This window comes from Sutcliffiella sp. NC1 (genome assembly GCF_027594365.1).
GTDB classification, from domain to species: domain Bacteria; phylum Bacillota; class Bacilli; order Bacillales; family Bacillaceae_I; genus Sutcliffiella; species Sutcliffiella cohnii.
This window is the reverse complement of the sequence record NZ_CP115153.1, coordinates 4,756,279-4,813,949: the sequence shown is the minus strand read 5'-3', so window position 1 is coordinate 4,813,949 and position 57,671 is coordinate 4,756,279. Positions and strand designations below refer to the sequence as shown.

Sequence of the window (57,671 nt, the reverse complement as noted above, 5' to 3'; positions counted from 1 at the left end):
GGGGAAAGTGAGAAAGGGAAACAAGTAATCTCTTCAAATTGTGATGCTTATGTCATGCACGGCGGAACGGTTGAAGAAGTGCAAGTTAAAATAGAAGATATGAAGGCTAGAAGAGAAGCGTTAAAGAAAGAGCCTTTACAATCGTTTGGAATGGCAGCATATGTCATATGCCGAGATACAGAAGAAGAAGCACAAGCAGAATTAAATAGAATTACGAATGTGAAAGAATCGAGTGCATACGCAGGGTATAAAGATTTTACGGGCAAATCACAGCTTGAACAGCAAGTGAAGTTACAGGATTATTCTGTTTCCAATAGAGGATTAAGACCAAATTTAATAGGCACACCTGAGCAAATTGCGGAAAAAATAAAAGCATACGAGGCAGCTGGGGTAGACTTATTATTACTGCAATTTTCTCCTCAACTAGAAGAGATGGAACGATTTGCACAACAAGTTATACCGTTAGTCAACAAAGGTTAAGGAGGAATTTTACGATGGAGAAGATCTATATCATTCACGAAAATAAAGAATGGACTGTACATTTAACGAAAAGATTGGAAGAGCTCCAATTACCATATGAAGAGTGGCATTTAGATGAGGGGACTGTCCCTTTAAATGAAGTGCCACCAGAGGGTGTTTTTTATAATCGAATGAGTGCGTCGTCTCACACGAGAGATCACCGATTTGCGCCAGAATTAACGAGCGCTGTATTAACTTGGTTAGAGCATCATGGCCGGACAGTATTTAATGGAAGCAGAGCGCTACAATTAGAATTAAGTAAAGTAGTCCAATATTCGGAGTTAGAAAAGCATGGAGTTCGTACACCAACAACGATTGCGGCCGTTGGAAGAAAACAAATTGTAGAAGCGGCCAAAAAATTGGGGCATGAATCGTTTATTACGAAACATAACCGGGCGGGAAAAGGACTTGGTGTACAGCTGTTTAATTCTATTGAAAGTTTAGAGGCATACGTAAATAGCCCGGCATTTGAAGAGCCAGTTGATGGAATTACGTTAATACAACAATATATAAAATCACCAGAATCGTACATTACTCGTTGTGAGTTTGTTGGTGGAAAGTTCCTATATGCCGTGAAAGTAGACACGTCAGAAGGATTCGAGCTTTGCCCGGCAGATGCATGTCAAATTGGGGACTTATTTTGTCCGGTTGGGGAAGAAGTAGAAGAGAAGCCGAAATTTCAAATTATTGAAGACTTCCATGATCCGATTATCGAAAAGTATGAAGCGGTTTTAAAAAGTAACAATATCAATGTTGCAGGAATTGAATTTATCCGCAATAGTGACGGAGAAATTTACACATATGACATAAACACAAATACAAATTACAATAGCGATGCAGAGCAAAAAGCAGGCAAATACGGAATGCTCGAGCTTGCAAAGTTTCTTGGCAAACAACTAAAAGTTCAAGTTTAATACGAAAAGGGCTGCTCCTCATAACGGAACAGCTCTTTCTATATTTCCCGCGGAAACATACCGCAGTGAAACGGTCTAATTTTTTTATATCTCTAGGATAGAATGTAAGTCAGTTCTCTTACTTAAATAAATTCGCAATTGATTGGAATAGGTCCCGGAAAAAGTCTTTCACACCTTGCCAAAATCCACTATCGCCCATAACACTATCAATTCGGTCTTTAATATCTTTCGTAATATCTTCTAATTGATTACGCACGTTATCAAAATTAATATTCAACGACCGCATTTTTTCAAACAGGTCAATTAATAGTTGGCGGTCTTCCGGGCTTAATTCAATGTTTAAACGGCTTAACTGGTCTTCTACAATTTTTTCTACTTCTTCACGAGTTACCGGATTTTGTTCTGCAATTTGTTTTTTAATCTCTGTTAATAACTCACTTACTTTTTCTTTATCTACTTCTTCTGCTAACTTCGTTGCGATGCTTAACTCTTCATTCGCAACTTCCATTCGATCTTTATCAAGCTCCGCACCTTTTGCATCGTATGCTTTATAAATTCCGACTAAGGCAGAATGACCCGTTACTTTTACGGGAGAGGCTACTTCTACAACCGCATCTTCAACACCTGCAGTTAAAAGTGCGTTCGCATACATTTCTCTCGTTACTTCTGTAATATTATCGGGAGTAATAATATCGACTGTTAACCCTACTCCTTGTTCCTTTAACGTAATTTTCGCTGAAGAAAACATACGGGAGTTTGGATTACCATTCAAATATGTTTTTAAATCGTCGCCAGTTACTGTAATGTGATCAACAAGGTCAGGGTTTGTAACTCCTAACAATCGTTTTACTTCTTCTTTTTGTGTGTCTGTTAAGGATCCACCATATACAACTATAGGAAAACCTAATTTTTCATTAATTACTTCTGTATCATCTTCTCCTGCTGCAAAGCCAATAGATGTAAAAGTCGTGAATGCTAATACTAGGATGAGGAACATTTTTGATAACCTTTTAATCATCGTTTTGTTCTCCTTTATTGTTCATATTCAAAAATACAACGCAAAGTTGCTTGTTCCTATTCTACCACGCTTCCGGCTGTATGTCTTTCCGGAGGCGAACTAATCTAATTCGGGACAAGCTTTTATATATGTATTAATGGAGTAATACGTTTAGAACAAGTATATTGGATCAATCAGGCGTAAAGAGAAGGAGGATGAGCTAACTTTATTATCACTTAGCATCTATTTGCCATAGGTTATAAAGCGTGAGAGGTGCGTCAATAAACTTATCAAGTGCGTCAAAAAACTCGCGGAGAGCGTCAATTATGCCTTCAGCAGTGATCAAATATGTAGAAATCCACGCAAAAAGCGAGTTCAAGTAATGGAGAGGAACGGACTTAACTTTACACAACCAATCTATTAATAAGATAGACACCTATGGAAGTGAAATTTGCACCATGAGGAATGAAAATAGGGGGCTTATTTTTGAACTACTATAAGGTTTTTCCTTTCAAGGTCCAGAACCGAGAGTGGGACGTAGCGGAAGGTGTGAGACTCCAGCGGGAGTAGCGTGAGCCTTGAGACCCCGCACGAGCGTAGCGAGGAGGAGGCTCAAGTCACGCCCGCGGAAAGCGAGCACCTGCAGCGAAGTGAAACGGACTAAATAAAACGCGTAGTCTACTTTTAGTATAATAACAAACAATGTTATCTTTAATGAAATACTATTTTTTCTAACACATCTATTATCAAGGTAGTTATCAAAAAAAAGAGCACCCAATTTAGGATGCTCTTTACAATCATTAAAAAATCATATGTGCTACTAATGCAATAATAGGTAACGTAATTAACGTACGTAAAATAAAGATAACGAACAATTTACCGAATGAAACAGGGATTTTGGAGCCTAAAATAACTCCTCCTACTTCCGATAAGTAGATTAATTGAGTGACAGACACACAAGCAATGACGAAACGAGTTAATTCGCTCTCAATGCCACTACCTAAAATAGCAGGTAAAAACATATCAGCAAATCCAACAATCATTGTTTCTGCTGCCTCTGCCGCATACGGAATTTGCAATAGCTCTAAAATAGGGATAAACGGCATTCCTAAATATGTGAATACAGGTGTATTTTCTGCAATAATTAAAGCAATAGTACCGAAAGCCATAACGACTGGAGCTACTCCTAACCACATATCTAGTACGTTCTTTCCTCCATCTTGGAAAAACTTACCGATACCTTCGTTTTTCTTGGCACGATCAACAGCTTGATTAAAGCCCCATTTTAAACGAGACTCGCCCTCTGGTACTAAGTCATTGTTTTGTGGCTCAGCTTTCTCATAATGTGTGTCAGCAATACGAGAAAGTGGTGGGATACGTGGCATAATAATCGCTGCAACAATCCCCGCTAAAAGAACTGTAAAGTAAAACGGTAAAAACATATGGCCAAGTCCGATTTCCTCTATTACGACTAAACTAAATGTAATCGATACGACGGAGAAAGTAGTACCAATAACTGCAGCTTCTCTTTTCGTATAATATCCTTGCTCATACTGCTTACTTGTTAACAGTACCCCAATTGTACCGTCACCAAGCCAAGATGCTAAAGAGTCGATAGAAGAACGCCCAGGTAATTTAAAGACAGGACGCATTATCTTTGTTAATAGGGCACCGAATAACTCAAGTAAACCGAAGTTTAATAGTAGTGGTAAAAACAGCCCAGCAAATAAAAATACAGTAAATAATAATGCTAATAAATCGTATAATAATAGACCACCAGTATAGTCAGACCAAACAGCTTCAGGTCCAATTTGGAAAAAAGTCATAATAACTAAAATCATTCCGACTACACGTACAACTGTCCAAAAGATAGATACGTTTAATAAGGAATAAAAGAAAGTACCTTCTTTAATACTCGCAGGTTTTACTAGTTTAAAAACAACAGTAGCAATCCCTATAAATGTAATTAATATTGTCATAATTGCTGGTATTACCGCGTGTAACCAACCTTCTAACGTATTAGCCAGTAATGCAACTGGGATAGTAAACCCACCGTCGATTGGAATAGGGAATATAAATAATAAAATTCCGATAAGTGAAGGAATAGCAAACTTTAATATATCACTTGTAGAATGAGCCTTTTGCATAAAAATGCCTCCTAAAGATTAAATGATTAAATATACAATAAGTGTAATTTTAATGCATTTATGAAATAATGCAAGTATTTTTTTAAAAGTAACCGCTTTCATATTTGTGTTAGTATTTGCCTTTTGAAAAATATGCAAATACATTATGCAAAATCTAATATTTCTAATTGCGATTCTTTGCGCAAATCTATAAAATGATCATCTACTTTTATAACAGGTAAATGTGGTTCATCATGATGAATAAATATAATTTCTCCATGTTTCCCATTATTCAGCAATACTTCATCTCTAATGTGGTTAGATAATAAAAATTGGATGAAGGGCTTAACAATACCAGGATTTAACCTATTTAAGTTAGCTTCTTGAATTAATATTTTCGCTGTTCTAAAAACGTTTTGTTTTTCTCGGTAGCTTCGGTTAGATGATAGAGCGTCATACACGTCCGCAACCGATAAGATTTGAACAAGGTAAGGTATTTTTTCATGACGTAACTTTGTCGGATATCCACTCCCATCTAAACGTTCATGATGCAGCAATGCACCTTGTAACACGATTGGATCCATTTTAGGAATTTGCTTTAATAATTCATATCCATATAACGTATGCTTTTGAATCTCCTTCCATTCTCGTTCAGTTAGTTGTCCAGGCTTTTGTAAAATACTTTTATCAATTAATAGTTTACCAACATCATGATATAGTCCCATATTGCCTAACGTTTTGATCTCTTCTTTCGTGAGACCTTGAATTTTCCCAATAATAGAGGCGTATATTCCTACATTCATGCTGTGCATAAACGTATAATTATCGTAGCTTTTCACTTGTTTTATGTAATGAACAAATAGAGGTTCTTCTATTAACCTATTAATTAGCGGGGTAATAACTTCATTCATTTGTTCAATAGGTGGAGGATTTTTTAACTCCAGTTGCTGAAAAACTGCCCGAAACGAAGTAACGCTACTTTTATATAGACTATTTACTGCTATATAATGTTCGTTGTTTTCTTTGCTTATGGAATCAACTAGAAGAGATGGATGGAAAAAATACTCATGCCTATTTAATTTTTCAATATGCCTCATCGTGAGTTTAGTACCTTTTTTTAGGAGTAAGCTACCCGTAATGGAATATATATCATCGTTTAATACTTTCCCTAAATAGTAGTTAGTAATCTTCATTATCTATTCCTCACGTTATTTTAGTTATTTTTATTATAAGGGAAATAATTTAGTATGAATACAGAAAATTAGAAAAAAAGCATATAAAGGAGAGAGTTTGATTTTTTAATAAAACTTTCATACGATAGTAACAGAGCTAAATTTAATAAGTTTAATGTAGCTAAACCAATAAGAAACGCAGGTGGAATAAATGATTAAATGTATTGCAATCGATATGGATGGAACGTTATTAAACCAAAACCATGTTGTGAGTAAACAAAATGCTGATGCTATTAAACTTGCTCAGCAAAAAGGAATCGAGGTAGTTATTGCAACTGGTCGTTCTTACAAAGAGGCTAGTCCAGTATTAAAAGAAGCTGGAATAGAGACACCTATCATTTGTGTAAACGGTGCTGAAGTACGTTCTGTCGCTGGAGAGGTACAATATTATACTCCGTTACATAATGAGGAAGTAAAAAAAGTTGTAACGGTATTAAACAAGCATGATATTTATTTTGAAATGTATACACAAGCAGGTACATACTCAAACGATTATGATAAAGCATTAGCAACAATTATTGATATTTTTGCGTCTGCAAATAGAACACAGGCATATGAAGAAGTTGTCGAGGCAGCAAAAGAACGTTTTACAGAAGGAAATATTCAAATTATTGATTCTTACGAGGGATTACTAGAAAGTGATGATACGATTGTCTATAAATTACTAGCATTTTCATTAGATAGTAACAATTTAGAAAATGCACGTAACGAATTGAAAAGTATGGAAAAGATTGCTGTTAGTGCTTCAGGTAAAGAAAATATTGAAATTACGAGTGTGGAGGCGCAAAAGGGCATTGCTTTAACTTCATTTACTGCAGAAAGAAACATATCAATGGCAGATGCGATGGCGATAGGAGATAATTTTAACGACATTTCCATGCTAGAGCGTGCTGGTCACTCTGTTGCAATGGGAAATGCCCCTGACGAGGTAAAAAATGCTGCAAAGTCAGTAACAGATACAAACATTAATAGTGGAGTAGCAAAAGCGATACTAAATGCAATAAGTGAATAAATAAAAAAGGATGAACAGTTTGTTCATCCTTTTTTATTATTAATGTCTTTATAGTAATAAGAAAGCTAGTGAGATAATCGCACCACTAACAAATAGTACAATCACACAGAAGCCCATTATATCTTTTGCCTTTAATCCGGCAATAGCCAATGCAGGTAAAGCCCAGAACGGCTGAATCATGTTCGTCCATGCATCTCCCCATGAAACGGCTAATGCAGTTTTTGCAATAGATACATCTAATGTTTGTGCTGCTTCTAACATAACTGGAGCCTGAACTGCCCATTGGCCTCCTCCAGATGGAACGAAGAAGTTAACGATACCTGCACTTAAAAATGCGAAGAAATGGAATGTGTGCTCATTAGAGATATTAACAAATGCTTCAGACATAACTGCTGCGAGTCCAGAAGCTGTCATCATTCCCATAATTCCTGCATAAAAAGGGAATTGTATAATGATTCCGCCAGCACCTTTAACGGCATTAGCAACAGACTGTAAAAAGCTCTTTGGTGTCCAGTGGAAAAGGATTCCTAACGTTAAGAATAGAAAGTTAACGATATCTAAATTTAATCGGAAGCCATTTTGACCGAAATAATATACGAGAAAGCCAAGCCCCATTATAGAAATAACGAGAGAAACAATCCAACTATTTTCTAAACGCTCTGCTGGTGTCATTGCGCTTTTTTCAATGGTAGCAGCTTGTAATGTAGAAGAATCTTCTAATAGATTAGGGTCAACAGTAACTGTCTGATCTTTAGATGGCATCATAAAACGATTTAATAAAGGTAACGTAACAAATAAAACCGCTAATAAAATTAAGTTAGAAGGTGCAAAAATCGTTTCACTCGTCGGAATAACACCAATTAAATCTGCCGAAAAGTGTCCGTCCGTAGCAATGGTAAGTGGAATCGATCCTGAAAAACCACCGTGCCACACAAGGAAACCACTGTAAGCGCTTGCAATTAAAAGACGATAATCTACATTTGTAACTCGTTTCGCTAACTCTTTAGCAAATAGTGCTCCAATAACGAGTCCGAATCCCCAGTTTACCCAGCTTGCAATAATAGAAACAATTGTAACGATAACAATTGCAGCGCCAGGTGTTTTTGCAGTAGAGGCTAAAGCGCCTAACAGTTTTTTGAATACCGGACTACTAGCTAAAACATAACCAGTTACTAGTACAAGTACCATTTGCATTGAGAAGGATAATAACCCCCAAAATCCATTTCCCCAATGTTGTACCATTTCTGCCGGACCACTATTTGTAAAAATAAGACCTAAACCAAAAACGACAAAAGTAAGAATAATAACAAATAAAAACGGATCTGGTAAATAACGTTGCATTAATCGATTAAAAAATCCAATAATAGCTTTCATCTTTTTTCCCCCTTGTTTCAATTTCCCCTCATCCGTATGTTAACTTCTACATTATTCAGTATATTCCTTCTTTTTCGAGAAATGATTATTTTGTCCTATAAAAAAAGCCCTTACTCCTAAGATAAAGGAGTATAGGGCGACTATTTCTTTAAAGGCTTTTCCTTCGGCTTCTTCACGAAGACTTCCTTTTTTAATGCTCTGAAAAGAGAATAGCAAATTGCGATTAAGATGACAGTAAATGGCAATGCGGACACTAATGAAGCGGTTTGGAGTCCTTCTAGTCCACTTGAGAATAGTAAAACAGCAGCAATCGAAGCCATCAGCGTTCCCCAAATGATACGTAAAAATAACGGTGGGTGTAGACTACCATTAGATGTCATCGTTCCTAGGATGAAAGTGGCAGAATCTGCGGAAGTAATTAAGAAAGTTAAAATTAGCAAGATCGAAACGAGTGATAGGACAAAGGTAAACGGAAGTTGTGCGTACGTAGTAAATAATGCAGAAGTAATATCATTATTTACGGCAGTAGCAATGTCCGTTCCTTTAAATAAATCAAAATGTAATGCTGTTCCGCCAAACACGGCAACCCAAAACAGAGCAATGAGAGGAGGGACAACTAGTACCCCTAAAACAAATTCACGTATCGTTCTTCCTCTCGAAACACGAGCTATGAAAGCACCGACAAATGGAGACCACGCGATAGCCCATGCCCAATAAAATATCGTCCAATCTCGTACCCACGTTCCTCCTTGATAAGGAGTAAGACGGAGGCTCGTATTTAAAAAGTTTGATATATAATCTCCAAGCCCAAGTGTAAATGTATTTAAGATAAAAACGGTCGGGCCAAAAATAAATACAAAGAGGGTTAAAACGATGGCCAACGTCAAATTTAAATTACTTAAGTATTTTATCCCTCGATTTAATCCGGTTGTGGTGGAGCTTAAATAAAGTAGTAAAAGAACAAAAACAATAATTAACTGTACTATTCCGTTATTTGGAATTCCAAAAACAATATTCAAGCCACCATTAATCTGCAAAATTCCTAGACCTAAGGAAGTCGCAACACCCATTACAGTAGCGATTACTGCTAAAATATCAATCGGCTTTCGAATATATTGGCGATTACTTGACCCTATAATCGGATTTAACGTAGTAGAAATGAGCCCATCTTCTTTTTTCCGAAATTGAAAATAACCAATCGCGAGACCAACTATTGTAAAAACAGACCATTGACTAACTCCCCAATGAAAAAACGAATATTGCATAGCTGTTCTTGCTGCAACATCTGTTAATGGATCAACAGTCACTCGTGGTGGGATGAAAAAATGACTCATCGGTTCTGCAACACCCCAAAAAACAAGTCCTACGCCAAATCCTGCACTAAACAACATACCGATCCAAGTAAAAAAAGAATATTCTGGCCTACTATCATCAGAGCCTAGTCGTACCTTACCGTATTTTGTAAACGCTAGGGCGATACAAAAAAGTACAAAAAATAGTACCGCTAATAAATAAAACCAACCAAATGCGTATGTAGTAAAGTCGAAAATAGCTCCGGCTACGTTAGCGAAAGCATTAGGGGCTATTGCTCCTATTAGTACTAAAAGAAAAACGGTAATAGAAGAAACCCAAAACACTATTCCAAACTGTTTAAACAATATAATTTCCCCCTCAGTTAGTTGGTTGGAAATACAACCAACTATGATATTCCCGAGTCTCCTACTAATTAAACAATATAACCTATATTTCCCAATGAGCTTTAAACATATCCCTTTGGATATTATTAAATATTTGATAACATAAAAAGAAAAGCATTTGGAGTGACAGTGATGAACACAACGATAGAAACATTATTAAATCATCGGTCAATACGTAAGTTTACGGACCAATTATTAACTAAAGAACAAATACATACGATTGTAAAATGCGCACAAAGTGCCTCAACATCAAGTTTTATCCAGGCGTATTCCATCATCGGTGTTTCAGATGTTGAAAAAAAACAACAACTAGCGACTTTCGCTGGCAATCAAACATATGTAGAAGCAAATGGTCACTTTTTTGTTTTTTGTGCAGATTTGCATCGTCATGAAACTATTAGTGTAATGGAAAGAGAAAATTTAACAGATTCACTTGAAAGTATGGAAACATTTATGGTTTCTGTTATAGATGCAACGTTAGCAGCTCAAAATGCAGCAGTGGCAGCGGAATCACTAGGACTTGGCATTTGTTATATTGGAGGAATTCGGAACAAGATGAAGGAAGTGAGTGAACTATTAAATCTTCCTCATCACGTTATTCCGTTATTCGGTTTAGCTGTTGGGTATCCAGCACAAAACCCTGATGTGAAGCCGAGATTACTGTTAGAACATGTTTATCATGAAAATGAATATAACAGCAACAAAGAGGAACAACTAAAACAATTAGATCAATACAATGAAGTGATATCAGCTTATTACGAGGAACGTACTGGTGGAAAGCGGAATGATACGTGGACCTCTCAAATGGCTGGGATGTTAAAAAATCCGAAACGAAGAGATATGAAAGCTTTTGTGGAAGAGAAAGGCTTTGCGAAAAAGTAATCAAAATGCTAGAGATTAACCCCTAGCATTTTTCTTTTATATTTTTAGCCAAATAATAAGTATTGAAATAAAGAGAGCAACAGTCCCATAAGCAACAGCCAATGACAAGTGCTGCAGTTTGAATAATAAATATGCTGCAATAAAGAAAATAGAAAGCTCTAATCCTATTTTATAGATGCCAACTAATTTGAAGGTTGCCGCTGGTGAACCGAATAAAGCCCAAATAGTTGCGACAAGCAAAGGGATGAGAATAGCTCCCAACCATTTTGCCTTTTCATATCCCCAAAGACTATAAATGATGAGAGCTATAATTTCCCAACTGAATCGAATAGCCATTACGATAAATGCCAACGTAATCAACTCTCCTTTACATAAAAAAGCATACTAAAATAACTTGAATAGTATGCTTTAACCTGATTAGTTATATTTTATAAGATTGTTTCTTTCGCTTCGATAACTTTCTTTAGCTGTTTTAAGTGGTCACCATCTTCTTTTTGTAAAATCTTTTTAATGATGGGCTTAGATAGTTTCATCATAATACCAGTCGTATAAATATCCCCAGTGTATGTTACCTTTGTACCTTCAGCCGTATTTTCAAAAAAATAACGATACACTACTTTTAAACCGTTTGATTCACTCTTCACGGAGTATGTATTAGGTGGTTCATATTCTACTATTTCAATTATCGCAGAAGCTTTACGCCCTCTTATTTCACGTGTTTCTTTAAACTTCGTACCAGGTTGCACTGGTCCTTCTGTTACTTTTTCGATATGTGTTACATTGCTCATAATGTGGATAGAGTTTTGTAGATTAGCGGCATAGGAGAATACTTCTTCTAGTGGTTTTTCAATAATTACTGTATCGTGCAAATCGGCCATCATCCGTCCCCCATTCGGTCAACATTTTCTTTAACTATATCATTAATTAGACAATGAAGAAAAGGAGTAGCTAGTAGCTACTCCTTTAAAGTTTTGTAAATTATTTAGCCTCTAATCTACGAATACGCTCGTTTAAGTCTGGGTGTGTAGAGAAGAGTGAGCTTTTTTTCTTTCCGCTAATTTTTAGCGTAGCAACAGCTGTATCTTGCTCTTCTGTAATACGATTTGTATATTGTTGTAACGAACGTAATGCATGAACCATTTTATCTTTACCAGCTAAGTCTGCTCCACCGTTATCAGCATGGAACTCACGATAACGAGAGTATGCCATTACAACAATGCTTCCAAGGATAGAGAAAAGAATTTGGAATACTAAAATAGCAATAAAGTGTACAATAGGAGCTAAGTCTTCACGTACTACACGTGAAACAGCCCAAGCTGCAATACGAGCTAAGAATACAACGAATGTGTTGACGATACCTTGTAATAGCGTCATCGTTACCATGTCGCCATTCGCAATATGAGCAACCTCGTGTGCAATTACTCCTTCGATTGCATCTTCGTCCATCTCTTCTAATAAACCAGTAGATACAGCTACGAGAGAACGGTTTTTAGATGGCCCAGTAGCAAATGCATTTACTTCAGGTGAATGATAAATACCAACCTCGGGCATGCGTGTAATTCCAGCAGAACGGCTCATACGATGAACCATATCAACAATTTTTTGTTCACGTGGCGAAAGTGATCCATTTGGATCTAAAACTTGCACGTTCATCATTTTTTTCGCCATCCAGCGGGACATTAATAAAGAAATGAAGGCTCCAGTAAAACCAATGACAGCACTTAAAGCTAAAAGTGGCCCTAATACAAGCTGACCATCTTGGCCAATGTAACTACCAATTGGTAAAATAGTTAATACGATACCAATTGTTACTAAAACGAGAATGTTCGTTAAAAGAAAAAGTCCTATACGTTTACCCATTCTGTTAATTTCTCCTCCTACATGAAAAAAATATAAGTTCAAATGAACCTGTTTTTCTATTTATTTGTTATTATTATAGATGGTTGTCACACATTTTTCAATGAAAACCATTGTCTATTCATGACGAATAGAGATTTTCTCTGAAAATAACGAAAAGATTGAACGGGGTGTTGGCTATGAATAACGATTGGAGTCGTTATGAACTTGCACTACTATTACAATATTTACTACATGGTGAAAAAGAACGGGTTGAGCTACTCTTGCAACACAAAAAGGTGGAAGAACTTCCAGTAGTATTACGTAAAGTATTACAGCAAATTGCAGATAAAAATAAAGAGTTAGGGTTATCCATGTCTGAAATAGTAGAGCTTGGAAACATGCTAGAATGTTCCTTTTATAAAGAGACTTCATTGAAAAATTGGGTGAAGCGAGAAATAAAACAATTTATTGGAGTTCCTCATGTAGGGAAAAAGTATTCCATCCATCAAGCTGCCTTATTATATATTGTGAAAGATTTAAAGACTATTCTAGATTTCGATTTAATTCGTCACGTACTCGCACTAGTGTTTAACAATCCGATGGACCGTTCGGACGATCATTTAAGCCCGGCAGACTTTTTTCTACAATACGCACAAATGTATGAAAAATTAATGGTGAAAGAAAAGGTATTAACAGAAACTGTTGTTTCGAAAGAGGTTGAAGAATACGTTATGACATTACGCGTTGGTGATGAACAGAAAGAACATATAGCGGTAGCGTTTAAAACGGCCCTTCTTTCTACTAGAGCGTCCTATTTACGGGGGACAGCTTTAAAGTATATTAATGGAATGAATGCGCTTAACTAAATAGTTAAGTAGAGAAAGCTTGATAATATAAGTACTCTTATGGTATTTTCAATTCGAATAAAGGAAACATAAACGTAAAATATACTTTTATCCAATCGATAACAGTGTAAAAATTAGAAGGGAAGTTTTCATATGGCAAAACAGCAAATCGGTGTAATTGGTTTAGCAGTAATGGGGAAAAACTTAGCAATGAACATCGAAAGTAGAGGTTATTCCATTTCTGTTTTTAACCGTTCATCTGAGAAGGTTGATGAATTTCTACAAGAAACAGAAGGTAGAAACGTTGTAGGTACATATAGTATAGAAGAATTTGTTCAATCTTTAGAAACACCACGTAAAATTCTTTTAATGGTAAAAGCGGGCGCAGCGACTGATGCTACAATCGAATCATTAAAACCGCATTTAGATAAAGGTGATATTTTAGTGGATGGTGGAAATACACTATTTACTGATACTATTCGTCGTAATAAAGAACTTGCGGAACTTGGAATCCATTTCATAGGTACAGGTGTATCAGGTGGAGAAGAAGGAGCACTAAAAGGACCTTCTATTATGCCTGGTGGTCAAAAAGAAGCGTATGAACTAATGGAATCCGTTTTAAAAGACATTTCGGCAAAAGTAGATGGAGACCCTTGCTGTACGTATATCGGTCCAAACGGTGCTGGTCACTATGTGAAAATGGTACATAACGGTATTGAGTATGGAGACATGCAGTTAATTGCAGAAGCATATTTCATCTTGAAAAATGTACTAGGTTTAACAGCGCAAGAGCTTCATGAAGTGTTTGCAGAGTGGAATAAAGGTGAACTAGATAGTTACTTAATTGAAATTACAGCAGATATTTTCACTAAAGTGGATGAAGAAACAGGAAAACCGTTAGTAGACCTAATCCTAGATACTGCTGGTCAAAAAGGGACAGGAAAATGGACAAGTAAAGATGCTTTAGATTTAGGTGTACCACTACCGATTATTACAGAATCAGTATTTGCACGCTTTATCTCCGCGATGAAAGAAGAACGTGTAAAAGCTAGCGCTGTATTAAGTGGCCCTGAAGTACAAGGATATAACGGTGATAAAAAGCAGTTAATCGAAGCTGTTCGTAAAGCACTTTATATGAGTAAAATTTGCTCGTATGCACAAGGATTTGCACAATTAAGAGCAGCATCTGAAGAGTACGATTGGAACTTACAATACGGTGAGATTGCTATGATATTCCGCGGTGGTTGTATCATTCGTGCGCAGTTCTTACAAAAAATTAAAGAAGCGTATGACCGTGAAGCGAATTTACCAAACCTTTTATTAGATCCATATTTTAAAGAGATCGTAGAAGGGTATCAAGGCGCTCTTCGTGAAGTTATCGCTGTTGCTGTACAAAATGGTGTACCAATCCCAGCACTCTCTGGTGCGCTTTCTTACTTCGATAGCTACCGTACAGCGGTACTACCAGCTAACTTAATACAAGCACAACGCGATTACTTCGGTGCCCACACATACCAACGTGTAGACAAAGAAGGAGTCTTCCACACAGAATGGATGACAAAGTAAGAAGAAATGCGTAGGCGCTTTGCACAGCACCTAGCCGCCGTAGCTAAACAATAAGAAAAGCACTCTATTTAGCGATAGAGTGCTTTTTTTCATTTAATAAAGCTGTACGTTCCTTTTTACCTTTCCGAGCTAAACTAGTTAAATAAACCCCAGTGAAAATAAGGAAACCACCAACTAATTGGATGAGGGTAATTGTTTTACCTAATAGTAAACTTATAATCGCTGTAAACACAACGATTAAGTTCATAAAAACTCCAGCTCGACTTGCATCAATATGACGGAGAGCTATGTTCCAAAAAATAAAGGAACCGACCGATGGGAAAATCCCCATATAAATTAAACCGGCTAGTGTAAGGTTCTTTTCTGGAACTGTATAGCCATGCATGAACATAAAAGGTAATAAAAGAACTAAAGCAATCATGACAGATACTGTTGTTCCAGTTATAGGAGGAATTCTTTTTAACTTTTTATTCATAATGGAATATAAAGTCCAGCTGATTATTGCTAGTAGCATAATAAGATCGCCTAAATTAAAGTTTAGATGTAACAATTGACTTAAATTCCCTTCAGTCAAAATAAGAACAACACCAAACAATGAAACGATAAGACCTAATCCATTTTTTTTAGAAATTCTCTCTTTTAAAAGAACAGTCGAAAACAGCACAATGACAGCAGGGTTTATCGCATTTACAAGTGAAGCGTTCATTGGTGATGTAAACTGAAGGGCAGCATAAAGTAAAAAGTTGTAACCGATAATACCGAGAATGGCCATTAATAAAAGTACTTTCCATTCTTTCCAAACCGTCGACCAATTAGGTCGCTCTATATAATGAGCAAGTGGAAGCAATAGAATAAGTGCCAAAAACCATCTTGTAAACGTAATTTGAAGAGGATGTACTTCCGCCACTACATATTCTCCAAATACATAATTACCAGCCCAAAAAAGGTTTGCTAATAGCAAAAATAAGAAAACGAGATATTTATTCAAACGATGAACACTCCCTTCCAAGAGCAGTAATAGTATAAGTAATATATACGACTAACCTCCCTATTTTTCCTGTAAATAAAAACATTCAAATAAACGTTTGACTATATCAAATTAGATAAGTAAACTATATAATATAACAATCAAATGAATCTTTGAATGTAGGGGTGGGGAATAAATATGACAAAAGATGTATGCGAAATTACGTGTGTAGATGAAAATAAAGTAAAGAACGTTCAACAAAAATTAGTAGAACAAAGCCCAACAGAAGTAGCGAAAATTTTTAAAGCTTTATCGGATGATACACGTATTAAAATAGCTTATGCATTATCAATAGAGGACGAACTTTGTGTATGCGATGTAGCCAATATTGTCGGTGCTACAATAGCGACAACATCTCATCACTTAAGATTGCTAAAAAATTTAGGGTTAGCAAAATACGAAAAAAAGGGAAAATTAGTTTATTATTCGTTAGATGATGATCATGTGCGGCAGTTAATTGAAGTTGCTTTTGCTCATCAAAAGGAGGTTGCCGAAAATGAGCGAGCCAGCAAGGTTAAACAATGAGAAAACGGTATACCGAGTAAATGGTTTTACTTGTGCAAATTGTGCTGGTAAATTTGAGCGAAATGTAAAGGAACTTCCGGGCGTAGAAGATGCAAAGGTGAATTTTGGAGCATCTAAAATTTCCGTATACGGAGAAGCGTCTATTGAAGAACTCGAAAAAGCAGGTGCATTTGAGAATTTAAAATTAGAACCTGAAAAGTCTAAAATACAGCAACAATCAAATAAAGAAGAAAATACTGTTGAGAAAATACCTTTCTTAAAAAAGCATAGTACGTTACTACACGCAACGTTACTTTTAGTACTTGGTTACGTATCATTCTTTGTAAACGGGGAAGAAAATGTTGTAACGATACTTTTATTTTTAGCATCAATGGTAATCGGAGGGCTACCTCTCTTTAAAGTCGGATTTCAAAATTTATTACGACTAGAGTTTGATATGAGAACACTTATGACGGTAGCTGTTATAGGTGGGGCGATTATTGGTGAGTGGGGAGAAGTTGCGGTTGTAGTCATTCTTTTTGCTTTAAGTGAGGCACTTGAACGTTTCTCAATGGACCGTGCACGTCAATCGATTCGGTCATTAATGGATATCGCCCCTAAAGAAGCACTAATTCGTCGTAATGGACATGAGATAGTTGTTTCTGTTGCCGATATAAAAGTTGGTGACATTATGATCGTGAAGCCAGGGCAAAAGATTGCAATGGACGGTGTAGTTGTCCAAGGTTACTCAGCCGTGAATCAAGCAGCGATAACAGGCGAATCCGTTCCGATGGAAAAGACAGTTGATGATGAAGTTTTTGCAGGAACGTTAAACGAAGAAGGACTATTAGAGGTGAAAATAACGAAATTAGTAGAAGATACTACTATTTCGAAAATTATCCACCTTGTTGAAGAAGCGCAGGGTGAACGTGCCCCTGCACAAGCTTTTATCGATAAATTTGCTAAATATTACACACCAGCAATTATGGTTGTGGCGGCATTAGTTGCAATTGTCCCACCAATATTTTTTAACGGTAGTTGGGAAGCATGGGTTTATCAAGGCTTAGCGGTTCTAGTGGTAGGTTGTCCGTGTGCGTTAGTTATTTCTACTCCTATTTCAATAGTATCAGCTATTGGAAATGCTGCCAAAAATGGAGTGCTCATAAAAGGTGGAATTTATTTAGAACAAATCGGTGCGTTAAATGCGGTAGCATTTGATAAAACAGGGACACTAACGAAAGGGATCCCAGTTGTAACAGACTTTACCGTATTTAATAATGTAATGAACGAGCGTGACTTGCTAGCAAACATAACGGCTCTAGAGTACCGTTCCCAACATCCTCTAGCGTCAGCCATCATTAAGAAGGCTAATGAGGAGAATATTCCTTTTCATGATGTTCATGTGAGCGATTTTACATCCATAACAGGAAAAGGCCTTAAAGGAACGATAGATGGCGTCTCTTACTATATCGGAAGTCCAACGCTCTTTCGTAACCTTTCTTCGTCTCTTTTTACTTCTGAAATAGAAGAAGCGGTACTAAATCTCCAAGGTCAAGGAAAAACAGTAATGGTAGTTGGGACGGAAAAAACAATATTAGCTGTCATAGCTGTTGCAGATGAAGTGAGAGAATCAAGTCAAGAAGTGATCCAAAAGCTGCACGGACTTGGCATTAGAAAAACAATTATGCTTACCGGTGACAATAAAGGAACAGCAAATGCAATTGGGAATCATGTTGGCGTTACCGATATTAAAGCGGAGCTATTGCCGCAAGATAAGTTAGATTATATTAAACAGTTAAGAGCAGAATATGGAAACGTTGCAATGATTGGGGACGGTATTAACGACGCTCCTGCACTAGCCGCTTCTACTGTCGGAATAGCGATGGGCGGAGCAGGTACTGATACGGCATTAGAAACAGCTGACGTAGCGTTAATGGCGGACGATTTAAGAAAGCTTCCATTTACAGTTAAATTAAGCCGAAAAGCATTAAATATTATAAAGATGAACATTGCATTTGCGATTTCAATAAAATTTATTGCGTTGTTACTAGTCATTCCTGGTTGGTTAACATTATGGATTGCGATTCTTTCAGATATGGGGGCAACCATTTTAGTGGCCTTAAATAGTATGCGACTGATGAGAGTAAAGGAATAGATAAAAGAAAAAAGACCGTTGTAACGGTCTTTTTTTAATTATTGAACTGGCCACCAATGAGTACCTTCATTTTGAAGAAGCTCATCCGCTTTTTTAGGCCCCATTGAGCCAGACTCATAGTTAGGGAAGTCATATGCTTTTGTACTTTCCCACGCTTGTGAAATTTGGTCTATAAAGCTCCATGATAAAGCAACTTCGTCCCAATGAGTAAAGTTCGTCATATCTCCTCGCATGCAATCGTAAATTAAACGCTCATACGCCTCAGGAGTGTTAATTCCATCAATACTAGAACTACTATAAGCAAGCTTAATTGGTGTAGTGGAAATGTCTTTACCTGATTTTTTAACATTAAGGTGCAACGTAATTCCTTCCTCCGGCTGTATATGGATAACGAGAAGGTTAGGTTCTACTTTTTCACCACGATTATAATATAGGTTCATCGGTATATCTTTAAACTGAACGATAATTTTCGTTGATTTTGCCGCCATTCGTTTACCAGTACGAATATAAAAAGGTACTCCAGCCCAACGGAAATTATCAATAAGAAGTTTTCCAGCTACGAATGTTTCGGTATTAGAATCAGGATCTACCGATTTTTCTTCGCGATAACCTTTCACTTCTTTTTCGTCCATCAATCCAGCGCTATATTGACCGCGAACGAAATAATCATCCACTTCATCTTGTGAGAACGGACGTAATGCCCGTAACACTTTTACTTTTTCACTACGAATTTCACGCGGATTTAACTTAATGGGTGGCTCCATCGCCAGAAGCGCAACCATTTGTAGCATATGGTTTTGCACCATATCGCGAAGGGCACCGGAGCTTTCGTAATATCTTCCGCGGTCTTCTACACCTAACGTTTCACTAGATGTAATTTGAATGTTAGATATGTATCGGTTATTCCATAACGGTTCGAATATCGCATTCGAGAAACGGATAACTTCAATGTTTTGCACCATCTCTTTACCTAAGTAATGATCAATTCGGTATATTTCTGATTCGTCAAAAGCCTCTCGTAATTCACTATTTAGTTTTTGCGCAGAAGGTAAATCACGTCCAAACGGCTTTTCAATCACTAATCGTTTCCAACCTGATGTTTCCGTTAAACCTTCAGCTTTAAGGTTAGATGCAATTGTACCGAAAAACTCAGGAGCCATCGCTAAGTAAAAGATACGATTGCCGTCCGTGTTATAATCACCATCAAGAGTCCCCATTAATTGTTTTAAAGCTTGATAGGAGGAACTGCTTGTTACATCGAACGGTTGGTAATAAAAGTGTGAACTGAACTCCTCTACCTCATTAGTAGAGCCAGCGCTTTGTACTGATTTTGTTACATTTGCACGGAAATCTTCATTACTTAAAGGTGAACGTGCAACGCCAATAACCGCAAAATTTTTCGAAATACTACCGTTTTTATACAGTCGGTAAATAGAAGGAAATAGTTTTCTTTTTGCAAGATCTCCAGTTGCTCCAAAAATAACAATAATCGATTTAGGGTTTTCTATCATACTCACAGTAAGAACCTCTCTTTTATGTAAAAAATAAAATCACTTTTATGGTGTAAACGTAACTTCTCCTAATATCTCCTACTAACACGAGAAATACCATATTATAATATAACAATATGTAAAAAGATGATATGGGAAGGTCTTAGTCGTTCAGCTTTTAAAAGAATTATATTACAATACTTTTAAAAGTGCATAATAAAATGTCTGTATATGTCGAAAATTCGTTTAAAAAGCTATTTATATAATAGTAGCAGAATTAATAACAATTGTCAGTGAATTAATACCAAGCTATATTAGTAGCCCTTAAGCTTTATTTTCACCAAAAATACAAAATATATGGTAAAGTAATAAGGGAATTTTTTTATATTAGGAGAGAAACATGAATTGTCCTGTTTGGAATAAGCTGTTGCGTGAAGAAGAGAGCAAACCTTATTATACACAACTAATGAAATTTATTGATAATGAATATAAAAAGTATACGGTTTATCCAGCTAAAGAACAAATTTTTACTAGCCTCGAAGCGACTCCTTATGAAGAGGTAAAGGTCGTTATTTTTGGACAAGACCCTTATCACGGTCAAGGACAAGCGCATGGCTTAAGTTTTTCTGTTTTGCCAGGTTCACCGATACCTCCTTCGTTACGAAATATGTTTAAAGAATTAGAAGATGATTTATCTGTTCCATATCCTAAACATGGTTATTTACTTCCGTGGGCAAAGCAAGGAGTTTTATTGCTTAATACGGTATTAACGGTTCGAGAAGGAGAAGCCAATTCCCATAAAGGAAAAGGGTGGGAAACGCTAACCGACCAAATTATTAAAAGGTTAAATGAGCGGAAAAAGCCAATTGTCTTTATTTTATGGGGAAAACAGGCGCAACAAAAAGAAACGCTTATTACAAATGAACATCATTATATTTTGAAAAGTGTTCATCCGAGCCCTCTGTCAGCGAGAAGAGGTTTTTTTGGCAGCAAGCCATTTTCTAAAACAAATGCTTTTTTACAATCAAAAAATATAACGAAAATTCAGTGGGAGATATAGAGGTGGTGGAAGGTTGAAACAATTAAAAAACAACGTAAGAAAGATTGTGGAACATAAATATTTTACGAATATTGTTATCACTGTTATTCTTTTAAACGCGATAATGATTGGATTAGAAACGTACCCTGTTTTATATAGCGAAAACGAATTTATTTTTCATCTTTTCGAAGTTTTCTTCCTTTGGTTCTTTACGATAGAAATTGCGATGAGAATGCTATCAGAAAAGAAATTATTTCATTTCTTTAAAAGTAGCTGGAACGTTTTTGACTTTATTATCGTCGCCGGAGTTTTATTATTTAGTGGAACGTACTTCTTATCCGCAATCCGTATTTTACGTGTATTCCGAGTATTAAGAGCGATTACGGTTATTCCGTCCTTGCAACGATTAGTTACAGCATTTTTAAAGACAATCCCATCACTCGGTACGATTATGATCCTACTAGGGTTACTATTTTATATTTTTGCTGTATTAGGTGTCCTATTTTACCGAGAAATTTCACCTGAATATTTTGGGTCCTTGCATTTAGCGTTTATCACACTATTTCAAGTTATTACGCTAGAGTCGTGGGCGAGTGGTATTTTCCGGCCAATATTTGAAGCGAGCCCTCTTTCTTGGATTTATTTCATTTCGTTTATCCTTATCGGAACGTTTATCGTATTGAACTTAGTAGTAGGGGAACTTTTAAACAACATACAGGAAACGAGAGAAGAAGAGAGGAAAGAAGATAAAGTAGAGTTAACGAGAAAAGAGCTAGATAAACTCTCGAATGAAATTGCAGAATTGAAACAATTGTTATTACAAAAAGATGTGAAAAAGTGAGGAGAAGAATTTTATCTTTTCCTCTTTTTTATGTAAAGAAAAGGCTTTAAAGGTCGATATAAAAGATAGATAAATAAACAAGTTTGCGCAAACGGTTTCACTATGAGGGGGTTCAACGGATGAGCATTAAAAAGAAGCTATTTTTACTAGCAATAACTCTTGGAATTATTGGAGTGCTTGCATCAAGCATCATTTGGGTTGCGAATACAAGAGTCGAAACAAGTACAACAAAAATGGATGAAACAGCACTATTAAATGAATCGTATTTTCAGTTGTATCAATCCTATCAAACAACGTTGTCGAATATGTATCACCTTCTGAGTACAGGGTACTCCATTAAACATATTGAAACAGTAGAAGGAAACATCAAGGCAAGCGAGCAATACTTTCAAGAATTTGAAAATTATTTTCTTCAATACGAGGAGCTAGCACATTGGCAACAATATTTTTCCTTATCAATAAAAACGATAGATGACCAATTTTCACTCATTCGTGATGTGAATAATGGAGCGAACATGGACCGTTACCGTGTACCTGTTTCTGAACAATTAGCAAGCGCAAGAACGCAATTAGAAAGAGCCAATACGGAAATAATGAAATTCCTTCAAACTAATAATGAACTAGAGCGAACTATGCTTGTACAAACGCTTCAAACGAGTAACTCATTAATTTTTGCGGTTATGGTTGTTATCGTGTTATTACCAATGATAGCGCTTTTATCGTTTGGCCGTTCCTTAACGAAAGGGATAAATCAATTAATGAAGAGAGTAAAAGCGTATCAGGAAGGTAATTTTGAGCTGGAATTGTTGTCCAAGGATAAAAGAGGAGACGAATTTGGACAAGTGGAAATTTCATTAACAGAAATGGGCCAGAAAATAGATTTACTATTAACAGGAAGTAAGCAAGCAAATGAAAAGCTACAGCAAGTAATGGTCGATTTAATAGACGCGTCCGAACGTAATATCGGACTATCATCAACAATTAAAGACCAATCAACGGGGGCAACGGAAAAAGTAGCTGCTCAATATGAAGGAACGTCGGCTATTTCTGCCGTTACAGAGGAAGCTTCTGCTAGTACAGAAGAAATTTATAGCATCGTCGATGAAATGAAAAAAAACCTAAAAGAAATGAACACGATGTCCGAAAAAGGTTCGGGAGCATTAAATGAAGTTGCACAACAAATGCAGAAATTTACGGATGATACAGAAAAATTAGTACAACAGTTCGAACTCATTACAGATAGTATTGAAGCGGCCCAAACGTTTTTAGCTAATATTAATGAGATTACGAATCAAACCAACTTGTTAGCATTAAATGCATCGATTGAGGCAGCAAGAGCAGGTGAAGCGGGGAAAGGCTTTGCTGTTGTTGCAACGGAAATCCGTAAACTATCGAAACAAACAGATGAATTTGCAAATGAAATTAAACAAATTATCGGCACTGTAGAAGGGAACGCTAAAGAAATATCAACGGAGTTTCTACAATTCAAAGGGCAATTACAGCATACTAATGAACAGAATAAACGATCGTCCTCTATTTTTAATCAAATTGCAGTAAGAAGTGGTAACCTACTGGAACAAGGATCACATATTACCGTTGCGATGGAGGAAATTAGTTTAGGAGTGACCGACATCGTTCATTCGGTTAATGACCTTGTCACTTCATCTGCAGATGCAACAAAACAAATGGAACAAGTAGTTGCAACGACAGACAAACAAGTAAACATATCTTATCAAATAAAGAAAACATCAGATCTATTACAAGAAACATCAAACCAACTAGAACAAAATATGAGAAGTATTAAATAAAGTTGGACTAGTTAAATTTAAAGGAAGTGGGGAAGCGCGTAGATTTCTCCACTTTTTTGTATTTGTTTTGGAGTGGTTTGGATATTTGCCTTTTACAAAGATCCATTGAAAAATAGAGCCCCATTTTTTGTGCCACCGAGATTAGTTTTTGAGCCAACTGCTCCGCGAATTGTGCCATGGGAATCCATTTATGAGCCAATCGCTCTGCGTTTTGTGCCACGGGAATCAATTTATGAGCCACCAGTAACTAAATAGTAATAATCCGAAGCACTTTCCAAAAGAACTTCCCTACAAATCGTGCTACAATAGGCAAAGGGGAGGTTTGTCGAACGATGACAAATGAAAAAAGAATAAACTGCTTACACTGTAAACATTATTACGTCACTTGGGATAGGAAATACCCAAAAGGCTGCCGCGCATTCGGTTTCAAAACGAGCACAATGCCCTCACTTACAGTATTCCGATCATCAGGTAGTCCATGTATGAACTATACAGATAAAAGAAAAAATGGATAAAGTGAAACTTCAATCAATGGTACACTGATTGTTAGTTGAACCAATCGGGGTGTTAGCTCTTTTTGGCACCGACCACCCTATCTAAGAGCATCTTTTAATAAAGGAGATCAACTATGCAAAAGAAAAAAATATGGCCATGGGTTATCGGCCTTTCCATCGCAATAAACGCACTAGTCGTCATTTTATTTTTCTTACCCGAACAAGAACAATTTGCTAACAGAGACTTAACCGTATTACCGATGATGAACGCAATTTTCAATAGCTTTACCTTTCTATTTTTAATTGGTGCACTCGTTGCGATAAAGAATAAAAATATTACGATTCATCGTCGTTTCATTTACGCAGCATTTACGACTACTGCATTATTTTTAGTAACGTACGTAACGTACCATGCCTTAACCGAATCAACACCTTTTGGTGGAGAAGGAATAATCCGATCTATTTATTTCTTTATCCTTCTTACACATATAGTACTTGCGGCAATTATCGTCCCACTCGCATTGTTTTCCTTTGCATACGGAATTACGATGCAAAAAGAAAAACACCGTAAAATTTCGAGATGGACAATGCCTATATGGTTATATGTTAGTTTAACTGGTGTTCTCGTCTACTTAATGATTTCGCCATATTATTAAATAAGGAGACTAAAAAAGCATGACTATTTCATTAACGAAAGTATTGGAACAAGTAGAGCTTGAAGTAAATCGAGCAAAACAAACAACAAAAACAAGTGAACAGAGAGAGAGACTTGCTGCAATTAAATCACTATGTGAACTGGCATTAGCTGATGAAGTAAAAAATGACGTAGAACGTCAATCATTTACAACAACTGCACCTAAGGCACCTACCTTTGCTTCCAATGTAGTTGGGCAAACACCACCTCAAACGATTCAAACAAAACCAATGGCAGAATTAGATGCGAATGGTGATTCGATATTTGATTTTTAGTCCCTTCCTAAACTACCGCATGTTACCATCATATTTTTTATGAGTAGTGCAACAATATAAACACCCAACAAGCATGGGAGGTGTTTATGTTGCAAGGAAGTGGAAATACAACGTTTGTTGGTTTAGGATTAATCAATCAAAACGAGAATTTTACAAAGATTTCACATGATCGCTATGAAGTATATGTGAATGGTGATTATGTTGGACAAAAGCCATTATTAGCAGCGTCTGAAGATATTACAAGTGTGAACGATTTTCTTCATTCTCACGGTTATAACAACTTTGTAGGACATTTAGACGGTGATCATTATAATATAGAATCTAATTATAGAGATGATGAGCTTAAACAAGCGTTAAAAATATATCTTCATACTAGGTAAACAAAACGCCCTCGGTCCATAGTAGCCATGAACCATAGGGCGTTTTATTTTATTCAGTAGTTGTATTTAAAGAGCAGGAGTTAAGCTTGTATGCTTCTTCTAATGTAGTTCGCTGAAAACGAATTTTCCCGCCTGGAGGAAGCTGGGCAAGTTTTCGAATGTCAGCTTTTATGATAGTCCCGATACGAGGATATCCACCAGTCGTTTGCCGATCAGCAAGAAGTACGAGTGGTAGCCCATTACGAGGAACTTGAATACCACCAAATGGTATAGCATCAGATGAAATATCTCCACTTCCAACTACTTCGAGTGGTTGCCCATCTAATCGTGCTCCCATTCGATCCGTTTGTTTAACTGTATAGGTAGTAGAAAAGAAACGTTGAAGGCTATCGTTTGTAAAGTGTTTTTCATGTGGACCGGGAATTACCCGTACAGTTTGTTCTTTCGGAAAAGACGGAATCATTTTTTTGGAAAGAAACCTGTTCCTATAAGTAGAAAGCTTCTGTCCGTACAGCGTATCTCCATCATGAATGGCTGTACCGATGTTAGCCTTATTGTAGTAAGATTTACTACCGAGCACTTCCACAACAGAAAAACCACCACGAACGGCTAAATAAGCGTAAATACCTTCACTTGTGCCTGGAAAAGAAAGAACATCTCCTTTTTGCACCTTTATCGATTTCCACATTGGGAAGGCAACGCCATTAAGTCTAGGGTTTATATTTGCTCCACATACAGCTATCATTGCTTCGTCTGCAAGCAATTGTAATGTTGGTCCTATTAACCCCATTTCCATACATGCCTCGTTTCGAACATTGCCGACGAGCCTATTAGCCTGTTCAAAAGAATATGAATCCATCACACCGGAAACTACTACACCTTTTGCCTGATAGCCAAGTCGTCCACTATCTTGAAAGCTAGTGAGTAGCCCTTTTTTCTTTACGATAAAGAGGGGATAAGTCATTGTTTCCACCTCGCTACAGACTGTACAGAAAACCCTTCTTCTTTTAGCATGGAATAGATCTGTTTTCCTAGCAGTAATGCATCTTTATTATCACCGTGTAAGCAAATCGTATCAGCTTTAATACTAATTTCTTTTCCTTCTAAAGTTGTAACCTTTCCGTGACTAACCATCTGACGTACTTGACTTAACACTTTTTCGCTATCATGAATAACTGCCCCGTCCAATGATCTTGGAGATAATGCCCCGCTCGCAACGTACGTGCGGTCGGCAAATACTTCAGATGCTGTTTGTAATCCTGCTTCTTTTCCAGCTTGAATTAATAAACTTCCACTTAAACCATACAATATTAACGAATCATCAAAATGTTTAATAGCATCGGCAATTGCCCCGGCAATTTTTTTATTTTCCGCAGCAACGTTATAAAGTGCCCCGTGTGGTTTTACGTGATGTAACGGTACATCGTATGCCCGGCAAAATGCATGCAGTGCTCCAAGTTGATATAAGACGAGTTGGTACGCTTCCTTCGCTGTAACAGGTAAGTTTCTTCGTCCGAAGTGTGACAAATCTTGAAAACCGGGATGAGCACCGATACTCACACCATTTTCTTTTGCAAGTCTTACTGTCCGCTCCATCACAGCTGGATCTCCAGCGTGAAATCCACATGCAATGTTAATAGAAGAAACGTACGGTATTATTTTTTCATCATTTCCTATTTTGTATGGACCGAAGCTCTCTCCTTGGTCGCAATTTAAATCAATCGTTTTCATGCGAAATAATCTCCTTTCGCCAATTCCTATTTTCATTTACTTTCTTCACCCAGGAACTCCATTCTGTTTCTGTAATAGAAATGAATTGAACGGTGTCTCCCTCCTGAAAAAGAAACGGCTCTTTACTTTCCGGTTGAAACAGGGGAAGTGGGGTTTTTCCGATAATGTTCCAACCTCCAGGAGAGTTTATCGGATAAATTCCTGTTTGCTCTCCACCAATCCCAACAGAGCCAGCATCGACTAGTAGACGGGGGTCTTGCCGTCTTGGAGTATGTAAGTAGTTTGATAGGCCGGTTAAATATGGGAAGCCAGGTAAAAATCCTAACATCGCTACTCGGTAGAAAGGTTGTGTATGCTCCTCGATGATCGTACTTACCTTTTTTTGATGGTAATCAGCTACTTCTTTTAAATCAGGTCCATCGTATAAAACCGGTACGATAACTTTTCGCAAAAGGCCAGTAGCTTTTTCAATGTCGATATTTTGTAATAGCTTTGTTAGTATTTCCTCTAAACGATAATAGTTAGTTTGTGGATATTGATAGTAAACAGTGATAGTAGTGAGTCCTGGGGTAATATCCGTTACTCCGTAAATATCTTTTTGACGTAGTAATGTTAGGATAGAAGGAATATACGCAGAGCTACTTTTAGGAAATTCAATTCTAATTGCTTGGTCGCCAATCGGTTGGTAATTGATTTTCATGCTCTTCCACCCTCATTTCATTAGGAAATTTACTTTTCTCTTATTATAATATAGAGATAAGGAGGCATGTACAAAATGAGTTTATTTATTATACTTGCAGCAGTTAATGCATTTTTAGCAGTAGCATTAGGAGCGTTCGGTGCTCACGGATTAGAAGGGAAAATTTCAAACGATATGTTAGAAGTGTGGAAAACAGGTGTAACCTACCAAATGTTTCACGCTGGAGGACTTTTCGTCATTGCGTTTTTAATAGACAGATGGGGCCAAACATCGTTACTAAACGCCGCTGGTTGGTCAATGTTTATTGGAATCATTCTATTCTCAGGGAGCCTTTACGTACTAAGCACCTCTGGAATAAAAATTCTAGGAGCAATCACCCCACTAGGCGGAGTAGCCTTTTTAATTGCCTGGACACTAATTATCATCTCAGCACTTAAAGCATAACAACACAAATTAGATTGCTTACAGAGTAGACATATAAAAGTAGCGAAGTGAAACAGGGCAGTTTTTACATAACTCTATGGTTTAAAGGTGACTGCCATGTAAAAGGGAAGTTTGCACCATGAAATATGAAAATAGAGTGAAGGCTTATCCAGTATAGAACCGTGAGTGACTCGGAGCGGAGAGAACTTGACTCCGGCGGGAAGAAGAGGGAAGGTCGAGACCCCACAGGCGCAGCCGAGGAGGCTCGACTCCACGAAAAGCGTAGGCGCATCGGTCTGGCCCGTACAAACTGGAGCAGTCCGGTAGGAGATAAAGGAAACCCGACGAAACGTTAGTTGAGTCGATGTTGACTTATCGTACGGACGGACTGGGAAGTTTGATAGGGCCAATGCGCTGGAGCTAGACATCTCCCCGCGGAAAGCAAGTTCTCGTAGCGAAGAGGAACGGATAACTTTTTACCTCAACCTTTATTTAAGGTAGACAATTAAAAAAAAGAGACTGCCACAAAAGTGACAGTCTCTTTTCACACAATAAGTATTCTAATTACCTTGAGGGATAAGCAGACAGCCCAGGAGCAGCACCAAACGGATAATCGTATTCAATTTCTTCATCAAATGTTACATAATCTAAGTATACCATCAACAATAAATAACGTTTACCAGTCTGTGGATCACTTAAAATCAGATGATCACGCCCGGCAGCCTCAATAATCCCTTTGAAAATTTTCGCATTCCACTCTCTATTATTTTCAAAAGTCATATAAACAGTAGCAAGCTTCCCTCTGTTTAAACGTAAAATATTTTCAACATAAGATTGCTCTAACGGTAACATGCCCGGTACGTCTTGCGGAGCTGCTTGAAAAGAAGGCATTTTATAACCAGTTTGTTGCCCAGCTACTTGCCCCGGCGAAAATCCAGCAGCCATACCCGGTTGTCCCCCATAATATTGGGCATAAGGATTCGAGCTATATCCCATTTGAGGATATCCCCCACTTGGAAATTGACCTTTCATGAAACAAAACCTCCTCTTAATTTCTGCTTTCTCTCTATAGTTGTAAAGCTTATAAGCTAGAGAAAGAAATTGATTTGGCATAAAAACACAATACGTTAAAAAGGACGGTAAGAGACATTCATACAATAATGAATTTACACTACTTGATTGTATGAAGAAGGTAGAAAATATATGCTTTCTAATTTTGTAAAAAGATAGAAGAGAATCGAGGAACCTATTTCTATTAAGAAGTGTAAAGAAAAACAGAGGGAGCTATTTAGTAGTATGTTAAAAAATATTTTGCCCAGAAAAAAACGCTAGGTATCACGTACCTAGCGAAATTGATGTTTAAATAGAAAAAAGTGTATTTACTTTATCTTCTTCTAAAATATTTCCAACAAAGAAAGTTCCGAAGTCGCCATAACGAGCACTTACTTCGTCAAAGCGCATTTCGTATACTAACTTTTTAAATTGAAGAGCATCATCGGAAAATAATGTTACTCCCCACTCGTAGTCATCAAAACCGACAGAACCAGTAATAACTTGCTTTACTTTCCCAGCATATGAACGACCAATCATCCCGTGGCTACGCATTAAGCTTCGGCGCTCTTCCATTGGCAGCATGTACCAGTTATCGTTGCCGTCACGTTTTTTATCCATTGGATAGAAACAAACGTGTTTTGCTTTCGGTAACTCTGGATATAATCTCGCTAAAATTTGTGGGTTTTCGTACGGATTTTCCCCAGCAGGTAAGTAGTTACTCAATTCTACGATAGATACATAGGAATACGTAGGAACCGTATATTGTGCTAGAAGTGATTTATTAAACTCATTTTCGATTTCATTTAATTCTTCTAGAGTTGGGCGTAAAATCATCATCATAAAATCAGCTTTTTGACCAACGATGGAATAAAGCGCATGACTACCATTTTTCGCTTTTTCAACAGTATTCCATTTTTCTACTAAACCTAAAAACTCATTGATCGCTGCTTGACGTTCTTCATTTGATAATGTTTTCCAAACTCCCCAATCGATAGTACGGAAATCGTGTAGACAATACCAACCATCAAGCGTTTGTGCTGCTTCACTCATGTAAATCTCTCCTTTTAAAAATTCATATTATTAAAAAAGGACAAGCCTTTATGTATATATCCTTACTATATCACAGTTTGCCCTTACTACCTCTTTATAAAACCTTAAAAATGTGTGACGTATTTATGAATACGAAACGGTATCCTAGAGAAAATAGAAGAGGAAAGGTTATAGAAATTGTTTGTTTTTTTAAAAAATAAAGAATTTAATTTGGAAGCGTTGTCAGCAAGGGTAAGTAGTTGCTTTTCCTTTTCGTTGCAGTATCCTTAAGGGTAGATTAGATTAAAACATTATCAAGGAGTGACTTTTGTGAGCGATTTATTTGCAGCTTTAAAGGATAAATTAGCTGGTAAAAGCATTAGTATCGTATTTCCAGAAGGAAACGATGAGCGTGTATTATCAGCAGCAGTACGTTTAGGGGAAGAAAAAATTGTGAAGCCGATTGTTATCGGTTCTGAAACGGAAGTAAAAGGATTAGCGGATCAATTAGGTCTTTCTTTAGAGGCGATCGATTTATATGACCCAGCTACATACGGTGAAATGGATGAGTTAGTAACTGCGTTTGTTGAGCGTCGAAAAGGAAAAGCAACAGAAGAAGATGCTAGAAAAATTCTACAAACTCCAAACTACTTCGGTACTATGCTTGTGCATGTAAACAAAGCACACGGTTTAGTAAGTGGGGCAGCACATTCAACGGCAGATACAGTTAGACCTGCTCTTCAAATTATAAAAACGAAGGAAGGCGTAAGTAAAACTTCTGGTGTATTCATTATGGTTCGTGGCGATGAGAAATATGTGTTCGCAGACTGTGCGATTAACATTGCACCAGATAGTAAAGATCTAGCTGAAATCGCAATCGAAAGTGCAGCAACTGCTCAAATGTTCGGCATTGAACCACGTGTTGCGATGCTTAGCTTTTCAACAAAAGGTTCTGCAAAATCTTCAGAAACAGAACGCGTAGTGGAAGCAGTCCAAATTGCAAAAGACCGTGAGCCGAACTTAACGCTAGACGGAGAATTCCAATTTGACGCAGCATTTGTTCCATCTGTAGCAGAGAAAAAAGCTCCAGGTTCTGAAATTAAAGGCGATGCGAATATTTTTGTATTCCCAAGTTTAGAAGCTGGTAACATTGGATACAAAATTGCACAACGTTTAGGTAATTTTGAAGCGGTAGGTCCAATCCTTCAAGGTTTAAACAAACCAGTAAACGATCTTTCTCGTGGTTGTAGTACAGAAGATGTTTATAAATTAGCGTTAATTACAGCTGGTCAAGCTGTACAATAACATGACAAAATACCATTGTTCTGAAAAAGGGCGATGGTATTTTTTCTTTTATTCATTTTCGTGTAAACTTATAGGAAGGAAAACTAAATTGCAGGAGCATGAACAAATGGATAATAACGAATTAAATATACTGAAACAACCGTCTTGGAGGATTATTGACCAATCTTCATTAGGTCCAACATTTCAAGCGTTACAATCTTTTGCGATGGACGATACGTTATGTACGTCTGTTGGAAAAGGAATTTCTGGAGCTGTATGCCGGACTTGGGTTCATCAAAATACAGTTGTGTTAGGTGTTCAAGATACTAGATTACCTTATTTACAAGATGGGATTTCATATTTGAACTCTTTAGGATATGAAGTGATAGTACGTAATTCAGGCGGTTTAGCAGTCGTACTAGACGAAGATGTATTGAATATTTCACTTATTTTCCCTGAAGCCGAAAAAGGAATTGATATAAGTAGAGGCTATGATGCGATGTGGGAATTAATTAAGTATATGTTCCGTGATTTTCCTGCTAGGATTGAGGCGAAAGAAATAGTAGGCTCTTATTGCCCGGGAAGCTATGATTTAAGTATCGATCATAAAAAGTTTGCTGGAATTTCGCAGCGCAGAATAAAAAATGGTGTTGCCGTGCAAATATATTTAAGCGTCCGAGAACAAAAAGAGAACCGCGCTGATATGATACGGCAGTTTTACGAAAAAGCATCTCGCCATGAACAAGGGTTAAAATTCGACGTGCCCAACATTAAACCAGAAGTAATGGCATCGCTATCCGATTTACTGCAAACACCATTAACCGTTCAAGACACAATGTTACGACTTCTTCACGCATTAAACTACCTTGGAGACCGATTAATTTCAAGCCAACTAGATGGGGAAGAAATAACACTGTATCAACAATACTTTAATCGCGTTCTAGAACGGAACAACAAGCTCTTAGAACACGTTCGATAAAGGATCAGGAGATGAACAGCCTGAGGGTGATGGTGCGTCAAAATAACGCAGAAGTGCGTCAATAAATTTTGCAGGAGTGTCAAAAAACCGCGGAAGTGCTTCAATAAATTTTGCAGGTGCGTCAAAAAACCGTGGAAGTGCGTCAATAAATTTTCCAAGTGCGTCAAAAAACCGCGGAAGTGCGTCAATAAATTTTCCAAGTGCGTCAAAAAACCGTGGAAGTGCGTCAATAATTTTGCAGGTGCGCCAAAAAATCAAGGAAGTGCGTCAATTAAATTTTCAAACGCATCTAAAAATTACAGGAAACACGTAAATAAACTCCGACTGCTGAAAAAAAATACGACGACACACATATTTCTTGCCACCCAATCTATAATTTTCAAAAGAAAAAACATCCAAACAATGAATGAAACCAATTGTTTGGATGTTTTTTATATTATTATTCCGCTAGTTTCTCTAAATTACCGTTTCGGTCCATCATAAACTTTGACGGCACTCTTTCATCCTCATCAAATAATACGAGCTTGCGTGCGCGGTTCATGATTTTCATTAAAGTTTCGTAATCTTCTTGAACAGTATCCTGTTCTTCCCTTAACTTTTGAATACGTTTTTCTAGCTCCGCATTCTTTCTTGCAAATTCTTCATTTTCTTTTGCTAGTCTTTCATTTTCACGCTCTAACGCCGATTGACGTACGTTTGAATGTTTTATTGATTGTAAGAAAGCAATCACATCCTCAACCGTCATACTATTACTTCTCGGTTTAGAAGAAGTCATAGTAGGAACAGTTTCCTGCGCCATTTCGGCCATCGGGCTAGGGCTAGTATTTTGCTCTAGCACAAAAGGAATATCTTCTAAAGTTGGCTCAGGTGGTGTATATAATAACTTTTTAGTAGGTTGTCCTAGCGCGCGTTGTCTTTGTTTACGCTGCTTTTTTGCTAATTGTAACGCCTTTTCGTAATTATGACGTACAACCGCATTCCATCGGAAGCCACATGCTGCAGAAGTACGGTTTAATTTATCACCGACTTCCTCAAACGCATTCAATTGCGTGCTTCCTTCACGAACATGTCTTAATACTGTTTCGGCTAATAGTAAGTCATCCTCTTCAGACCATGCATCTTGACGTTCTTTCATGTATTGACCACACCTTTCTATATATCTTGTTTTTCATGTTTTGAAAGAATAAAACATCCCTACGATTATTGTGGTCAACTGGAAAAATATTTATACATATTAGTAGAAAAATTAATAGATTCATGCAATTTAGCTAAGGAAACAATGTAAATAAACAGGAATTTACCAACTTCAACTCTCTTGCATTGTCTTGCAAATACATGTACAATACCTCTTAGTGAAAAAGAGACGTGGTTCCTTTACGTCTTTTATATCGTGGAAGAAGGGATTGTAATAGACCATGGCGAATGAATTTCGGATCTGTGACGATTGCCAGGCTACAAATATAAAAACGTTAGTGCCTAAATTAAAAAAAGTAGACGCCGAAGCAGCAATTGACATCGGCTGTCAATCATATTGTGGACCGGGTAGAAAGAAATCCTTTGCTTTTGTTAATAACCGTCCTCTATCAGCACCAACAGAAGACGAACTAATCGAAAAAATAGAAAAAAAACTAAACAAATAAAATCGCCTTTGACATTCCCTAAGGTGATTTTTTTCTTTCTATATATCAATTTATCGAACTAAAACTTCACATCATAGAGAATGAAGATGGTGGCTTTCTTTTGAACAGTTAAATGTTTTACCTTTCAAATTCAAAAGCCGTGAGTGGAACGGAGCGGAAGACACTTGACTCCAGCGGGAGATAGAGGGAAGGTCGAGACCCCACAGGCGCAGCCGAGGAGGCTCGACTCCCTCCCCGCGGAAAGCAAGTGTCTGTAGTGAAGTGAAACGGACTACCATCCTATTTTCAAAGTAGACGAAAAAATAATAAAAAACTAGATTCAATAGAATGTGTAGAAAAAGGCAAAAATACGTAAAATAAAATAGAAAAATGGTCATTTCTTGAAAAATTCGAGCATTTCATCTTAAAAATAAAAGCATTATAATAGATTTATTCCCGCAGATAGAACGGAAAATAATAGCGATTCATAGACGAGTTGCTTGTAAAGAGGTAAAGCGGATGAGCTATGCAACTGAAAAACTAAATGAAGAAAAAGTATTTAAAGACCCTGTACATCGTTATGTACACGTTCGTGACCGTGTTATTTGGGACTTAATCGGGACGAAAGAGTTTCAACGCCTACGCCGAATTCGTCAATTAGGAACAACGTATTTAACGTTCCATGGCGCAGAGCATAGTCGGCTAAACCACTCTCTAGGTGTGTATGAAATTGTTCGCCGAATTATTGACGATGGGTTTGAAGGTAGACCAGAGTGGGATTCGAATGAACGTTTATTGTGCCTTTGTGCAGCATTGCTTCACGACTTAGGACACGGTCCTTTTTCTCATTCGTTCGAAAAAGTGTTTCATCTGGATCATGAAGATTTTACAAGAGCCATTATTCTTGGTGACACAGAAGTGAATGCAGTACTTCGAAACGTAAAGGAAGAATTTCCGAAACATGTTGCAGAAGTAATTGCGAAAACGTACAAAAACAAAATGGTAGTTAGTTTAATTTCTAGCCAAATTGATGCCGACAGAATGGATTACCTCCAACGTGATGCGTATTTTACAGGAGTAAGCTACGGTCATTTCGATATGGAAAGAATTTTACGTGTTATGCGTCCTCGAGAGGATCAAGTAGTAATTAAATCAAGTGGAATGCATGCAGTAGAAGATTATATTATGAGCCGCTACCAAATGTATTGGCAAGTATATTTTCATCCTGTAACACGTAGTGCAGAAGTGATTTTAACAAAAATATTACATCGCGCTAAACAGCTACATGAAGAATTCTACAATTTTAAACATCAACCGATACACTTCTATTCTATATTTGAAGATGAATTAACACTTCAAGACTACTTAAAGCTCGATGAATCCATTATCCATTATTACTTCCAAGCGTGGGAAGAAGAGGATGATCCGATTTTGAGTGACCTATGTCGACGTTTTATGAACAGAAACTTATTTAAATATGTCGAATTTAATCCAACTACACAAATGAAAGATTTAATGGAATTAAACAACCTCTTTAAAAAAGCTGGGTTAGATCCTGAATACTACTTAGTAGTAGATTCCTCATCTGATTTACCGTACGATTTTTATCGTCCTGGAGAGGAAGAAGAACGTTTACCAATTCATCTATTAATGCCAACAGGTGAGGTGCGTGAACTATCCCGAGAATCTGAAATTGTAGATGCTATCTCAGGAAAAAGAAGAACGGATCATAAATTATATTTTCCATTAGATTTACTACAAGATGTATCAACGAAAAAAACGATAAAGAGAAAAATATTAGAGATTTTAGGAATATAGGCAACGTCTAAGGTAAGAGGAGATGAACGGGTTTGTTGAAAGATCACGCGAAACTAATGAAGGTATTTGCGGCTGCAGGGGAAGTAATTGGGAGAAAAAAGCTGCAAAAAATGGTATATATAGCGAAAAAATTAGATTATCCATTTTACGAGAAATATAACTTCCATTTTTACGGGCCGTACTCTGAGGAAGTAACACTTCGAGTAGAAGAGCTTTGTAACTTAGGGTTCTTACACGAGTTAAAAGAAAACAAAGGTGGCTACTCTCAATATCGTTATTCGTTAACAGAATCGGGAGAAGAATTTCTAGCTAATTTTGAGCTTCCATTAACGAAGTTTGAAGACTGTATGCTAGATATGAACAACCAAAGCTCTCGTTTTTTAGAGCTCGTTTCAACTGTCCTTTTTTTCGAGAATTTAGATAAAGAAGAAGTGAAAGAAAAAGTATTCACGTTAAAAAGTAAGCAACGATACACAGAAGAAGAAGTGGAAGAAGCTTATTCTTATATAGAGAATTTAAGAAAGCAAATTAAAAGCTAAGCCTAAATAGGTTTAGCTTTTTTGCATGAAAAGGGAGCGAGTAAGTGAAAACTAAACGTATGAAGTTATAAAGGAGGGATAATCATGGGCGACAAATTTTTGTTGAGAGTTCGAAAAAGCATTTGGTATATTCCAACTCTATACGCTTCTTTAAGCATTATACTAACAGTTCTAGTTGTAATGTTTGATATTTTCCTTGCCCCTAAATTAATGAATCATTTACCAAAATTGTTTTTTACAAACGTTGAGTTAGCGAAAACAACACTAGCTGCCATTGCAACCGCGTTGTTAACGATGACGACTATTACGTTTTCTACAATCATGGTTGTATTAACGACATACTCTACACAATTTTCCCCGCGAACTCTCCAAGATTTTATAACAGACCGTAAAACGTTACGTGTGTTAGGTATTTTTATTGGCGGTTTTTTGTATTCTATTCTAGCACTTTTATTTATGCGAGAATGGTTTGATGACCAGCCGGTAATAGCGGCATTTGTAGGTGTCCTATTAGCTGTTTTATGCTTAGGAATTTTCGTTATTTTTATCCAACATGTTGCTAACTCTATTCAAGTAAGTAAACTTATTGAAAAACTCGTGCAAGAAGGTTTAGAAAGAATGGAGCGCAAGGAGCAGTGGAGGTTAGAAGGAAAGCTTAAATATAAGGAGCAATTAAATGTTGATCATTTTTATTTCTCCGATATAAAAAACATAAAAGCCCCAAGTACAGGTTATATACAATTGATCGATGTAGAGCAATGGATAGGCTTAGCAGAAAAGTACCATTTATTTATTGAATTTCACAAGCAAATTGGTGATTTCGTGACGGAGCATAGCGATATATGTTCCATCTACTTTTTAAAAGAGCCCCAAAAAATAAAGGAAGAGGAGCTTTATAAGGCAGTTGTCGTGGGTACAGAGCGAACACCAATTCAGGATGAAAGCTTTGCTCTTCAAAAATTAGTAGAAGTGGCACTTCGGGCAATTTCACCAGGTATTAATGATCCGAACACGGCAAATAGCTGTATTCGTTATATGAGTAAGCTAATATTAACGTATGCGAAAGTGGATGCAAATATGGAGCTATACTGTAATGACAAAGGAGTAGAAAAAGTAGCAATCCCGGTTAAAACTTTAGAGGACTTACTATATACGACATTCTATCAAATTAGAAACTATGGAAAAGAGGATCTTTCTGTTATGTTTACTATATTAGAATGTTTTATATTAGTTGGAGAAGGTAGTAATCAACCTACGAAGAAAAAGCTACTTGTTATGTCGGAATATTTAACAGCTGTTATAAAAGAAGAGGGACTACATCCTTTAGATTGTAAAAGGTTAACGTCGTTAAAACAGCACTTAACTAAAGTATTAAATATTTAAAAGGGGAAAAATGGGATGGAAAGTATTCGAAAGTGGGAGCAAGGGGAAATTGTACCGATGGATTTATTATTGCTGGCAGATCCATCTGAGCAAAAGGTGAAGGAATATTATCAAAAGGGTGAAATGTACATAGCAGAAATAAATAATCATGTCGTAGGTGTTTATGTACGAATTCAAATAAATGAAATAACGACAGAACTTATTAATATTGCTGTTAGTGAAGACTGGCAAGGAAAAGGTATTGGGAAAAGGTTAGTGGAGCATAGTTTACATACAGCTAGGCAAGCGGGTTATAAACGAATAGAAGTTGGAACCGGTAATTCGAGTTTAGACCAACTAGCACTGTATCAAAAATTAGGGTTTAGGATGGAACATATTATAAAAGATTATTTTGCTGAATATAATCAAACAATTATTGAAAATGGAATTGTTTGTAGGGATATGGTTAGGTTAGCTCAAGAATTATAAAATCGGCCTAGCAACTTCAATATGGAGGAGCTAGGCACTGGTAATGTTATGCTTCGTCGCTTAAACGTTTGCCACCAATAGCATAATGGTTTTTAGACATTTCTTCGATGAATACAACTACTTTATCTTCAGAAGCACCAGTAGTCTCGCTAACAGCAGCGGTTACTTTTTCAACGAGCGCTCTTTTTTGTTCTTCTGAACGACCTTCTAGCATTTTTACTGTAACGTATGGCATAGTAAATCCTCCTATTATGAAAGTTTCTTTCTTATCACTAAATATTGTATACTGAAAGAAGAAAAAGGTATAGAAAAGGGGAACAACTTTGGAAGGTTTTTTAGCTTTTCCACTCGAACTCATTCCATTTGTCGCTATTACGTTAATTTTTGCATTTACACTTCATGAATACGCTCATGCTTTTGTTGCGTATAAATTTGGAGATTCAACAGCAGCTAAACAAGGTCGATTAACGTTATCGCCGATGGCTCATTTAGATCCATTAGGAACAATTTTAATTTTCTTAGTCGGCTTTGGGTGGGCAAAACCAGTGCCTGTTAATCGTTTTTTCTTTAAACGCCCTCGACTTGCAGGTGTTTTAGTATCGATTGCTGGACCTTTAAGTAACCTATTTTTAGCAATTATTGGAGCGTTTTTATTCCTAGTCCTTATCAAGTTTGGGCTATATGAAACGGTCTCTGCGACAGCTTGGAGAGCAATTGAAACGTTCTTTTCGGTGTTTGTTATGTTAAATATAATCTTATTTATATTTAACTTGCTACCAATTCCACCGTTAGACGGTTATCGAATAATTCATGATTTAGTTCCAAATAGGGTACGACCACAATTAACAAAATTAGAACCGTTCGGAATGATTTTTTTCTTAGCGTTAGTACTTATTAGGCCACTATATGATGTTACGATTGGACTACTTTTTAGCACCGTTTATCCGACAATTGAAAAAGGAATTTTTGATTTTCTAGCAACACTTTTAATGCTGTAAGGAGGAATTTTTGATGGAAAAGAAAAAGAAACCAATTGGCTTTAATATTATAAAAAATGACCCAACAGATGGCCATAAAGGGTTTGGTGTTGGAGCGCTTAGTTTAGAAAATGTTTCACCTGTGTTTGTAGATGTCGAAGCTGGGGAAGCGTTTGTAGATATCGGTGCTATGCATGCAAGAAGCACGGTAGAAAAAGGAATTAAGTTTATTCCGAATCGAGATGAAGTACCAAATCCAAAGCTATATTGGCTCGTATGGGTGACGATTGATCGTAAACAAGAAGGCCCATATTATGCAGGTGTCACCGCGTGCGAAATGACAGTTGATCGTGAGGCGCGTCGTGGCTATAAATCGTTACCAGAGCATGTGAATAAAATGGATAAATCGATGAAGCGCCATATAATGGTCGACTTTATGGATGATCGGTCTAAAACTATTTTGAAAAACTATTTAATCAATCATGAACCAGGTTTGTGGGAGCGCTCAAGTGAGGAATTAAAAAACGGATTAGCCGTAGAATAGGTTGTCAATACCTTTCTGAGAAAAAATATGTGACAGATTATTGAACGTCCTTCTAACCTACTTGAGTTATTGTAGTAAAAAAAGTAAACTAAACTTACATGTGGTATCACATGGAAACTAGGACACTAAAAACCCCGAGATTTTTAATCTCGGGGTTTTTACTTTTGTTAAGGAGAATCTCTCACGTGCATGTATTTCTGTTCGGAATGGTCCAGTTTGTACGGGCCTGATCGAGCCGCCTCAGCTTTTCTTCTGTCTAGCTCCGGCGGCTTGGCCCTCGAGGTCATAAGCCAGTCACTTCCGGTGGGCAAAAAGCGCCCACCTGCAGCGCCTGTCTTATGCTTGTCGGGCCAGAACGAGCCGCCTGCGCTTTTCTTATTGTCTAGCTCCGGGCGCTAGCGGCTCGAGGTCACAAGTCAATCGCTTCCGAAGGGCAAAAAGCGCCCTTCTACAGCGCTTGCCCTGTGCTTGTCGCCGCTAAACGAGCGCCCTCCGCTTTTCTTATAGCCAAGGGATGAATTTTTGCCACCATGATTTTCCGCCTTCTTGTTCACGTTTTTCTAGTTGTTCAATTTGTTGTTCAGTTTCTTCGCCGTGCTTTTGACAGTATTCGGTTGGCTCTGTCCCTTTCACGTAATAAGTTAAGCGAGAACCAGGACACTCTTTACTTGCTAGTAAGCCACTCTCTGGGTTTACTTGTACTCCTACCACACCATCTGTTGGACGAAACACTGTAACGGACTTTTCTTCTAGTGCTTCCTCCATAAACTCTGCCCATATATTTTTCGTATATCGTTGCTCTCGTTGTTGAAGTGGTTGATTTTGATCATATCCTGTCCAAACTGCACTTAATAGCTCTGGTGTATAGCCAATCATCCAACTATCTGTCGGTGTTGTTCCAGACTTCCCGGCATACGGTCTAGAAAGTTGCGAAACGAGACTATTACCAGTAACAGACATATATCCATTTAAGCGACGGTCAAACATTCCAGTCATCATATGATTTAACACAAATGTAATATCAGGGTCTAACACTCTTTCCTTTTCTGGTGAACTTTCAAATAAAACTTCTCCACGGTAATTGACAATTTTATCAATAAAAATAGGAGTAACATTCGTACCACCATTAGCAAGCATACTAAACGCATTCGCCATTTCAATCACTTGAACGGGTGAACTCCCTAGTGCTAGCGCAGGTACTGCTTGTAAAGGGGAGTGAATACCGAATTTTCTAGCTGTTTCTAATAGCTGCTCTTCTCCTAAATATAAATGCGTTTTCACAGCGTAAATGTTATCTGAAACTGGCAATGCCTGCATGAGCGGCACTTCGCTATTTGCATAATAGTCTTTGTAATTATGAGGCGTATAGCTAGCCCGCCCGTTATCAAACTGAAACGTTGTTCGCTCACTTCGAAACGGAGTCGAAGGAGTAAACCCATTTTCTAGCGCTTGATAATATAGTAACGGTTTAAACGTCGATCCTGGCTGACGCATCGCTTGCGTTACACGGTTAAACGGACTTTCTTCATAATCTCGTCCACCTACTAAAGCTTCTACTCTACCTGATTGTGGATCCATCGCGATAAACCCAACTTGAATGTCAGATTCCTCATCAAATTCTTCGGCAATTTGCTGTTCGGCAATATGTTGTAGCCTTGGATTTAACGTAGTGTAAATGTGTAGTCCACCTTTTACTAGCTCTTCTCCTAACCCTAACTCATTACGAAGCACCGAGCGGACAGCGTCTTGAAAATAAGGAGCCATATACTCTGTCGGTAAATGCTCGCGTTCTCCAAACTGTAACGAATGTTCGGCAGCTTCTTTTGCTAAGGTTTCAGATATGTTGCCGTTTGCGACCATTGACTGTAACACAACCCGTTGTCGTGCTTCAGCTCGTTCTTCATTAATAAATGGAGAGAAAATATTTGGTCCCTTAGGAATGCCGGCAAGCATACTAGCTTCTGCTAACGTTAACTCACTAGCAGTTTTCCCAAAGTAGTAATGAGCGGCTGACTCAATACCGTACGCACCGTGGCCGTAATAGATTGTATTTAAATATCCTTCTAATATTTCATCTTTTGAGTAATTCGCCTCAAGTCGAATCGTGTATAAAGCTTCATTCCATTTTCTCGTAACAGTTTTTTCGTGATTTAAAAATAAGTTGCGGGCATATTGTTGCGTAATCGTACTTGCACCTTGTACTTTTGCTCTAGCTTTTATATCCGCTAAAATCGCACCAACAATACGACGATAGTCAAAGCCACTATGTTCATAAAAACGACGGTCTTCAACGGCGAGCGTAGCGTCAATGACGTTTGGAGAAATGTCTTCTAAACTAACCCAATAACGTTTTTCTCCATTATGTGCTTCTCCAATAATCGATCCATCACTAGCATAAATGATAGACGATTGCGTTACCCAAAGTGGAGGAGCTCCTTTTGATTTTGCATATATAAAAATAGATCCGATAAACAGAAAGAAGGAGATTAATAGGATTAAGGAAATAAAAAGAAAAGCACGAATATATTTGATCCACGACTGTAGCCGGTCATTAGTTATAATTTCCATCGTTTTTTGTACCCTCCAAAAGGCATACTAATACTTTTAGTATGAAAAGGTTTCGCCCCTTTTAAACATTTTTTTATGAAAATAAAATATTTTTCTTGAATTTTTGATAGTTTCATCTATACTTTTTTCTTGTTACATGAAAATTGTTTTAATGTTGTTCGTTGGGGAACGATAGTAAATGAAGAAATAGATACGATAACGAGAAAGGAAGATTGAATAAAATGGGATTATGGTTTACTGAAAAACAAACAGAAAACTTTGGAATTACAATGAAAATCAACAAGACTTTACATACAGAACAAACGGATTTTCAAAAGCTTGATATGGTAGAAACAGAAGAGTTCGGAAATATGTTATTACTAGATGGAATGGTCATGACTTCACAAAAGGACGAGTGGGTATATCACGAAATGGTAGCACACGTTCCGTTATTCACACATCCAAATCCAGAAAACGTACTAGTTGTAGGTGGTGGAGACGGAGGAGTAATTCGTGAAGTGTTAAAACATCCTAGTGTGAAAAAAGCAACACTAGTAGATATTGATGGAAAAGTAATCGAGTACTCTAAAAAGTTCTTACCTGAAATTGCTGGAAAATTAGACGATCCTCGTGTAGACGTACAAGTAGGCGACGGCTTTATGCATATTGCAGAAAGTGAAAATAAGTATGACGTTATTATGGTTGATTCTACAGAGCCAGTAGGACCAGCAGTAAACTTATTCACAAAAGGTTTCTATGCAGGAATCTCTAGAGCGTTAAAAGAAGACGGTGTATTTGTTGCTCAGTCGGACAACCCATGGTTTACACCAGATTTAATTCGCAACGTTCAACGCGATGTTCGTGAAATCTTCCCAATTACACGTCTTTACATTGCGAACATCCCTACGTATCCAAGTGGCATGTGGACATTTACAATCGGTTCTAAAAAATATGATCCACTAGAAGTTAGTGATGATCGCTTCCATGAAATTGATACAAAATACTATACAAAAGAACTTCATAAAGCAGCATTCGTATTACCGAAGTTTGTTGCAGATTTAACAAAATAAATAGAAAAAGTATTGGGGGTCAGGGCAACTACTGACCCCTATTATGAGGAGGTTCCTAAACATGCGTTTTGATGAAGCTTATTCAGGTAATGTTTTTATAAAAAGTCATCCGAACTATGAGGAAAGCCAAGCGGTTATTTACGGTATGCCGATGGATTGGACAGTTAGCTATCGTCCGGGATCTCGTTTTGGTCCATCTCGTATTCGTGAAGTATCTATCGGATTAGAAGAATATAGTCCGTATTTAGACCGTGAACTAGAAGAAGTAAAATATTTTGATGCGGGAGATATACCATTACCGTTCGGAAATCCGCAAAAAAGTATTGATATGATTGAAGAATATATTGATGGTTTAATGGCTGCAGGGAAATTCCCACTCGGTATGGGAGGAGAGCATTTAGTATCTTGGCCTGTCATGAAAGCTGTGGCAAAAAAATATCCTAATCTAGCGATCATTCATATGGATGCTCATACAGATTTACGCGACCATTATGAAGGGGAGCCGTTATCTCACTCTACACCAATTAAAAAAATTGCTGACCATATTGGCCCAACGAATGTGTATTCTTTCGGAATTCGTTCTGGTATGAAAGAAGAATTCCAATGGGCGAAGGAAGTAGGTATGCACATTTCGAAATTCGAAGTGTTAGAGCCGTTAAAAGAGATTCTTCCAACGTTAGCTGGTCGTCCAGTTTATGTAACAATCGACATTGATGTTCTTGACCCTGCTCATGCACCAGGCACTGGAACAGTAGACGCAGGTGGAATAACATCTCGTGAACTACTTGCTTCTATTCATGCAATCGCTAATTCAGAAGTGAACGTCGTTGGCTGTGACTTAGTAGAAGTTGCTCCAATATATGATGCTTCTGAACAAACAGCAAACACAGCTAGTAAAATAATAAGAGAAATGATCTTGGGGTTTGTGAAATAAAGAAAATAGACTCTTTTATGGCTTGGGTAATTAATTAACCTTTTAAAAAGTATAATAATTAAAAAACCGAGAATTTTGCGAGCATTCTTAACCAGCATGTGTTCTGAGGAGATCCCCCCGAACACGAAAACAATAGGTATGTGTCGAAAGCGAACCCTCACCCGTATTTGATTTATCAGGTCAATGGGTGGGGGTTCACTTTCTGTTGATTAAATGCAATAGGGATACTAGAAGAGTGCAGGCAGCAAATAGTTTATTATGTCCTAGACTACCTCTCCTAAATAAGTGTTCAAATTTCCCTAATAAAAAACTTATTAAAAATTTATAAGAGTTTCTCTCGATTTTTATCGTTTTCCGACAGAAGACTCCCTCTTCAATCGCGTGAAGAGCCTTAGCTCAGCGATAAGGGGGAGATGAATGTCGTTTGGCGATAGCCAAAACACTCACTGTCATGGTATAATTAGAACGTATGTTCCTAGATGGTGAGGTGAGTTCATGCTAGTCAAAAAGGGGTATAAATTTCGTATCTTCCCTAATCAAAGACAAATGGAGTTAATCAATAAGACGATAGGTTGTTCCAGATTCGTGTTCAATTTCTTCCTTGCTAAACAGAAGCAAAAGGACGCTTATTGGCACATCGTAGAGGAAATGAAACAAAACGGGCAGTTACCATCTAACAACTGGAAAGGTGACTTTTTCAATAAATATGATTCCATTAAGGCGGTTCGCCAGTTAAAAGAGTACTATCCTTTCTTAAAAGAAGTGGACAGTATTTCCCTTCAAAAGTCCGTTGAAAATTTAGCAGATTCGTATCAACGGTATTACAAGAATCAAAATAAAGCGCCTACGTTTAAAAGCAAGAAGAACAAGGTACAATCCTATACCACTAAGCAAACCAACAAAAATATTGCCGTTCTTGATAAACACATCAAGCTTCCTAAACTTGGTCTAGTTCGGTTTGCGAAAAGTCGTGAAGTAGATGGTCGAATTATCAATGCGACGATAAGGCGCAACCCAAGTGGAAAATACTTTGTGTCTATACTTGCGGAAGTAGAAGTCGTTCAACTACCAAAAACAAACTCTCAAACAGGCGTTGATTTAGGAATAAAAGCTTTTGCTACCCTTGCGGATGGGACGATATACAGAAACAACCGCTATTTTAAGTCATTAGAACAAAAGCTGATAAAAGCCCAACAAATTCTATCGAGGCGGGTCATTGGTTCAAGCAACTGGCATAAACAAAGAAAAAAGGTTGCTCGTATTCATGAAAAAATCAAAAATGCACGTACAGATTTCTTGCATAAGACCTCTACGGATATCATCAAAAACCACGATGTTATCGGAATCGAGAGTCTGCATGTAACGAACATGATGAAAAACAAGAAGACTGCTAAATCCATTGCTGATGTATCATGGTATCAATTCAAGACCATGTTAACGTACAAGGCTGAATGGTACGGTAAGACCGTAGTGGAAGTAAGTAAAGCCTTCCCCAGCTCTCAGCTGTGTTCGAATTGTGGCAACAAAAACAAAGACGTTAAAGATCTGAATTTGCGTGAGTGGACGTGCAAGTGTGGAGTCCATCACCAAAGAGATGTTAACGCAGGACAAAATCTTAGAAATGAAGCGATAAGACTTCTAACCGTAGGTGCGACGGGGATAGCCTAATCAAAACTAGCGGTTACGCTGGTGTTCTTAGGAATCTCCATCTTCAAATTTCGTAAGAAATAAAGGTGGAGTAGTTCAAACTTATAAGGTTATAATGAATGATAGAAACAAAGCATTTAATAGGACGTGTAATTTATGAGAAAACATGTTGAGGGAGAAAAAATCCCTATTAATATTTCATTTAGATCAGAAATACATCATGAAGGTGAAAAAGAAGTTATTTCTTTTCAAACAGAAGGACATTACTACATAAAAGGGAATCAAATGTTTATAGTTTTTACGGAGGAGCAACCTTCTGTCGGAACAGTGAACGTTATTTATAAACTATCGGACCAAGAAGCGTGGGTAAGTCGTGCAGGTGCGATTAAAATGAGGCAAACATACCGCCTTGGGGAACAAACGGCTGGTATATATGAAAATGAACTTGGTACATTTCAGCTTACGATTGAAACGAATAAAATGACGCTCATGAAGGATGACATAAATAAACGGGGATCGTTCCAAATGGAATACGAGTTAACCGTACACGGTCAATCAGCGGGTACATACTTTATTACGTTACATTATGAGGAGGTTTCATCAATATGAACATAGTAGAACAAGTGCAAGAACGTTTAAAAGAAGAAATAAAACAATCCGTAATAAAAGCAGGTCTTGCAACGGAAGAGCAAATCCCTTCCGTTGTATTAGAAACACCGAAAGAAAAAGCAAACGGGGACTACTCTACGAATATGGCGATGCAACTAGCACGTGTAGCAAAAAAAGCACCGCGTATGATTGCAGAGGAAATCGTAAACAACTTTGACCAATCAAAAGCATCTATTGAGAAAATTGATATTGCAGGACCAGGTTTCATTAACTTCTACATGAACAATTCTTACCTAACAGATTTAATCCCAACAATTCTTGACCAAGGCACAGATTACGGAAAAACAAATGTAGGACAAGGGGAGAAAGTGAATGTCGAGTTCGTTTCTGCTAACCCTACAGGGAACTTACATTTAGGTCATGCGCGTGGTGCGGCAGTTGGTGATTCTTTATGTAACGTTTTAGAAAAAGCAGGCTATGACGTAACGAGAGAGTATTACATTAACGATGCTGGTAACCAAATTAACAACTTAGCTCTTTCTGTAGAAGCTCGCTACTTCCAAGCGCTCGGTATGGATAAAGAAATGCCAGAAGATGGTTACCATGGTGCGGACATTATCGAAATTGGAAAAACATTAAAAGAGGAATTCGGCGATAAGTTTGTTCACGAATCCGAAGAGGACCGTCTGAAGTTTTTCCGTGAATACGGCTTGAAGTATGAAATGGGTAAACTGCAAAAAGATTTAGAAGAGTTCCGTGTGAGTTTTGATGTTTGGTATTCTGAAACATCCCTATATAATAACGGGAAAATCGATGAGGCATTAGCGACATTACGTGAACAAGGTCACATCTATGAAGAAGAAGGAGCAACATGGTTCCGTTCTACGACATATGGTGATGACAAAGACCGTGTATTAATTAAAAATGACGGCTCTTACACGTACTTAACGCCAGATATCGCGTACCACCAAGATAAACTAAAGCGTGGACATGATAAATTAATCAACATTTGGGGAGCAGACCATCACGGGTATATTCCGCGTATGAAAGCTGCGATTGAAGCGCTTGGTTTTGGTAAAGATGCATTAGAAGTGGAAATTATTCAGCTCGTGCACTTATTCCAAAACGGCGAAAAGATGAAAATGAGTAAGCGTACAGGAAAGGCAGTAACGATGCGTGACCTAATGGAAGAAGTAGGTCTTGATGCAGTTCGTTACTTCTTCGCAATGCGCAGTGCCGACACGCATATGGACTTTGATATGGACCTTGCTGTATCTCAATCGAATGAAAACCCAGTATTCTATGCACAATATGCACATGCTCGTATTTGCAGCATGCTTCGCCAAGGAGAAGAGCTAGGACTTTCACTGGACGGCGAATTAGAATTACAGCATGTTTCTTCTGAAAAAGAAATGGACTTGCTTAAGAAATTAGGAGAATACCCATTAGCGGTAAGTGAAGCGGCACAAAAACGTATTCCACACCGCATAACGAACTACATTTTTGATTTAGCATCTGCACTTCATAGCTTCTACAATGCCGAAAAAGTATTAGATGCAGACAATAAAGAAAAATCTACAGCTCGTTTAGCATTAATGAAAGCTGTTCAAATTACAATGAAAGACGCACTAAAACTAATCGGAGTATCAGCTCCAGAGCAAATGTAATCTTATCAGGAAAGCCTTCTGCCGGTTGTTGGTGGAGGGTTTTTTCTCAATATCGGTTCGTTTGAGTAGTTTATTTAACAACAACGTGATTATATTCATCACCGAACTCGTTTTATTTATCACCGAACTCAGTTTATTTATCAATGAGATGAATTTATTTATCACCGAACTCAGTTTATTTATCAATGAGATGAATTTATTTATCACCGAACTCAGTTTATTTATCAATGAGATGAATTTATTTATCACCGAACTCAGTTTATTTATCAATGAGATGAATTTATTTATCACCGAACTCGTTTTATTTATCAATGACTTGAATTTATTTATCACCGGACTCATTTTATTTATCACTGACAGGTTTTAATTTATGTAATACACATAAATTGGCCGCTTAGGCACATAGGCGGAAAAGCAGCACAAAAGGGGTCAGTGACAACACTGACTCCTAATTCATGCTCCACCCATTCAAGTAAAATAATCCATTTTTAGAGTAGAATTCGTACTTGTATATGTTTGTACTCAGCTCCTCTTTACCGTTAATGGTCACTTTTTCAGTAACGGCTACTTTGTAAATAAACCGTGCGTATCTTCGCTCAAAGCTAATTTCATTTAACTCGATAAGCTCAACATCTCTTTTGTAATGATCTGTTAAAACACGGTCCATTCCGTACACTTTTTTAGCTTTTTTATTAAATTCTTCTTGTGATAAGTTTTCATCATAGAGATCGTATTCCATTTGGATAACTGATTCCGCACGACTTTTTAAATATTGTTCAGTATAAAAATACGGAGCAAAAAGTTTATGGCTTACTAGCAAAATGAGCACGAGTACTAATAAAACTTTAATGGAAAAACTCCATCTAAATGTTGTAACGTAATCGCTCACTTTACATGCTAGCCAGTAGGATAGAATAAAAACTAATAGTATGATGATGATTGTTAATAACGTTGTAATCCCTTTGTAAATAGACTCATTAGTTATTAGAGGATCCAAAGGATAAAAAATAAACCGTTCAACTGTATTTCCGGTAATCATAAACCCAATCCAAATAAAAATGATCGACAATAAGAAAGCTAAAATTTTATCGGTCATTGCTTCTTTTGGACTTATAATTTTTTCGTGCATTTTTTGCTTGAGCTCTAGCTTTAAAGTAGGCTTCGGAACCGACTTTAACCTTTCATCTAAATCATCCAACTTATTATTCAACGCTATCCCCTCCTAACTTCGCATGTAGAGCTTGCTTGGCTCGGTAATGAGTGGACCGCACTCTTTCCTCTGTCCACCCTAAAATGTTAGCTGTTTCTTCAACGGTTAATTCTTTCATTCCACGCATAATTAAAACGTCTTGATAATTACTTTTTAAAGAATAAATAGTCGCGATAAGTACTTTATGTTCCTCTGATAAAAAATACAATTCTTCCGGTGACATGTTCGTACTTTGTTCGTTATTTAATAGTAAAAGTGATTTCCATTTCTCCCTTTTGCGTTTTCTTATTTCATCAATGGCAATATTTCTAGCAATAGAGTAAAGCCATGTTTTTGGACTTGAATTACCTTTAAATGTTTTCAGCGATTTTAACGCTCGGATGAAAACTTCTTGAACTAGATCTTCAACATCAGGTGAACCCAACTTATACAGTAAAAATTGGTAAATGTCATCACTATATTCAAAAAACCATTGAGATATTTTTTCTTCTTTAGACATGCAACTCCCCCTGTTTTGCCTACCTATATATAATTAGACGATATCATTTCTTGTTTATCGCAGTTTTTTAAACGTCTTTTTGAAAATTGATAAATTTAAAAGGGTTTCAATAAGATAGAACCTTTTTGGTGATACTGTAACTATACACCAAAGAGAAAAGGGGAATGTCATCATGAAGGAAGTTATTTTAGCTCTTTTTACTGGCTTAATCGTAGGGTTTATTTTTGCCTTGTTAAGACTACCAATCCCTGCACCACCTGCATTAGCTGGAATTATCGGTATCGTCGGTATTTACTTAGGCTTTAAGCTACATGAGTTCATCATACCGTTATTCACAAGGTAAACTTGAGATCAACGGTCCTTTCCAGGATGTAATGCTCAGGCAGGACGGTTCAGGTTTGAAGTGCGTCAATAAATTATTTCACATGTTACAATCACCATGTAAAAAAGCCGGTAATCCAATAAAAGATTACCGGCTTTATCACGCCTCCACAATTCCTCCAGCCACACGCTTCAATCCACGAATTTTTCCGATTTCTTCCGCTAGTAAAAGTGCGGCGTCATCTTTTCGTTTCGCTTCAATCATAAAGTCAATATCCTGTCCTATATCTAGGGCGACTTTCACAAAAGGCATAATAAAGGATAGATCCACGTAATCAGCATGGTGTCTAATTTTTGTTTGGGAAATAGGAGAAGATATATGCACTTTTGGAACAATCCCAAGTCGTTCCCACGTTTTATAAACACGTGGTAACAGCTCTTCCCAAGCTGTATTACTCGGGTTGGCAAACTCGTGATGAAAATCAAACGCCAACGGTATACCAAGCTTTTCACAAATTTCTAACGTTTCTTCGGTTGTATATGTTTTATCATCATTCTCTAACGTCATTCGTGAAAAAACATCACTTGGTAGCCTTTTTATGTTTTCATAAAATCGTTCCACAGCTTTTTCTTTATTCCCGTAAGCCCCGCCAACGTGTATATTCATCGTTCCACTTTCACCTAATCCCATTGCATCTAACATGTCATAGTGATAAATCATATCTTCTACGGCGTTCGCGGTAATATGTTCTTTATCACTCGTAAATAACGTAAATTGGTTAGGATGAAAGCTTGTCCGCATATTATACTGTTTGACGAGGTCGCCTATCTTTTGAAAATCGTTTCGAAACGTAGATAAATAATCCCACTTCACTTCGGGATGAGTAGCAAGTGGTACTAGCGAGGAAGAAAAGCGAAATACGGGAATTTCATGTGCGATACAATAATAAATGGTACGTAATGTGTTTTGTAAATTTATTTTCGTAACTTCCTTTAACTTCGCATCTCTTTCTACCTTTTCTAACTGTTTATATCTTGTAAATGTTAATGTTTTGGACGGCGATGCTTCCCACAGGAGAACAGATTGGGAGACAAAGCCAAATCGAATTAGCACCGGTTTTTCCCTCCCAGTTCATAATAAAGGAGATAATATTTTCGCTACTCGTTGCTTTCCTTTTGCTAAGAAAGAACGTTTCTTTAAATAATCAGGTGTTAACACTTCTGAATTATGCATATCTTCCTGAATCTCATGAAGTACACATTGAACAAATTCAGAATCGTATATTAAACAATTAATTTCATGGTTTAAAAACAAACTTCGCTTATCGAAATTTGCAGTTCCAATATCGCAAATCTCCTCGTCAATGACCATTACTTTAGCGTGGTAAAAGCCGTAATAAAAGCGATAAATCGTAGCACCTGCTTGCATAAGTGCAGGGAAATAGTTAAACCCTGCATCACGTAATAGTAAATGATCTTCCTTTTGAGGAACTAAAACACTAACTTTTACCCCTCTATTTAAAGCTTTAAACAATTCTTTGATTAATTCATCACTCGGAATAAAATAAGGAGTAGCAATAATAATTTGTTTTTTCGCTTTTTTAATTAATGATACGAAAGTTTCTGTTAGAAAGGCACCATTAGTAGGAATGAACTGATGTGTAATTTCGCCTGGAGTTAATGGCGGATAATACTGATTATTTTTTCGTAAATCAATCCCGGTGTCATCTTTCCAATCCTGCAAAAATTGAAATTGTAAATCTTTTACCCCTTCGCCAGTAACTTTTAAGTGATAGTCACGCCATACACCCATTTTCGAATCTTGGCCAACATATTCTTTTCCGACGTTATACCCACCTACATATCCTATCTTTCCATCGATAACAGTAATTTTACGGTGATTACGCTCATTTATACTATAAAAAAGGTGGGGGAACTTAGGTGGATGACAAAAGTATACTTCCACTCCGCTACCTTTTAATTGTTGCACCGTTTCTTTCTTAAATTTAAATGAGCCGCCCCAATCCATTAATAATCGAACTTCGAGTCCTTCTTCAGCTTTTTCTTTTAGTATGCTTAAAAACTCCTTACTAATATGGTCTTCTCGTACGATATAAAAAAGCGCATGAATATGCTCTTTTGCTTCACGTAAATCATCGTACATATGTTTAAATAAAGTACCACCATCAGTAAAAAGCGAAATGTTACTCTTTCTTTTTGGGAACACATCATGTTCTACTTCCGCTAAATGCTTTTTTCTTCCTAATTTAAAGTCGAGAATCGCCAACATGATTAGTAAAAAAAGGGCAAACAAAACGACGGTGATGATGACCATATAGAGTAATCCCTCCAGCAATTATCTCGGTGTTAACTGTCCATAAATTCCCTGGACATAACCCGATTCATTCAATTAACAATTAGTAGGGAGGAATAACCCCAACTGATTGTTAGCTCCACTTTATTCTTCCTTTTAGTGTAGCCGAAAACCGCCGTTTTATTTTGTCTAACTGTTGTTGGAAATAATTAAGTAATGATGAAAAGGTATCATTATTTTCAACTAAAGCTTATATACATAATTGTAAAAGAATTTCATTTTCTATATTGACTGAATGCTCATTCACTTATATGATAGAATTACAATAAAGTTCAGAATATTTGATAGAAATAACTACAAGAAGGGGGCATCATCACTTGTCGACTTATTTACTAATTGCGAACTGGATTCTATTTATAGTTGTAACCGCTTACGCAGTATCTCTTTTTGTATACGTTGTTCGTACAAGAATCGAGTACATTAAGCTCGGGAAAAAAGTAGAATTCGACGCGAAGGTTAAAGAGAGATGGGAAAAGCTTTTAGTCAACGTTTTTGGCCAAAAGAAGCTACTGAAAGATAAAAAAAGTGGCATTATGCACATTATGTTCTTTTATGGCTTTCTATTAGTTCAATTAGGAGCAATTGATTTAATTATTAAAGGATTAGCGCCAAACGCTCACTTACCGTTAGGGCCTTTATATCCTGCCTTTACGTTTTTCCAAGAAATCGTAACTTTAATGATTCTTGTAGCGGTTGTTTGGGCTTTCCACCGCCGTTACATTGAAAAATTAGTTCGTTTAAAACGCGGCTTTAAATCTGGGTTAGTATTAATCTTTATCGGTGGTTTAATGTTATCCGTTCTTTTTTCAAATGGAATGGGACTTATCTGGCATGATCATGGACTAACTTGGAGTGAACCAATTGCATCAGCTTTTGCATTCCTTTTTAGTTGGGTGAATACAACTACAGCAATCACGCTATTTTACGTAGGTTGGTGGCTACACTTACTTATTTTATTAGCATTCTTAGTTTACGTACCACAATCGAAGCACTTCCATTTAATTGCTGGTCCAGTAAACGTATTTATTAACCGTACATCAAGCCCAGGTAAATTAGAAAAAATCGACTTTGAAGACGAATCACAAGAAACATTTGGTGTTGGAAGAATTGAAGACTTTACACAACATCAGTTAGTTGATTTATACGCTTGTGTAGAATGTGGACGTTGTACAAATATGTGTCCAGCAACAGGAACAGGTAAAATGCTTTCCCCAATGGATTTAATCGTAAAATTACGTGACCATTTAACGAATACAGGTGCAGCGGTTACTTCCCGTACTCCATGGGTACCAACTTTTGCGTTTAATAACACTGAAGGAAACAAAATCGCACTTGCTGCTGCAGGTAAAGGAATGCAAGAAAGTGCAGCAACAATGGAATACAGCCCAAGTTTAATTGGCGATGTGATTACAGAAGAAGAAATTTGGGCGTGTACAACTTGCCGTAACTGTGAAGACCAATGTCCAGTTATGAACGAGCATGTTGATAAAATTATTGACCTTCGCCGTTACTTAGTATTAACAGAAGGTAAAATGGATCCAGAAGCTCAACGTGCCATGACAAACATCGAGCGTCAAGGTAACCCTTGGGGATTAAACCGTAAAGAGCGTGAAAACTGGAGAGATGCAGCACCAGAAGTATCTATCCCAACAGTAAAAGAAATGAAAAAGTCTGGGGAAGAGTTCGAATATTTATTCTGGGTTGGAGCAATGGGCTCTTTCGACAACCGTTCTCAAAAGATCGCGATTGCGTTTGCTAAACTTTTAAATGAAGCTGGCGTGAAGTTCGCGATTTTAGGAAATAAGGAGAAAAACTCTGGGGATACACCACGTCGACTTGGAAATGAGTTTTTATTCCAAGAATTAGCGACAAACAATATTGCAGAGTTTGAGAAAAATGAAGTGAAGAAAATTGTTACGATTGATCCGCATGCATATAACATCTTTAAAAATGAATACCCTGACTTCGGATTAGAAGCAGAAGTATTCCATCATACAGAAGTGTTAGCAGAGCTCGTACAGGCAGGAAAATTAAAACCGACTGTCGAAGTTAATGAAACGATCACTTTCCATGACTCTTGTTACTTAGGAAGATATAACGAAGTGTACGATCCACCACGTGAAATTTTAAAAGCAATACCGGGTGTGAAGCTAGTAGAAATGGAACGTAACCGCGAATCAGGAATGTGCTGTGGAGCTGGTGGAGGACTAATGTGGTCAGAAGAAACAGTAGGTACTCGTATTAACGTTGCTCGTACAGAACAGGCGCTAGCAGTAAATCCATCCGTCATCAGTTCAGGATGTCCTTATTGCTTAACGATGATGTCTGACGGAACGAAAGCGATGGAAGTAGATGAAACAGTAAGCACATACGATGTTGCAGAGCTTTTAGAAAAAGCAATTTTTGGAACTCCGCAAGCATCATAGAATACAAGATTAATAGATTGCATATTATAAAGTAGGGGTGTATGTTGATTTTTAACATACACCATGCTCTTTGATTAGGAACTGAGCGAGCGTTCAGTCGAAACCTTATCCAAAAAATATTTTTTTAAAATACCTTGTAAGCGTTAACAAACTATATGAAAAACGGGGGATGAAACATGGGGAAAACAGTTATCGTTAGTGGAGTTCGCACACCGATTGGTAGATATGGGGGAAGTTTAAGTACATTAACAGCATCAGACCTTGGAGCAATTACGATTAAAGAGGCACTAAATCGGGCAGGAGTCGCTCCTGAATCAGTAGATGAAGTCATTTACGGAACCGTGTTACAAGGTGGCCAAGGCCAAATTCCTTCACGTCAAGCAGCTCGTAAAGCTGGGCTTCCGTGGAATGTGAAAACAGAAACAATTAATAAAGTGTGTGCGTCCGGTATGAGAGCTGTTACATTAGGCGACTTAATGATTCGCTCTGGGGAAGAAGAAGTGATTGTAGCTGGCGGAATGGAATCGATGAGCAATGCTCCTTACATTTTACCGAAAGCACGTTGGGGACTTCGTATGGGTGATAGCGCAGTAAAAGATTTAATGATTTACGACGGGTTAACATGTAGCTTCACAGGTGTTCATATGGGAACATACGGAAACGGTGTTGCGAAGGAAATGGAGATATCTCGTGAAGAGCAAGATGCATGGTCATTTAGAAGTCATGAACGAGCAATAGCCGCAACAGAAAAGGGTGTTTGGGCACAAGAAATCGTACCAGTTGAAATACCACAAAGAAAAGGAGATCCAATAACGGTCTCTACAGACGAATCACCTCGGAAAGATACCTCTTTAGAAAAGTTAGCAAAATTAAACCCAGTATTTGGACACGATGGAACGATTACAGCTGGAAATGCACCAGGTGTAAACGACGGAGCCGCAGCACTTGTATTAATGAGTGAAGATCGTGCTGCACAAGAAGGAAAAGAAGTAATGGCAACTATTTTAGGTCATGCATCCATCGCTGTCGAAGCAAAGGATTTTCCAAAAACACCAGGACTAGTCATTGAAGAATTACTACGCAAAACAAGCAAAACAGTGGAAGAGATTGACCTCTTTGAAATAAATGAAGCATTCGCAGCAGTTGCGCTAGCATCAGCTAAAATCGCAGGACTAGACTTAGAGAAAGTAAACGTAAACGGTGGCGCAGTTGCACTTGGACATCCAATCGGAGCAAGCGGCGCACGCATCATTATTTCGTTAATCCATGAACTAAAACGTCGCGGCGGCGGCTTAGGGATCGCCTCCATCTGCAGCGGTGGCGGCCAAGGCGATGCGATTTTAGTTGAAGTGAAGGGGTAAAGGCGCAAAACCGAAGTCGGATGGCGCAAAAGGTGAGGTCGTTGGCGTGAAAGCGAGTTCGGTTGGCTGAAAAAGCGTAGCGGTTGGCGTGAAAGTGAGTTTGGTTGGCTGAAAAAACATCGCAGTTGGCGTGAAAACGAGCTCAGTTGGCCGAAAAAGCGTCGCAGTTGGCGTGAAAGTGAGCTCAGTTGGCCGAAAAAGCGCCGCAGTTGGCGTGAAAGTGAGCTCGGTATGCCGAAAAAGCGTCGCAATTGGCGTGAAAACGAGCTCGGTAGGCCGAAAAAGCATTGCAGTTGGCGTGAAAACGAGCTCAGTTGGCCGAAAAAGCGTCGCAGTTGGCGTGAAAGTGAGCTCAGTTGGCCGAAAAAGCATCGCAGTTGGCGTGAAAGTGAGCTCAGTTGGCCGAAAAAGCGTCGCAGTTGGCGTAAAACTGACTTCAGTTGGCGCAAAACCGAAATCAATTGGCACAAAAGGCGAGTGAGTTGGCGCAAAACCGAAATCAGCTGACACAAAAAGTAAGGCTGTTGGCACAAAACGGAAGCGGAAGCCACCGTAGCTAAACATCCCAATAACAAGCGAGCACCTACAGAGAAATAGAACAAAAATATCCAAACTATCAAACCTAAAATAAATAGAATCTGAAAAAAGGAGCGAACAAATAAATGAGTATTCAAAAAGTAATGGTAATCGGCGCGGGCCAAATGGGATCAGGCATTGCCCAAGTTTGCGCACAAGCAGGATACGATGTA

General features: G+C 37.5%; 56 protein-coding genes (2 of these 56 only partly in view). 34 read left to right on the top strand and 22 right to left on the bottom strand.

The features are described from left to right. Positions 1-480, top strand: the 3' portion of a protein-coding gene (locus O1A01_RS24740) for an LLM class flavin-dependent oxidoreductase (protein ID WP_066416010.1). It extends 552 nt beyond the left edge of the window; 480 of the gene's 1,032 nt are visible here — the last part of the coding sequence; its start codon lies beyond the left edge, outside the window; the stop codon is at positions 478-480. A gap of 14 nt (positions 481-494) precedes the next feature. After that, positions 495-1,433, top strand: a complete 939-nt coding sequence (locus O1A01_RS24735; RefSeq protein ID WP_066416013.1) for an ATP-grasp domain-containing protein — start codon at positions 495-497, stop codon at positions 1,431-1,433. A 118-nt stretch (positions 1,434-1,551) separates the two neighbouring features. Here O1A01_RS24735 and O1A01_RS24730 read toward each other — a convergent pair whose 3' ends face one another. The 3 genes from O1A01_RS24730 to O1A01_RS24720 all read right to left on the bottom strand — a co-directional run bounded on the left by O1A01_RS24730 (position 1,552) and on the right by O1A01_RS24720 (position 5,749). After that, entirely contained in the window at positions 1,552-2,451 is a 900-nt protein-coding gene (locus O1A01_RS24730) for a DUF1002 domain-containing protein (RefSeq protein WP_066416015.1), read from the bottom strand. Positions 2,452-3,230: 779 nt separating this feature from the next. Beyond that, a complete protein-coding gene (locus O1A01_RS24725) occupies positions 3,231-4,577 on the bottom strand; it encodes a YjiH family protein (RefSeq protein ID WP_066416023.1) in 1,347 nt (448 codons plus the stop codon). A gap of 143 nt (positions 4,578-4,720) precedes the next feature. Next, positions 4,721-5,749: an HD-GYP domain-containing protein gene (locus tag O1A01_RS24720; RefSeq protein ID WP_066416024.1), complete on the bottom strand. Its 1,029-nt coding sequence runs from the start codon at positions 5,747-5,749 to the stop codon at positions 4,721-4,723. A gap of 190 nt (positions 5,750-5,939) precedes the next feature. On the opposite strand from O1A01_RS24720, the gene O1A01_RS24715 reads away from it, so the two are divergent. Then, positions 5,940-6,800, top strand: a complete 861-nt coding sequence (locus tag O1A01_RS24715) for a Cof-type HAD-IIB family hydrolase (RefSeq protein ID WP_066416026.1) — start codon at positions 5,940-5,942, stop codon at positions 6,798-6,800. Between the two features lie 48 nt (positions 6,801-6,848). Here the strand turns inward: O1A01_RS24715 and O1A01_RS24710 are convergent, their stop codons facing one another. Both O1A01_RS24710 and O1A01_RS24705 read right to left on the bottom strand, forming a co-directional pair. Further along, positions 6,849-8,174 (bottom strand): short-chain fatty acid transporter, encoded by a 1,326-nt coding sequence (locus O1A01_RS24710; protein ID WP_270065289.1) that lies wholly within the window; start codon positions 8,172-8,174, stop codon positions 6,849-6,851. Between the two features lie 140 nt (positions 8,175-8,314). Then, positions 8,315-9,832: a BCCT family transporter gene (locus tag O1A01_RS24705; RefSeq protein WP_270065288.1), complete on the bottom strand. Its 1,518-nt coding sequence runs from the start codon at positions 9,830-9,832 to the stop codon at positions 8,315-8,317. 171 nt (positions 9,833-10,003) lie between these two features. Here O1A01_RS24705 and nfsA point away from each other — a divergent pair, with 171 nt between their 5' ends. Then, positions 10,004-10,753, top strand: a complete 750-nt coding sequence (nfsA, locus tag O1A01_RS24700) for an oxygen-insensitive NADPH nitroreductase (protein ID WP_066416040.1) — start codon at positions 10,004-10,006, stop codon at positions 10,751-10,753. 36 nt (positions 10,754-10,789) lie between these two features. Here the strand turns inward: nfsA and O1A01_RS24695 are convergent, their stop codons facing one another. The 3 genes from O1A01_RS24695 to htpX all read right to left on the bottom strand — a co-directional run bounded on the left by O1A01_RS24695 (position 10,790) and on the right by htpX (position 12,613). Then, positions 10,790-11,104, bottom strand: coding sequence for a YrdB family protein (locus O1A01_RS24695; protein WP_066416043.1), 315 nt, complete (start codon positions 11,102-11,104; stop codon positions 10,790-10,792). Between the two features lie 77 nt (positions 11,105-11,181). After that, positions 11,182-11,634 carry an SRPBCC family protein gene (locus tag O1A01_RS24690; protein ID WP_270065287.1) on the bottom strand — a complete coding sequence of 151 codons (453 nt, stop codon included), beginning with the start codon at positions 11,632-11,634 and terminating at the stop codon, positions 11,182-11,184. A gap of 97 nt (positions 11,635-11,731) precedes the next feature. Beyond that, positions 11,732-12,613, bottom strand: coding sequence for a protease HtpX (gene htpX / locus O1A01_RS24685; RefSeq protein ID WP_066416049.1), 882 nt, complete (start codon positions 12,611-12,613; stop codon positions 11,732-11,734). Between the two features lie 176 nt (positions 12,614-12,789). Between htpX and O1A01_RS24680 the strand changes: the two genes are divergently transcribed. Next, positions 12,790-13,458 (top strand): DUF1836 domain-containing protein, encoded by a 669-nt coding sequence (locus O1A01_RS24680; RefSeq protein ID WP_270065286.1) that lies wholly within the window; start codon positions 12,790-12,792, stop codon positions 13,456-13,458. A gap of 132 nt (positions 13,459-13,590) precedes the next feature. Then, positions 13,591-15,003, top strand: a complete 1,413-nt coding sequence (gene gndA / locus O1A01_RS24675) for an NADP-dependent phosphogluconate dehydrogenase (RefSeq protein ID WP_270065285.1) — start codon at positions 13,591-13,593, stop codon at positions 15,001-15,003. Positions 15,004-15,067: 64 nt separating this feature from the next. On the opposite strand, the gene O1A01_RS24670 is transcribed toward gndA, so the two are convergent. Beyond that, entirely contained in the window at positions 15,068-15,991 is a 924-nt protein-coding gene (locus tag O1A01_RS24670) for a DMT family transporter (protein ID WP_270065284.1), read from the bottom strand. A 177-nt stretch (positions 15,992-16,168) separates the two neighbouring features. On the opposite strand from O1A01_RS24670, the gene O1A01_RS24665 reads away from it, so the two are divergent. Both O1A01_RS24665 and O1A01_RS24660 read left to right on the top strand, forming a co-directional pair. Next, positions 16,169-16,555, top strand: a complete 387-nt coding sequence (locus O1A01_RS24665; protein ID WP_066416057.1) for an ArsR/SmtB family transcription factor — start codon at positions 16,169-16,171, stop codon at positions 16,553-16,555. Then, on the top strand, positions 16,527-18,689 hold the full coding sequence (locus O1A01_RS24660; protein WP_066416060.1) for a heavy metal translocating P-type ATPase: 2,163 nt from the start codon (positions 16,527-16,529) through the stop codon (positions 18,687-18,689). Before O1A01_RS24665 ends, O1A01_RS24660 begins: the two co-directional genes overlap by 29 nt. Positions 18,690-18,727: 38 nt before the next feature. Here O1A01_RS24660 and zwf read toward each other — a convergent pair whose 3' ends face one another. After that, positions 18,728-20,200, bottom strand: coding sequence for a glucose-6-phosphate dehydrogenase (zwf, locus tag O1A01_RS24655; RefSeq protein ID WP_066416087.1), 1,473 nt, complete (start codon positions 20,198-20,200; stop codon positions 18,728-18,730). A gap of 379 nt (positions 20,201-20,579) precedes the next feature. Here zwf and O1A01_RS24650 point away from each other — a divergent pair, with 379 nt between their 5' ends. From O1A01_RS24650 to O1A01_RS24620, 6 genes are all read left to right on the top strand, one after another. Next, a complete protein-coding gene (locus O1A01_RS24650) occupies positions 20,580-21,239 on the top strand; it encodes a uracil-DNA glycosylase (protein ID WP_270065283.1) in 660 nt (219 codons plus the stop codon). Between the two features lie 13 nt (positions 21,240-21,252). Next, positions 21,253-22,059, top strand: a complete 807-nt coding sequence (locus O1A01_RS24645; protein ID WP_270065282.1) for an ion transporter — start codon at positions 21,253-21,255, stop codon at positions 22,057-22,059. 119 nt (positions 22,060-22,178) lie between these two features. Continuing rightward, positions 22,179-23,867: a methyl-accepting chemotaxis protein gene (locus O1A01_RS24640; protein WP_270065281.1), complete on the top strand. Its 1,689-nt coding sequence runs from the start codon at positions 22,179-22,181 to the stop codon at positions 23,865-23,867. A 628-nt stretch (positions 23,868-24,495) separates the two neighbouring features. Continuing rightward, on the top strand, positions 24,496-25,017 hold the full coding sequence (locus O1A01_RS24630; RefSeq protein ID WP_066416070.1) for a DUF420 domain-containing protein: 522 nt from the start codon (positions 24,496-24,498) through the stop codon (positions 25,015-25,017). A 19-nt stretch (positions 25,018-25,036) separates the two neighbouring features. Then, positions 25,037-25,330 carry a YwdI family protein gene (locus O1A01_RS24625; RefSeq protein WP_270065280.1) on the top strand — a complete coding sequence of 98 codons (294 nt, stop codon included), beginning with the start codon at positions 25,037-25,039 and terminating at the stop codon, positions 25,328-25,330. A gap of 86 nt (positions 25,331-25,416) precedes the next feature. Continuing rightward, positions 25,417-25,710 (top strand): hypothetical protein, encoded by a 294-nt coding sequence (locus O1A01_RS24620; protein ID WP_270065279.1) that lies wholly within the window; start codon positions 25,417-25,419, stop codon positions 25,708-25,710. A gap of 49 nt (positions 25,711-25,759) precedes the next feature. Here O1A01_RS24620 and O1A01_RS24615 read toward each other — a convergent pair whose 3' ends face one another. From O1A01_RS24615 to pxpB, 3 genes are read right to left on the bottom strand one after another with little or no spacing between them, the layout of a single operon-like run. Further along, positions 25,760-26,674 (bottom strand): 5-oxoprolinase subunit C family protein, encoded by a 915-nt coding sequence (locus O1A01_RS24615; protein ID WP_270065278.1) that lies wholly within the window; start codon positions 26,672-26,674, stop codon positions 25,760-25,762. Then, entirely contained in the window at positions 26,671-27,441 is a 771-nt protein-coding gene (locus tag O1A01_RS24610; protein WP_270065277.1) for a LamB/YcsF family protein, read from the bottom strand. The genes O1A01_RS24615 and O1A01_RS24610 overlap by 4 nt, the downstream gene beginning before the upstream one ends. After that, the gene (gene pxpB / locus O1A01_RS24605; RefSeq protein ID WP_270065276.1) at positions 27,428-28,141 is read right to left on the bottom strand and encodes a 5-oxoprolinase subunit PxpB; all 714 of its coding nucleotides are present in this window, start codon (positions 28,139-28,141) and stop codon (positions 27,428-27,430) included. Before pxpB ends, O1A01_RS24610 begins: the two co-directional genes overlap by 14 nt. A 75-nt stretch (positions 28,142-28,216) precedes the next feature. Here pxpB and O1A01_RS24600 point away from each other — a divergent pair, with 75 nt between their 5' ends. Next, the gene (locus tag O1A01_RS24600) at positions 28,217-28,585 is read left to right on the top strand and encodes a DUF423 domain-containing protein (RefSeq protein ID WP_066416083.1); all 369 of its coding nucleotides are present in this window, start codon (positions 28,217-28,219) and stop codon (positions 28,583-28,585) included. Between the two features lie 543 nt (positions 28,586-29,128). Here the strand turns inward: O1A01_RS24600 and gerQ are convergent. Both gerQ and hemQ read right to left on the bottom strand, forming a co-directional pair. Next, positions 29,129-29,596, bottom strand: coding sequence for a spore coat protein GerQ (gene gerQ, locus O1A01_RS24595; RefSeq protein ID WP_174522399.1), 468 nt, complete (start codon positions 29,594-29,596; stop codon positions 29,129-29,131). Positions 29,597-29,923: 327 nt separating this feature from the next. Then, on the bottom strand, positions 29,924-30,667 hold the full coding sequence (gene hemQ / locus O1A01_RS24590) for a hydrogen peroxide-dependent heme synthase (protein WP_066421946.1): 744 nt from the start codon (positions 30,665-30,667) through the stop codon (positions 29,924-29,926). A 309-nt stretch (positions 30,668-30,976) separates the two neighbouring features. Here hemQ and pta point away from each other — a divergent pair, with 309 nt between their 5' ends. Both pta and O1A01_RS24580 read left to right on the top strand, forming a co-directional pair. Next, positions 30,977-31,951 (top strand): phosphate acetyltransferase, encoded by a 975-nt coding sequence (gene pta / locus O1A01_RS24585; protein WP_066421944.1) that lies wholly within the window; start codon positions 30,977-30,979, stop codon positions 31,949-31,951. Positions 31,952-32,057: 106 nt separating this feature from the next. Continuing rightward, positions 32,058-32,909: an octanoyl-[GcvH]:protein N-octanoyltransferase gene (locus tag O1A01_RS24580; protein WP_066421942.1), complete on the top strand. Its 852-nt coding sequence runs from the start codon at positions 32,058-32,060 to the stop codon at positions 32,907-32,909. Between the two features lie 439 nt (positions 32,910-33,348). Here O1A01_RS24580 and O1A01_RS24575 read toward each other — a convergent pair whose 3' ends face one another. Next, entirely contained in the window at positions 33,349-34,044 is a 696-nt protein-coding gene (locus tag O1A01_RS24575) for an RsfA family transcriptional regulator (RefSeq protein ID WP_066422041.1), read from the bottom strand. Positions 34,045-34,324: 280 nt separating this feature from the next. Here O1A01_RS24575 and O1A01_RS24570 point away from each other — a divergent pair, with 280 nt between their 5' ends. The 5 genes from O1A01_RS24570 (at position 34,325) to O1A01_RS24550 (ending at position 38,736) form a co-directional block, all read left to right on the top strand. After that, entirely contained in the window at positions 34,325-34,549 is a 225-nt protein-coding gene (locus O1A01_RS24570; protein WP_066422044.1) for a YuzB family protein, read from the top strand. Between the two features lie 498 nt (positions 34,550-35,047). Beyond that, the gene (locus O1A01_RS24565; protein ID WP_066421825.1) at positions 35,048-36,346 is read left to right on the top strand and encodes an HD domain-containing protein; all 1,299 of its coding nucleotides are present in this window, start codon (positions 35,048-35,050) and stop codon (positions 36,344-36,346) included. Positions 36,347-36,378: 32 nt separating this feature from the next. Continuing rightward, a complete protein-coding gene (locus O1A01_RS24560) occupies positions 36,379-36,885 on the top strand; it encodes a YwgA family protein (protein WP_066421827.1) in 507 nt (168 codons plus the stop codon). Positions 36,886-36,969: 84 nt separating this feature from the next. Then, the gene (locus O1A01_RS24555; protein ID WP_270065275.1) at positions 36,970-38,268 is read left to right on the top strand and encodes a DUF2254 domain-containing protein; all 1,299 of its coding nucleotides are present in this window, start codon (positions 36,970-36,972) and stop codon (positions 38,266-38,268) included. 15 nt (positions 38,269-38,283) lie between these two features. Continuing rightward, entirely contained in the window at positions 38,284-38,736 is a 453-nt protein-coding gene (locus O1A01_RS24550) for a GNAT family N-acetyltransferase (protein WP_270065274.1), read from the top strand. Between the two features lie 46 nt (positions 38,737-38,782). Here O1A01_RS24550 and O1A01_RS24545 read toward each other — a convergent pair whose 3' ends face one another. Then, complete coding sequence (locus O1A01_RS24545; RefSeq protein WP_066421832.1) at positions 38,783-38,971, bottom strand: 2-hydroxymuconate tautomerase; 189 nt, start codon at positions 38,969-38,971, stop codon at positions 38,783-38,785. An 88-nt stretch (positions 38,972-39,059) separates the two neighbouring features. On the opposite strand from O1A01_RS24545, the gene O1A01_RS24540 reads away from it, so the two are divergent. Further along, on the top strand, positions 39,060-39,734 hold the full coding sequence (locus tag O1A01_RS24540; protein WP_066421835.1) for a site-2 protease family protein: 675 nt from the start codon (positions 39,060-39,062) through the stop codon (positions 39,732-39,734). 10 nt (positions 39,735-39,744) lie between these two features. Beyond that, complete coding sequence (locus O1A01_RS24535) at positions 39,745-40,257, top strand: YwhD family protein (protein WP_270065273.1); 513 nt, start codon at positions 39,745-39,747, stop codon at positions 40,255-40,257. 501 nt (positions 40,258-40,758) lie between these two features. Here O1A01_RS24535 and O1A01_RS24530 read toward each other — a convergent pair. Then, a complete protein-coding gene (locus O1A01_RS24530; protein ID WP_270065272.1) occupies positions 40,759-42,825 on the bottom strand; it encodes a transglycosylase domain-containing protein in 2,067 nt (688 codons plus the stop codon). Positions 42,826-43,046: 221 nt separating this feature from the next. Here O1A01_RS24530 and speE point away from each other — a divergent pair, with 221 nt between their 5' ends. The 5 genes from speE (at position 43,047) to argS (ending at position 48,731) form a co-directional block, all read left to right on the top strand. Beyond that, positions 43,047-43,874 (top strand): spermidine synthase, encoded by an 828-nt coding sequence (speE, locus tag O1A01_RS24525; RefSeq protein ID WP_270065271.1) that lies wholly within the window; start codon positions 43,047-43,049, stop codon positions 43,872-43,874. 61 nt (positions 43,875-43,935) lie between these two features. Next, on the top strand, positions 43,936-44,808 hold the full coding sequence (speB, locus tag O1A01_RS24520) for an agmatinase (protein ID WP_270065270.1): 873 nt from the start codon (positions 43,936-43,938) through the stop codon (positions 44,806-44,808). Positions 44,809-45,303: 495 nt separating this feature from the next. Then, entirely contained in the window at positions 45,304-46,476 is a 1,173-nt protein-coding gene (gene tnpB, locus O1A01_RS24515) for an IS200/IS605 family element RNA-guided endonuclease TnpB (protein ID WP_066421582.1), read from the top strand. Between the two features lie 135 nt (positions 46,477-46,611). Then, entirely contained in the window at positions 46,612-47,064 is a 453-nt protein-coding gene (locus O1A01_RS24510; RefSeq protein ID WP_066421580.1) for a YwiB family protein, read from the top strand. Next, the gene (gene argS / locus O1A01_RS24505) at positions 47,061-48,731 is read left to right on the top strand and encodes an arginine--tRNA ligase (RefSeq protein ID WP_066421579.1); all 1,671 of its coding nucleotides are present in this window, start codon (positions 47,061-47,063) and stop codon (positions 48,729-48,731) included. The genes O1A01_RS24510 and argS overlap by 4 nt, the downstream gene beginning before the upstream one ends. Before the next feature lie 448 nt (positions 48,732-49,179). Here argS and O1A01_RS24500 read toward each other — a convergent pair whose 3' ends face one another. Beyond that, entirely contained in the window at positions 49,180-49,941 is a 762-nt protein-coding gene (locus tag O1A01_RS24500; protein WP_066420518.1) for a hypothetical protein, read from the bottom strand. Continuing rightward, entirely contained in the window at positions 49,934-50,440 is a 507-nt protein-coding gene (locus tag O1A01_RS24495) for an RNA polymerase sigma factor (protein ID WP_270065269.1), read from the bottom strand. Before O1A01_RS24495 ends, O1A01_RS24500 begins: the two co-directional genes overlap by 8 nt. A gap of 172 nt (positions 50,441-50,612) precedes the next feature. Between O1A01_RS24495 and O1A01_RS24490 the strand changes: the two genes are divergently transcribed. Further along, the gene (locus tag O1A01_RS24490) at positions 50,613-50,783 is read left to right on the top strand and encodes a XapX domain-containing protein (protein ID WP_066420522.1); all 171 of its coding nucleotides are present in this window, start codon (positions 50,613-50,615) and stop codon (positions 50,781-50,783) included. 138 nt (positions 50,784-50,921) lie between these two features. Here the strand turns inward: O1A01_RS24490 and uvsE are convergent, their stop codons facing one another. Together uvsE and cls are read right to left on the bottom strand one after the other, a co-directional pair. After that, positions 50,922-51,875: a UV DNA damage repair endonuclease UvsE gene (gene uvsE / locus O1A01_RS24485; protein WP_270065268.1), complete on the bottom strand. Its 954-nt coding sequence runs from the start codon at positions 51,873-51,875 to the stop codon at positions 50,922-50,924. 18 nt (positions 51,876-51,893) lie between these two features. Next, positions 51,894-53,096 (bottom strand): cardiolipin synthase, encoded by a 1,203-nt coding sequence (gene cls, locus O1A01_RS24480; protein ID WP_270065267.1) that lies wholly within the window; start codon positions 53,094-53,096, stop codon positions 51,894-51,896. A gap of 356 nt (positions 53,097-53,452) precedes the next feature. On the opposite strand from cls, the gene O1A01_RS24475 reads away from it, so the two are divergent. From O1A01_RS24475 to O1A01_RS24460, 4 genes are all read left to right on the top strand, one after another. After that, positions 53,453-55,561 (top strand): (Fe-S)-binding protein, encoded by a 2,109-nt coding sequence (locus O1A01_RS24475; RefSeq protein ID WP_270065266.1) that lies wholly within the window; start codon positions 53,453-53,455, stop codon positions 55,559-55,561. A gap of 176 nt (positions 55,562-55,737) precedes the next feature. Then, positions 55,738-56,922: an acetyl-CoA C-acetyltransferase gene (locus O1A01_RS24470; RefSeq protein ID WP_270065265.1), complete on the top strand. Its 1,185-nt coding sequence runs from the start codon at positions 55,738-55,740 to the stop codon at positions 56,920-56,922. A 130-nt stretch (positions 56,923-57,052) separates the two neighbouring features. Continuing rightward, positions 57,053-57,403, top strand: a complete 351-nt coding sequence (locus O1A01_RS24465; protein ID WP_270065264.1) for a hypothetical protein — start codon at positions 57,053-57,055, stop codon at positions 57,401-57,403. A gap of 181 nt (positions 57,404-57,584) precedes the next feature. Beyond that, positions 57,585-57,671, top strand: the 5' portion of a protein-coding gene (locus O1A01_RS24460) for a 3-hydroxybutyryl-CoA dehydrogenase (RefSeq protein WP_270065263.1). It continues 765 nt past the right edge of the window; the window shows 87 of its 852 coding nt (coding positions 1-87); the start codon lies at positions 57,585-57,587; its stop codon lies beyond the right edge, outside the window.

Excerpts from the sequence above, each read along its gene's own strand:
- O1A01_RS24490 (WP_066420522.1), top strand. The coding sequence starts at position 50,613 with ATGAAGGAAGTTATTTTAGCTCTTTTTACTGGCTTAATCGTAGGGTTT.
- O1A01_RS24710 (WP_270065289.1), bottom strand. The coding sequence starts at position 8,174 with ATGAAAGCTATTATTGGATTTTTTAATCGATTAATGCAACGTTATTTA.
- O1A01_RS24550 (WP_270065274.1), top strand. The coding sequence starts at position 38,284 with ATGGAAAGTATTCGAAAGTGGGAGCAAGGGGAAATTGTACCGATGGAT.
- O1A01_RS24640 (WP_270065281.1), top strand. The coding sequence starts at position 22,179 with ATGAGCATTAAAAAGAAGCTATTTTTACTAGCAATAACTCTTGGAATT.
- zwf (WP_066416087.1), bottom strand. The coding sequence starts at position 20,200 with ATGATAGAAAACCCTAAATCGATTATTGTTATTTTTGGAGCAACTGGA.
- O1A01_RS24680 (WP_270065286.1), top strand. The coding sequence starts at position 12,790 with ATGAATAACGATTGGAGTCGTTATGAACTTGCACTACTATTACAATAT.
- argS (WP_066421579.1), top strand. The coding sequence starts at position 47,061 with ATGAACATAGTAGAACAAGTGCAAGAACGTTTAAAAGAAGAAATAAAA.
- O1A01_RS24665 (WP_066416057.1), top strand. The coding sequence starts at position 16,169 with ATGACAAAAGATGTATGCGAAATTACGTGTGTAGATGAAAATAAAGTA.
- pxpB (WP_270065276.1), bottom strand. The coding sequence starts at position 28,141 with ATGAAAATCAATTACCAACCGATTGGCGACCAAGCAATTAGAATTGAA.
- speB (WP_270065270.1), top strand. The coding sequence starts at position 43,936 with ATGCGTTTTGATGAAGCTTATTCAGGTAATGTTTTTATAAAAAGTCAT.
- O1A01_RS24690 (WP_270065287.1), bottom strand. The coding sequence starts at position 11,634 with ATGATGGCCGATTTGCACGATACAGTAATTATTGAAAAACCACTAGAA.
- tnpB (WP_066421582.1), top strand. The coding sequence starts at position 45,304 with ATGCTAGTCAAAAAGGGGTATAAATTTCGTATCTTCCCTAATCAAAGA.
- O1A01_RS24510 (WP_066421580.1), top strand. The coding sequence starts at position 46,612 with ATGAGAAAACATGTTGAGGGAGAAAAAATCCCTATTAATATTTCATTT.
- O1A01_RS24625 (WP_270065280.1), top strand. The coding sequence starts at position 25,037 with ATGACTATTTCATTAACGAAAGTATTGGAACAAGTAGAGCTTGAAGTA.
- O1A01_RS24600 (WP_066416083.1), top strand. The coding sequence starts at position 28,217 with ATGAGTTTATTTATTATACTTGCAGCAGTTAATGCATTTTTAGCAGTA.
- O1A01_RS24720 (WP_066416024.1), bottom strand. The coding sequence starts at position 5,749 with ATGAAGATTACTAACTACTATTTAGGGAAAGTATTAAACGATGATATA.
- hemQ (WP_066421946.1), bottom strand. The coding sequence starts at position 30,667 with ATGAGTGAAGCAGCACAAACGCTTGATGGTTGGTATTGTCTACACGAT.
- speE (WP_270065271.1), top strand. The coding sequence starts at position 43,047 with ATGGGATTATGGTTTACTGAAAAACAAACAGAAAACTTTGGAATTACA.
- O1A01_RS24610 (WP_270065277.1), bottom strand. The coding sequence starts at position 27,441 with ATGAAAACGATTGATTTAAATTGCGACCAAGGAGAGAGCTTCGGTCCA.
- O1A01_RS24580 (WP_066421942.1), top strand. The coding sequence starts at position 32,058 with ATGGATAATAACGAATTAAATATACTGAAACAACCGTCTTGGAGGATT.
- O1A01_RS24615 (WP_270065278.1), bottom strand. The coding sequence starts at position 26,674 with ATGACTTATCCCCTCTTTATCGTAAAGAAAAAAGGGCTACTCACTAGC.
- cls (WP_270065267.1), bottom strand. The coding sequence starts at position 53,096 with ATGGTCATCATCACCGTCGTTTTGTTTGCCCTTTTTTTACTAATCATG.
- gndA (WP_270065285.1), top strand. The coding sequence starts at position 13,591 with ATGGCAAAACAGCAAATCGGTGTAATTGGTTTAGCAGTAATGGGGAAA.
- O1A01_RS24620 (WP_270065279.1), top strand. The coding sequence starts at position 25,417 with ATGTTGCAAGGAAGTGGAAATACAACGTTTGTTGGTTTAGGATTAATC.
- O1A01_RS24575 (WP_066422041.1), bottom strand. The coding sequence starts at position 34,044 with ATGAAAGAACGTCAAGATGCATGGTCTGAAGAGGATGACTTACTATTA.
- O1A01_RS24660 (WP_066416060.1), top strand. The coding sequence starts at position 16,527 with ATGAGCGAGCCAGCAAGGTTAAACAATGAGAAAACGGTATACCGAGTA.
- O1A01_RS24545 (WP_066421832.1), bottom strand. The coding sequence starts at position 38,971 with ATGCCATACGTTACAGTAAAAATGCTAGAAGGTCGTTCAGAAGAACAA.
- O1A01_RS24650 (WP_270065283.1), top strand. The coding sequence starts at position 20,580 with ATGAATTGTCCTGTTTGGAATAAGCTGTTGCGTGAAGAAGAGAGCAAA.
- O1A01_RS24725 (WP_066416023.1), bottom strand. The coding sequence starts at position 4,577 with ATGCAAAAGGCTCATTCTACAAGTGATATATTAAAGTTTGCTATTCCT.
- nfsA (WP_066416040.1), top strand. The coding sequence starts at position 10,004 with ATGAACACAACGATAGAAACATTATTAAATCATCGGTCAATACGTAAG.
- gerQ (WP_174522399.1), bottom strand. The coding sequence starts at position 29,596 with ATGAAAGGTCAATTTCCAAGTGGGGGATATCCTCAAATGGGATATAGC.
- O1A01_RS24555 (WP_270065275.1), top strand. The coding sequence starts at position 36,970 with ATGGGCGACAAATTTTTGTTGAGAGTTCGAAAAAGCATTTGGTATATT.
- O1A01_RS24530 (WP_270065272.1), bottom strand. The coding sequence starts at position 42,825 with ATGGAAATTATAACTAATGACCGGCTACAGTCGTGGATCAAATATATT.
- O1A01_RS24715 (WP_066416026.1), top strand. The coding sequence starts at position 5,940 with ATGATTAAATGTATTGCAATCGATATGGATGGAACGTTATTAAACCAA.
- htpX (WP_066416049.1), bottom strand. The coding sequence starts at position 12,613 with ATGGGTAAACGTATAGGACTTTTTCTTTTAACGAACATTCTCGTTTTA.
- O1A01_RS24630 (WP_066416070.1), top strand. The coding sequence starts at position 24,496 with ATGCAAAAGAAAAAAATATGGCCATGGGTTATCGGCCTTTCCATCGCA.
- O1A01_RS24495 (WP_270065269.1), bottom strand. The coding sequence starts at position 50,440 with ATGTCTAAAGAAGAAAAAATATCTCAATGGTTTTTTGAATATAGTGAT.
- O1A01_RS24565 (WP_066421825.1), top strand. The coding sequence starts at position 35,048 with ATGAGCTATGCAACTGAAAAACTAAATGAAGAAAAAGTATTTAAAGAC.
- O1A01_RS24470 (WP_270065265.1), top strand. The coding sequence starts at position 55,738 with ATGGGGAAAACAGTTATCGTTAGTGGAGTTCGCACACCGATTGGTAGA.
- O1A01_RS24570 (WP_066422044.1), top strand. The coding sequence starts at position 34,325 with ATGGCGAATGAATTTCGGATCTGTGACGATTGCCAGGCTACAAATATA.
- O1A01_RS24735 (WP_066416013.1), top strand. The coding sequence starts at position 495 with ATGGAGAAGATCTATATCATTCACGAAAATAAAGAATGGACTGTACAT.
- O1A01_RS24730 (WP_066416015.1), bottom strand. The coding sequence starts at position 2,451 with ATGATTAAAAGGTTATCAAAAATGTTCCTCATCCTAGTATTAGCATTC.